This is a genomic window from Chromobacterium amazonense (genome assembly GCF_001855565.1).
Classification (GTDB): Bacteria; Pseudomonadota; Gammaproteobacteria; order Burkholderiales; family Chromobacteriaceae; genus Chromobacterium; species Chromobacterium amazonense.
The window spans coordinates 55,221-111,387 of the sequence record NZ_MKCR01000032.1; the positions used below are offsets into that span (position 1 = coordinate 55,221).

The following is a 56,167-nucleotide window of genomic DNA, read 5'->3' on the forward strand; positions in this document are numbered from 1 at the left end:
CGATGCCGGACAGGCTGGCCGGCACCTGGACATTGGCGGTGTTGGCGTAGGCCTGGCGGCCATTGACGCTGTAACGATGCAACTTGGTTTGGAACGCCTTGTAAACTGTGGCGTGGCTGCCGTCGGCCGTTACCAGCAGATTGTTGGGAGAGACGGTGATATTGCGGAAGCCGTTCTGTTGCAGATGGCTCACCACCTGCTGAACCTGAGCCGAGGTGGGCGCGTATTGGGCCATGAACTGCGCGTCGCTGATCGGCTGGCTTTGTCCGGACTGGATGCTGCTGGTCAGCGCATCCAGTTGAGATTGGTTGCGCAGCGCCAAGCTGATAGCCACATGAACCAGCTCACCGCCAGCGAGTTCGCCATTGTCTACGGCACCGGGTATCAGCTGTTGCACCGGGTGCGCCTGAGTGGTGGTGGCGGTCCAGTTGCCGGCGGCCTGCGCCGGTATGCCGAATGCGCCGCCAATCAGCAGCAGAAGGGTGGAATATCTTGCCCGCATGCCATTTCTCCCTGAAGAAACCGCGTCCCGTCCTTGGATGATAGACGGGGAAGTACGCGTTTTTACTAGATAGCGAGCGCGCTGGCTTTTGTAAAGTAATTGCTCTTAAATTACCCGGTTTATTTGTAATTGTTTACGCAAAATTCAGATTGCATCCGCAAAGTGTGGATGGCTGGATACACCGGCATTGGCGCGTGGATAACAGAAAACCCCGGGCAAGCCCGGGGTTTCCGTCAGCGTAGCCGCTTCGATCAGAAGCCGGAGTGGCTGCCGATGAAGGTGTTCAGCGCGGACACGTTCAGGCTGCCCCAACCGGTGGCGTAATCCCAGCCCTTGGTGGCTTTGTAGCCGCCATTGTTGCCGGTGGTCACGTCGTGGTACAGGCCGGTATTGGTCTTGAAGTACTGGTAGATGGCCGGGTTCGGCGATACCAGGCTATTGCCGTGAGCGGACTGGATGCGGGCCCAGAAGCCGGTGAACAGCGGAGCCGCCAGGCTGGTGCCGCCGATCTGCTGGTTGCTGCCGTTTACCACGACCAGCGCGCCGCTGTTCGGGTCGGCGTCAAACGACACATCCGGCACGCCGCGCTTGGTCTTGGAAGTGGTCAGCACGCCGGCCTTGGTTTGCCAAGCCGGTGCCGCTTCTACAACGCTGGGGCCGCCGCCGCCGCCGTTCCATACCGATTCCGACGAGTACTTGGTGCCGCTGGTGGACAGCGTGGTGCCGCCCACTGCGATCACGTACGGCGAGGTGGCCGGATAGCTCTGGCCTGCGCTGCTGCCGCATTCGGCGGAGCCGGAGTCGCCGGTGGACACCGAGAAAGTCTGGCCCTGAGCGACGGCGGTTTGGAAGATCTGGTCGTCGGAGGCGACGGTGCCGTCGCTCTGCGCGTCGCTTTCGCATTCGCCCAGCGAGACGTTGATCACCTTGGCCGAGCCATCGCTGACTGCCGAGTTGTAGGCTGCGGTGATGTCGGCGTTGGTCATCGAGGTGGCGACGTAGAAATTCATTTGTTGCAGCGCGCCGCCCGCGGCAGCCAGGATGTCTTGGCTATCCAGGTTCCATTCGCCTACGCCGTCGGTGTCGGAAGAGGCGTCGCCGGCGTTGATCACATTGGTCTGCACATAGCTGTAGCCGGCGGAATCTTCGAACTGCTGCAGGTCTTGCAGGGTTTGGGTCAAATCGCCTTCGGAGATGATGCCGACGGTGGTGTTGCTGGCCGGCGGCAGGCTGCTGGCGTTGTAGATCAGCGGGAAGTCGGTCGGATTATGGCCGACCACGCTGTTGGTCTTGGCTTTGGCGAAAGCTTGAACGCCGGCTTTCTGCAGCGTGGTGTGGAAGGTGTGAACGTTTTGCAGGCCGTGGACGGCAAGCACGATATCGCCCAGCGATTGCGGCACTTGGGCGGCGGTCACGTTGGCGAAGGCGGTGCGGCCATTGGCGTTGAAGCGATGCAGCGTCGCGTTGAAGGCGGTCTTGGCGGTGGCGGCGGAGCCGTCAGCGGTGATCAGCATGCGGTTGGCGGCGACTTTGATATTGCGGAAGCCGCTCTTTTGCAGGTGGGCTACAACCTGCTGCACCTGAGCCTGGGTGGGGGCGAACTGGGCCATGAACTCGTTGTGGCTCAGTGTCTTGTGGCTGGTGCCGGCCAGCAGGCTGCTGGTCAGCGCATCCAATTGCGCCTTGTTGCGCAGCTTCAGCGTCACGGCTACATGCACGGATTGGCCGGCGGCAACTTCGCCAGTGCTTTGGGCAGTGGCGGAGCGCGTCAGCGTGGAAACCAGCGGATGGGCCTGGGTGGCGGTATTGACCCAGGCTTCACCGGCTTGAGCGCCAGCGGTGAACAGGCCGGCAACAATCAGTGCGACAGCGTGATGTTTTGCAATCATGCAAATTTCTCCTCTTTGCAGTGTGTAGATCAGGTGGGCGGTATGCCTTTTCCTGATAAGGGTTCGGTTTATATTGCGAAGCTATGTCTTAACCGTTTACCCATGACTGCCCCCTTTTTGAGAAGGCATGCCGCAAATTCATGCGACGCTTAATCAATAGTCCAGATAGTCTGTAAATGCCAAATGCATTTAATACAAATTCATATTTAAGGCTTTAAATTAATGAAAATTAAAGAATTTTAAGGTTTTTGGAAGGCTTGGCGCCTTGAAAAATGACAAAATAGTGCAAATGCTCCATTTGTTGATTTTTTGGTGAAATGCAAATCCGCATGCCTCGTATGTTTTTTTTTAATGTATCGCAGGTGTGTGAATGTTCTGATTTTGTGAAATCGGCAACACTCTCTAGGTTTATGGATGCAAAAAAGCAACAAAAGGCCATGATCAGATAGGTGGGCAGATATGTGTTTAGATGTGTTTTTGTGACGATGTGTGACGTGAATGATTCTTTACACTTGATTTACAAGGAAATTTATAAAACGCCTGTGTGACGGATTGTCGTTATTTCAGAAGTGCGTGATCTCTCTTTTTGTTCGTGATATCGAGAAAGTAAATGGCTGTTGACGGTGATCATTACAAACTTTCACACTCGAATCACATTCGCTCGGCATGACGAATACAAAGATCCGGCCGCCCACGAGGCGAGCGGGCGATATATCTACAAAAGGGATTTGGAGAAATCATGAACTACAAGAGAAAAACACTGGTGGTGGCCCTGTCGCTGATTGGTAGTGTCGGCTACATGCCTTTGGCGCACGCTGACTCGGATGGCTCCGGCACGCTGGATCGCGTTGAAGTAACGGGCTCGAACATCAAGCATTCCATAAAGAAGGAACAAGCTTCTCCTGTGACTATTGTCAGCACCAGCGATCTGGCAAAGCAAGGGATCACGACGGTTGAGCAGGTTGTTAATACCTTGTCTTCTAATCAGTCCAGCCAAGGTAGTTCCCAAGCGGCTGGTAGTGCTACTGGCGGTGCGTCGTTTGCAGATATGCGCGGCTTAGGTCAGCAATATACATTGGTATTGCTAGATGGTCGTCGACTGCCTACCAATCCGTTTGATGGTACCGCAGTTGACCTGAATGCTATTCCGTTGGCTGCTATTGATCGCGTTGAAGTGTTACGTGATGGCGCATCTGCGATCTATGGAACGGATGCAATTGGTGGTGTAATTAACTTTATCACCAAGAAAACCGCCCAAGGGCTATCCTTTGGTGGGGACTTAAGCGTCCCGCAGCACTCGGGTGGAAAGAGTCGTAGCGTCAATGCAAGCTATGGTTATGGCAATCTCGCAAGCGATGGGTTCAATGTGTTTGGTGCTGTATCTTATCAAAAGATAGATCGCATCATGACGATGGACCGGAAGTTTGCTTCCACGGTTAATTCGGATACAAGTACTAGTTCTAATACCTTTCCGAGCAATGTAAGACTGCCTAATGGCACTTGGGCTAACAATACATGCCTGCCGCCATACTCTGTCGCATCGGGTAATCGCTGCATTGAGTATCCTGGTCTCTACATGGGTATCACGCCCGATGTGGAGCAGGTCAGCGGGTTTGGCAAGGGGTCTTTGCGCATTGGCGACAGTCATGAGTTGTCTTTGACCTACAGCATTACTCGAACCAAGAATACGTCTTATATTGCTCCGGATCCTACGGCATATGACTCATCACCTGGCCACCCCATCTTGCCAGGTGGTGGTCAACTTTGGAGCCGTTCTGTGCCGCTTGGTGACCGAGTAGACCAAGCTGTGACCACAACGCAAAATCTCCAGCTGAGCATGGAAGGTTTGATTGCAGGCTGGGATTATAAGGCGGGTCTGGGGCATGGCGAGAACTATGTCACTGATAGCTTGGTTTCCGGATGGATCAGCGGTAGCGCCATCCAGAACGGTATAAACAACAACACCTTCAATCCGTTTGATCAAGGCTATGCCAATTGGGAGCCTCTGTCGAGGTCGGGGCAGATTAGCGAAGCCAAGACGACTCTAGATAGCGCTGACTTCAAGGTCAGTAAAGAGTTGACACAATTGGCAGGCGGCCCGCTAGGTGTTGCATTTGGCACGGAATATCGTCGCGAAAGCATGTACCACAATTACAATTACAGCCTGTCAAAGGATGTGTTGGGAACTGGTCAGAGCTTCGCGACCAATGCAAGCGGTAGTCGCGACATTTATGCGCTTTCCGCGGAAATGAACCTGCCACTCATCAAGAATTTTGAGGCGCAACTCGCCGCACGTTACGACCACTATAGTGATGCCGGTGGTTCGTTGAATCCTAAGGTCGCGCTCCGGTTCCAGCCCGATCCGAAAGTCATGTTCCGTGCTTCCGCTAGTACAGGTTTCAGAGCACCATCGCTGTATCAGTTGTATGAGCCATTCAATGTCAGTCTTACGGGTGGTAAGGGTACCGACCCAATTTACTGCCCGAATGGCGTACAACAACCTGGCGCAGGACCGAATGCCTGTGTGCCGGATCAGTATCGCTTGGGCAATGCAGGCAGCGCGAATCTGAAGCCGGAAAAGGCATCGTCCATGTCTATCGGCATGGTATTGGAACCGGTCAAGAACATGACTACCAGCGTAGATCTCTGGTGGACCATGATTCATGATGCTGTTGGCCAGATACCTTGGTCGACTATCACGGATCCGAATAATGCCGCACGTTTTTCTAATTTGTACGTGCGTGATCCCGCTACCAACGACTACAAGTACATCAATCTGCCTTACCAGAATCTTGGTAGCTTGAGTACGGCAGGTTTGGACTTCAAGTTCAGCTGGCAGCTTCCCGCGACCCATTATGGCATTTTTAGCATAGGTCTCGATGGCACTTATACCAGCAAGTATCTGCAAGACTATGGTGATGGCCTAGGCTACCAGTCTTCCTTGGGGCAATACAATGTGCCGGGTAGCCTGCCTGCCATTTTCCGTTGGCAACATGAGTTGACCTTGGGTTGGAACCATGGCGCGTGGAGTGGTGTCCTGTCGCAAAACTACAAGTCTGGGTACACGGATGCGAATCCGTTGGGTCAGAGCAATATGGTGCGCCCATACTCGACTTGGAACCTTTCTGGAACCTATGTTTGGGATAAGAAGCTGTCCGTTACGCTGGGGGTGAAGAATCTGTTTGACCAAAACCCACCTTACAGTAATCAGCAGGATGTATTCCAGCAAGGTTATGATCCGCGAGTTTCCGATCCGACCGGCCGCGCCTACTTCCTGAAGGCTAATTACAAGATGTAATTCCGCTGATGAAGGTCGCCACCCCAGCCGGGATTTTGCTGGGGTGGCGTTTTGCGCTTGGCAATCCACTAAAGCCGTTAAGGAAGTGAACGTAACAATGTCCTATCCCGCAGTAAGGCAACAGTCAGGTCTGCGCAGCCGCCGCGGCGCCGGTCTGGCCGGGGTGATCATATTCCACGCCGTGCTGATCTACGCGCTGGTGACCGGTCTGGCCCAGGGCGTGGTGAAGGTGATCCAGCAGAAGGTGGAAGTGTCGGTGATCAGCGAACCGCCGCCGCCACCGCCGCCACCGCCGCCGAAGATCGAAAAAGTGGTGCAGCAGCCGACGGCGCCGAAACCGCAGGCCTATGTGCCGCCGGTGGTCAATCCGCCGCCGATGGTGCAATCGCAGAACGCGATCCAGTCGGTGACGGCCGATCCGGCGCCGCAACCGGCCCCGACGCCGGCGCCGGCAGTGGAAGCGCCGAAAGGCCCGGTGTCCGCCAAGGCCAACTGCAGCCATCTGGAATCGCCGGAATACCCGTCCAAGGCCCAGGAAGACGAAATCCAGGGCGTGGTGAACGTGGTGTTCAGCGTCGGCGCCAGCGGCAAATACAGCGGCGACGCCAGCTTCAATTTCAGCGGCGACATTCCGCCGCGTTATCGCAGCGCGTTCAAAGCCGCCATTACTACCGCATTGCAGGGTTACACCTGCCAGGCCAATTCCCAATTGAAACAGGAATTCGGCTTCAAAATGGACTCTGGCTCCTAAGACCAGGGCCTCTCAAGACACAAAGGAGCAAATACCATGACCAAGATCACTCGCGCATTTCTGGGCAAAGTCCTGGGCGCTGCCGCCGCGCTGAGCGCGCTGCCGGCACTGGCGGCCGAAACCGTCAACACCTCCAATCCGTACGGCATCGACGCGCTGTGGTCGCAAGGCGACTTCGTGGCGAAGGGCACGCTGATCATCCTGCTGATCATGTCCGCCTCCACCTGGTACGTCGGCATCGTCAAGCTGCTGGAACAACGCCGCCTGATCAAGCAGGGGCATGAACTGCTGGGCCACCACGGCGTAGACCTGCAAAAAGCGGCCAGCGAACTGGCCGACGAAGGCATGTACAGCGCCGTGGCCGTCGCCGGCATCGAAGCCGCGCGCGAACACAAAGGCGAACTGGCCAACCGCGTCGATCTGAACACCTGGGTGGCGATGGCCATCGAAGACGCGGTGGACTCCGCCAGCCACCACATGCAAAACGGCCTGTCGGTGATCGCTACCGTGGGTTCCACCGCGCCGTTCGTCGGCCTGTTCGGCACCGTCTGGGGCATCTACCACGCGCTGGTGAAGATCGGCACCTCCGGCCAGGCCTCCATCGACAAAGTGGCCGGCCCGGTGGGCGAAGCGCTGATCATGACCGCCATCGGCCTGGCCGTCGCGGTGCCGGCGGTGCTGGGCTACAACTGGCTGGTGCGCCGCAACAAGCTGGTGCTGGACAACGTCCGCGTGGTATCGGGCCGCCTGCACGCCAGCCTGCTGAACAACCCGACCCGGTAAACAGCCATGGCGCGTTACAAACGATTTGGCCACGGCAAGGGCGACGAAGACCAAGTGCTGTCGGCGATCAACACCACGCCGCTGGTGGACGTGATGCTGGTGCTGCTGATCATCTTCCTGATCACGGTGCCGGTGGTGACGCAGACAGTGAAGATGACGCTGCCCAAAGAGCAGAACATTCCGACGCAGACCAAGCCGGAAAACATCGTGCTGGGGGTGGGGCCGGACAGCCGGATCTACTGGAACATGAGTCCGGTGAAGGATCAGCAGGAACTGCTGGCGCGGCTGGTGAAGGAAGCGAAGAAAGATCCGCAGCCGGAAGTGCACATCCGGGGCGATGCGAGCGCGCGCTACGCGCCGATCGGCCGCATCGTGCTGGCGGTGCAGCAGGCGGGGATCGTGAAAATCGCGTTTATCACCGAACCGCCGAGCCCGGCGGGCGCGGACTAGGAGGAAAGAGCATGGCGATGAACGTGGGGTCGTCGGGCGAAGACGACCTGATGATGGAAATCAACACCACGCCGCTGATCGACGTGATGTTGGTGATGCTGATCATGCTGATCATCACGATTCCGATCCAGACGCATGCGGTGAAGCTGGACATGCCGGTGAACACGCCGTCGAAGCAGCAGGTGAAGCCGGTGGTGGTGCAGATCGACATCACGCCGGACAGCGCGGTGATGTGGAACGGCGAGCGTTTGCCGAACCGAGAGGCGCTGGAAGCGAAGCTGACGGCGGCGGGGAAGGCGGATCCGCAACCGGAGCTGCACATCAAGCCGAACAAGGATGCGACGTATGCGCCGGTGGCGATGGTGCTGGCGGAGTCGCAGCGTTTGGGATTGACGAAGCTGGGGATAGTGGGATCGGAACAGTTCCTGCAGTAACGGGATCAAAATGATCTGACACGAAAGGCAGCCATGGGCTGCCTTTCTTTTCGCGCTGAGTGCATGGATAGAGGGATGGATAATGAAAATGAAAGCATTGGCTTTGGCCCTGTTCCTGGCGGGGCAGGCATGGGCGCATGGCGTATCCGGCATTGATACTGCTAACTTCAATGCCCAAGTTCGGCCGCAGGACGACATCTATCTGGCGGTCAATGGCAAGTGGCTGGATACGCATGAGATCCCCGCCAGCGAATCCTGGGACGGCGCTTTCAAAGAATTGCGCGATCTGAGCGAGGCCCGCAGCCGCAGCCTGATTGAAACGGCCTCTGCGAAAAAAGACGCGGCGGGCAATGAGCGGCAGATTGGCGCTTTGTACGCCAGCTTCATGGACGAGGCTGCGGTGGAAAAGCTGGGGCTGCAGCCGATTGAGACGGATCTGCAGGCGGTGACCATGCTGTCCAGCCGTGTAGAACTGGCGCGGCTGCTGGGCGGTTGGCAGTCCGGCAATGTCAAATTGCCGATTGGGCTGTATGTGAACATTGATGCGAAGAATGCCACCGCCTATCTGCCAGAGCTTTACCAGAGCGGCCTGGCCATGCCGGATCGTGATTACTATTTGGGCAAGGATGCGCGTTTCGTCAAAATGCGCGAAGCTTACCAGAGTTATCTGGCGAGGCTGTTTCGTCAGGCCGGCTATGCCCAGCCGGACAAGTGCGCCAAGCGAGCGATGGCGCTGGAAACTAAATTAGCCCAGTTGCAGCGCAGCCGGGTGGAAAATCGCGATCCGCAAAAAACCTACAACAAGATGACGCCGGCGCAATTGGCCAAGCTGGCGCCTAAAGTCGATTGGCGCGGCTTTTTCACCGCGGCGGGCATGGCCGAGGTTGGCGAATTCAATGTTGCGCAGCCGGAATATGTGGCCGGCGTGGCCAAGCTCTTACAGAAAGAGCCTCTGCTGAATTGGCAGGATTATCTGATCGCGCACATTTTGGACGGCTATGCGCCGTATCTGAACAAGGCGATGGTGGATGCGCGCTTCGACTTTTACGGCAAGGCTTTGTCAGGCACGCCGGAGCAACGCCCGCGCTGGAAGCGTGGCGTCCAATTGGTGGAGTCGTCGTTGGGCGAAGCTTTGGGCCAGTTGTATGTGGCCAAGCATTTCCCGCCTGAGAATAAGCTGAAGATGCAGGAGCTGGTAGGCAATCTGATGCAGGCTTATCGGCAAAGCATAGACGGCTTGAGTTGGATGGGGCCGCAGACCAAGCAGGCAGCGCAGCTCAAACTATCCAAGTACATGCTGAAGATCGGCTATCCCGAGCATTGGCGCGACTATGCAGGACTGGAGATCAAAGCCGATGATTTGGTCGGCAACGTCAAGCGCGCCAACCGCTTCGATTACCAATGGCAATTGTCCCACTTGGGCAAGCCGGTGGACAGGACGGAATGGGGCATGACCCCGCAAACGGTCAATGCGTATTACAACCCGTCTCAAAATGAGATTGTGTTTCCCGCAGCCATTTTGCAGCCGCCTTTCTTCAATGCCGAAGCCGATGACGCGGCCAACTATGGCGGGATTGGCGCGGTGATTGGCCATGAGATCAGCCATGGTTTCGACGACCAGGGCAGTCAATATGATGCCGACGGCAATCTACGCGACTGGTGGACGGCTGAAGACAAGGCGCGCTTTCATGAGTTGGCCAGCAAGCTGGTGGCGCAGTATGAGGCGTACGAGCCGCTGCCAGGCAAGCACATCAACGGCAAGCTGACCTTGGGTGAGAATATCGCGGATAACGTGGGCTTGCAGATCGCTTACAAGGCTTACCAGTTGTCGCTGGCGGGCAAGGCTGCGCCGGTGATTGACGGCATGAGCGGCGATCAGCGCTTCTTCTATGGTTTTGCGCAGGTCTGGCGGGGCAAGATGCGCGATGAGGCCTTGCTGCAGCGCCTGGTGAGCGACCCTCATTCGCCGGAGGCGTTCCGCGCCATCGGCGCCACTTCGAACAGCGACGCCTTCCAGCGCGCGTTTGCGGTCAAGCCTGGCGATAAGATGTACAAGCCAGAGGAGGAGCGCATCCGCATCTGGTAAGCGTCTGAAGGAAGCGCATCTGAAGCCCGCGCCATGCGATTGCGCGGGCTTTGGGCGCTGTTGCACAAACCCTCCCCCAGCGCGGCTTGGTAAGATAGTGGCATGACCAAGCCCCCTCCGAAACGCTACCGAACCACCAACTGGAAAGCCTACAACCGAGCCCTGATCCAGCGCGGCTCCCTGTCCGTCTGGCTGGACACAAGCATGTCATGGCGGGCAACTCCTCGGGGCAAGCGCGGACGGACGCAGACCTATAGCGATGCCGCTATTCAATTCTGCCTGACCATTAAGAACCTGTTTGGACTAGCGTTGCGGCAGACCATCGGCTTCATCCAAAGCCTGATCCAGTTGGCGGGTCTGGACTGGAGCGTCCCAGATTACAGCACGCTATCCAGGCGGCAGCAGACGCTGCAGGTCAAAATTCCCTACCAGAAAAGTGCTGGCGCGCTGCATCTGCTGGTCGATAGCACAGGCATCAAAATACTGGGCGAAGGTGAATGGAAAACCAAGAAACATGGCGCGGAATATCGCCGGCAATGGCGTAAGGTGCATCTGGGCATCGATGCGGAAACCCTGCAAATCCGCGCCATCGAGGTAACCGACAACCGCCAGAGCGATGCGCAAATGCTACCTTCGCTATTGACGCAAATCCCGGCTGATGAGCCGATAGGCTGCGTGAGCGGCGATGGGGCTTTTGATACCAAGGCGTGCCATGAGGCGATTGCCGCGCGGGGCGCGATCGGGTGCATTCCGAGCCGCAAGAATGCGAGACCGTGGAAAGGAAGTGTGCTGGGAGTGCTGGCGCGGAATGAGATTCTGCGGACCACCAAGCGACTAGGCCGGGCGATCTGGAAGCGTTGGAGCGGCTACCATCGCCGCAGCTTGGTGGAAACCAAGATGTATTGCTTTAAACGGCTAGGCGAGAGGGTGATGGCCCGGCGTTTCGATGGTCAAGTGGCAGAGCTGCAAGTACGTGCTGCCATCTTGAACCGCTTCAGCATGCTGGGCCGGCCGTGCACGGTGCCGGTGGCGTAAATCCGTTTGGGGAAAGGGGAAACTCGCCCTGTTCAGGATTTGTGCAACAGCGCCCGGGCTTTGTAATAATTGGGCAATTATATTGCCGCTATTGACTTGAGTGCTTACACTTCGGTCAATGCGAACATCGATATTTCTAATTTCAATCAGTTTGTCCCTGGCTGCTTGCGACTCCCATCAGTTGAACCAGGTGGCCAAGTCTGGCGAAGTCAAGCAATTAGCGGCGCTAGGAGAGGCTTTGCTCTCTGGAACCGGGCAAGCGGCACCGGCACAGATAGACAAGGTCAGTCCGCAGCCATTGGTCGGCGGCAGCAAGGAGGTGGGGTACCGGAACTTCACTGCCGCCAAGCGTATTCTGCCGAGGCTGTATTCCGGCATGGAGGTCGATTTTTATTGCGGCTGCCGCTATCAGGGCAAGGACGTGGACTGGGCGTCTTGCGGCTATCAGCCACGAAAATCCGAAAGCCGAGCCAGCCGCATCGAATGGGAGCATGTGGTGCCAGCCTGGGTGCTGGGGCATCAGCGCCAGTGTTGGCAACAAGGAGGCCGCAAGAATTGCGCCGCAAATGATCCCTTGTTCCAGATGGCGGAGGGAGACTTGAATAATCTGGTGCCAGCGGTGGGGGAGGTCAACGGCGATCGCGCCAACTTCTCCTATGGCGCTTGGGAAATCCACCCGCGCCCGGTGTACGGCCAGTGTCAGTCCATTGTGGACTTCAAGCTGAAGCGCTTTCAACCGCGCGAGGAGGTCAGGGGGGCTGCGGCGCGGATTACGCTTTACATGCATCAGCGCTATGGTTTGAGCATGAGCCGCCAGGACAAGCAGCTGATGTGCGCCTGGGCGCGCCAATATCCGGTGGATGAGTGGGAGCGCCAGCGCAACAAGCGCATCATGCAATGGCAGGGAGAAGGCAACTTCCTGGTGTCGCAGCCGGAGGAACTGAGCAGGGTGTGTGGTTGATGTTCTGGTGATTACAAAGAAAAAAACGCCACGACATGCCGTGGCGTTTTGACTTTTAGATCGAATCAGGCTTAGAACGCAACCTTCATGCCGAAGCCGAAGGCTTGCGGGCTGTTGCCGCTCGTCAGCTTGGCGCCGCTGGTGCCCAGACCGGTGTCGTATACCGCGTCATTCGCGAAGTTGGCGCTAGCCTTGGCGTTGTTGGTGATCTTGGTGTAATAGGCGATCAGCTGGGTAGTCTTGGACAGGTCGTAAGTACCGCCCAGAATCCACTGCTTGGCCTTGAAGTCATCGCCACTGATGCCAGTGGCCACATTCTTCAGGGAGCCAAGTTGGCCGTAGCCTAGCTTGATGGAGGCCGCGCCGAAGTCTTGGCCCAAGGCGATCATCCAGTCATCCTGCTTCAGTTGGCCACCGCCGATTTGATCGTAGGTTGCCCACTCATAGTAGCCGCCAATGTAAGTGCCGAAGTCGAACTTATAGCTGCCGGCGATATTGTATAAGCTAACATTTTTGCCGCTGGTGCCATTGGCATCGGGCGGAGTGGCAGTGGAGGTGTAGATCGAGTTTGTATTAGCCTTGACAGCGGTGTCATAGCGACGATCCCAGCCGGTGCTCAAGTTGAGCGCGCCCCAGTTGTAGGCCAAGCCCAGCGACAGGCGCTTGGCATCGGTGGAACTGCCACTGGTGTTGTCTTGCAGGCGAGCTTCATCCACGCCCCAGGATGCGCCCAGCTTGAAGCCGGCCCAGTTCGGGGAGTACCAGTGGATGGAGTTCTTCAGGCGTTCTTCGCCACGACCGTTGACGGAAGACTTGCCAAAGTTTTCCGCCGTGGTGTTAATCAGGATATCCACGCCAAGCGCGCTATTGCCGCTGCCGGATAGGACCTTGTAAGCGGAGTCGTGGTTACCCAGCAGGACGCGGCCAAAGTCTGCATTATCGATGCCGACGAAGGTATTGCGGGTGCCCAGCGTTGCGGAGTTGTTCTTGTCATCGGTGCCGCCCTGCTCGAAGTTGCGCAGGCTGCTTTCCACTTGCCAGATGGCCTTGGTGCCGTTGCCCAGGTCTTCGTTGCCCTTGAAGCCGATGCGGGAGTTGTAGTCGGAAACGCGGGTACGCGAGGTGTAGTCGTTGGCCGAATTGCCGTTGCCGGTGGCCTTGACGGATTCAATGCCAGCGCTCAGGAAACCATAGATGGTGACGTCGGCGTGAGCTGCGACCGGGACGATGAACAGCGATGCAACCAGTGCTGCCAGATTCTTCTTTTGCATGATGGAACTCCAAGTCAAGTCGGACGGTTCTGCGATGAAGCGTGAAGGTTCGGCATGTCTGTTCACAGATTAGACTGCCGCTTCACAACTTGTCTGAGTTTAACCACAGAATATGACAAAACTGTTTCCAAACTGGCAAAAAGAGTGGCGAGAATACGACGCTTGTTGCGTTTATGCCGAAAACTTGTTCGGGTAGATTTCGTCGATGAGTGTCCGACAATCGACTACGCGCAGGTCATTGTCTTTGGCGAAAGCCATCAGGAACTGGAAGATTTGCGGGTAGATTTTTTCCAGTTTCTTGTCCACGGCCACGCAGCGCACCCCTTCCAGCATCATCGGGCGGACGAAGGCGTGGTAGGACAGCTTCTGGTTGGTGTCGAAGGAGGCGAGGATGCCGGCCAGGCGTTCGGCCCAGTCGCTGGGGCGAAAGGTGCGACCCTCGGAGGTGAGGCCTTGGATCACGATTTCGTACGGATTACAGATCATGGCGGTGGGACCAGTATGTTTGCTTTGGGTGTAGCCTGTTTTGTCGTACTTGCTAGGGGATATTGTAGGCTGGCGTTATTTGCTAATGCGAAAGTTCCGTGATCATACCTGAAAATCATATGCGCTTGAATGGGGGCAGCGAGGCCAGAAGCTTCTTGCCATAGCTTTGCCGTGTCAGGCGATTGTCCAGGATGGTCACGCGGCCGTAGTCGCGCTCGGTGCGGATCAGTCGGCCGACGGCCTGCACCAGTTTGATCGACGCTTCCGGCACGGTCAGCTCGATGAACGGGTTGCCGCCGCGCTTTTCTATCCAGCGCGACAGCGTTTTGCCCACCGGATCGTCCGGCATGGCGAACGGCAGCTTGGCGATGATGACGTGCACGCAGCTCTCGCCCGGAAGGTCCAGGCCTTCCGAGAAGGAATCCAAGCCGAAGATCACGCTGGCCTGATGGTCTTGCAGGCGCTGATGGTGGGTGTCCAGAAGCGTGCGCTTGGGAATGTCGCCCTGAACCAGCAGTTGTGCGCGCAATTCGGCCGGCAGGCCGGCGGCCACGTCCTGCATCTGCTTGCGCGAGGAGAACAGCACCAGCGTGCCGACCGCCTGGGAGAGGTCGATCAGCTTGGGTAGCCATTCTATGATCTCGCGGGTGTGGCCGCCCGGGTCTTTGGGGCTGGCCAGCAGCGGCGGCAGATACAGTTCGCCTTGCTCGTCGAAATTGAACGGCGAGTCTAATGCCAGGCAGCTGACTTTGGGCAGCCATTTCAGGCCGGTTTGCGACAGCAAGAGCTCGAAGTCGCCCAGCGAGCGCAGCGTGGCGGAGGTCAGGATGGCGCCGGCGGCGCGGCGCCACAGGGTGGCGGCCAGACTGGCGGCGGCGCTGACGGGCGACGCGGAGAACAGATAGTCGCCCTTGCCTTCAGAGCGGCGGGTAATCCATTTGGCGATAGGCGGCGCGTTTTCCGGCGTTTCGGTATCGAACAAGTCCCACACCGCCATCAGCTGTTCGGCGCGGCCGATCAGGAAACCCAGCTCGGTGGCGGTTTTGTCCAGGTCGGCGTCGCCGCTTTTGTCCTTGCGCGCTTCGGACAGGGCATTGCCCATATCGTCCAGCTGCTTGCTCAGCGCGCGCGCGGAAATCGCCATATTGGCGGCCGGCGTTTTCAGACGCTCCGGCAGGATGCCGTCTTCGATCAGCCAGGATGGCTCCAGATTGTCGCTGCTGGCGGCGAGAGATTCCTCGCTGCCCAGCAGCCATTGCCACTCGGTCAGCGTTTCCACGCAGGCAGCGGCGGAGTCGATGGCGCTGCTCGCCAATTCGGCTTTGCCGGTATGCGCCTCGGCATGGACCACGACGGCAGCCACCTTGTCCAGCCAGCCCAGCGCCTGGCCCAGCGAATGCTCGGCGGCGAACTGATTGATGGCTTTCTTGGCCAGATGGTGCGCCTCGTCTATGCAATAGAAGCTTTCCTCGGGGGCGGGCAGGATGACGCCGCCGCCCATGGAAACGTCCGCCAGCATCAAGTCGTGATTGGCCACCACCACGTCCACGTTTTCCAATGTGTCGCGCGCCAGATAGAACGGGCATTCCACGCGATTGGGGCAGGCGGTTTTCAAACAGCCGTGGCGGTCATTAGTGACGCGCGCCCACAGGCCGTCTTCCACCACGCTATCCCAGCTGTCGCGGTCGCCGTTCCATTTGCGCTGATGGAAGGCGTCAGCCATGGCGGTCAGCGCGTCCAGTTCGGCCTGTTCCGGCTTGTGGTCCCACAGCGCCATCATCGGGTCCGGCTGCAGCAGGCTTTGCTGCGCGTGCTGAGCGGTGAGGCCGTACAGGCGGTACGGGCACAGATAGCGGCCGCGGCCCTTTGCCAGGGCGAAGGTCAGCGGCAGGCCGCTGTTTTCCACCACGAAGGGCAGGTCGCGGTTGACCAGTTGCTCCTGCAGCGCCACGGTGGCGCTGGTGACTACCAGTTTTTTGCCGCGCGCGCGCGCCATCACGCCGCCGGCCAATAGATAAGCCAAGCTCTTGCCGACGCCGGTGGGGCCCTCGATCACGGTAATGCTTTCGCCCTCGCGCTGCGGCCATTCGTCTCCGACTTTCTCTTGCGAGCGCGCCAGCGCATTGGCGATTTCGGCCAGCATGCGGCGTTGCGAGGCGCGCGGGCGAAAGCCCGGCAGTCGGTCGGAAATGGCGCGATAGTGGTCGCGTATGGCGTCTTTTTCGGCATCGGTCAGCATGGCGCAATTGTAACGTATGCGGCCGATGTGCGCCCGCATAATGACGGCGGGCGCGGGATGCGGATAGGATAGGGGAAAACAAAAAACACGCGCATGGCCGGACAGACTCCATACATAACAATGTGCGCGGCAAACACCATCAGGAGAAACCATCATGAAACCCGTTAGCCGCGTGCTCGTGGTCAGCGACGATGTGACTTGGCAAGCCGAAGTGATGGCGGGCCTGGGGGCCGCCGCCGTGCGGTTGGAGAATCCGTTTGGCATGACTTTCGTCGCCGCCAACGCCACGGCGGAAACCATGGAGCTGCTTGCCCGCGACGGCGAAGTGCAGGTGGCGCTGGTGGACCGGCAGTTGAAGGGCGCCGCCAATGGCGAAGCGGCGGCGCAATTGGCTAACCGCATCAGCGATTTTCGTCCGGAAATCTCCCTGTATGTCTTCTTGCGGGACGACGACGAGCGGGCCTTGGTGGAGGAGTTGGCCAGCCATGCGGTGGACGGCTATTTCTACCGCGACGAAGCCGATTTCAACGGCTGGTTCCGCATTTTGTCGGCCGAACTGGCGGAAAAGTCCGCTACCCCTTTTTATGACCGGCTCAAACAGTATGTGCGGATGGCCAAGGATTCCTGGCATACGCCGGGCCATTCGGGCGGCGATTCGCTGAAGGGCAGCCCATGGGTGGGCGACTTCCACGATTTCGTCGGCGAACATCTGCTGCGCGCGGACTTGTCGGTGTCGGTGCCGATGCTGGATTCTCTGCTGCATCCCACCGGCGTCATCGCCGAGGCGCAGATGCTGGCGGCTAAGGCCTTTGGCGCGCGCAAGACCTATTTCGCGACCAACGGCACCTCCACATCCAATAAGGTGATTTTCCAGACGCTGCTGGCGCCGGGCGACAAGCTGCTGCTGGACCGCAACTGTCACAAGTCCGTGCATCACGGCGTGATCCTGTCCGGGGCGCGGCCGGTGTATCTGGACTCCTCGATCAACCGCCAGTACGGCATTTTCGGGCCGGTGCCGAAGACGACCATTTTCCAGGCCATAGACGAGAATCCGGACGCGCGGGTGCTAATCCTCACCTCCTGCACCTACGACGGACTGCGCTACGACCTGAAGCCCATCATCGAAGCCGCGCACGAAAAGGGCATCAAGGTGATCGTGGACGAGGCCTGGTACGGCTTCGCCCGTTTCCACCCCGCGTTCCGGCCGACCGCGCTGGAGTCCGGAGCCGATTATGTGACGCAAAGCACGCACAAGGTGCTGTCGGCGTTCTCGCAGGCCAGCATGATCCACGTCACCGACCCGCGCTTCGACGAGCATTTGTTCCGAGAGAACTTCAACATGCACGCGTCCACCAGCCCACAGTACAACCTGATCGCCAGCCTGGACGTGGCGCGCAAGCAGGCGGTGATGGAAGGCTACCGCCTGCTGGACCGCACCTTGAAGCTGGCGCAGGAGCTGAGGGAGAAGATCAACTCCACCGGCGCCTTCCGTGTGCTGGAGCTGAATGATCTATTGCCGGAAGAGATGCGCGAGGACGGCATTCTGCTGGACCCCACCAAGCTGACGGTCGATTTCAGCCGTTCCGGCTTCACCGCCGACGAGCTGCAGCAGGCGCTGTTCGAGCGCTACAACATCCAGGTGGAGAAGTCGACCTTCAGCACCATCACGCTGCTGCTGACCATAGGCACCACCCGCAGCAAATTGTCCCGGCTGTACGACGCGATGCTGCGGCTGGCTAAGGAAAACCGTCCGCCCCGCGCCTTGGGGCGGATGCCGGAAATTCCGCGCTTCACCCGCCTGGCCTGCCTGCCGCGCGACGCCTTCTACGAGGCGGGAGAGCGTTTGCCGCTGCTGGACGACGACGGACGGCCCAATGCCGCGCTGAGCGGACGGGTGTGCTGCGACCAGATTGTGCCGTATCCGCCCGGCATTCCAGTGCTGGTGCCGGGGCAGGTGATAGACGACACCATATTGGCTTATCTCGCTCGTTTGCAAAAAACGCAAAAAACCATAGAAATGCATGGTTTGGCCGAAGATGGCGGGGAATTCTACGTGCGGGTGCTGCGGCCGGAGGAATGGGCGGAGCTGCCGGGGCGGAGCCTGTTCAACTGAGTGCTTGTCAGACAGGGCGATTTCCGATAAATATAACAAATGTCGCATTTCTGTAAAACATGCCTGTGTGCTTATGGGGGTGCGGCATTTGTAAAGTGACTTGAGACCAGCGTGTAGTAATGTGCCGTTGCGCATGAAATCACCTCTTGGTGTTGCACGCGCAACGGCCTCTTTTTTTGATTGGAGCATCATGACGTCCGTAAGGCATTACCTGCAGTTCAGCGACCTCACTCCCGACGAGTACCACCATCTCTTCGCGCGCAGCCAGGTCCTGAAGCGACGACAAAGCGCCGGCGAGCTGTACCGGCCGCTGGTCGGCAAGGTGATGTCCATGGTGTTCGAAAAGAATTCCACGCGCACCCGCGTCTCGTTCGAGGCCGGCATGGCGCAGCTGGGCGGCCACGCGATGTTTCTGGATACCAAGAGCTCGCAGATCGGCCGCGGCGAGCCTATCGAGGACACCGCGCGCGTGCTGTCCAGGATGAGCGACATCATCATGATCCGCACTTTCGAGCAGGGCGTGGTGGAGCGTTTGGCCGCCCACTCGCGGGTGCCGGTGATCAACGGTCTGACCAATGAGTACCACCCGTGCCAGGTGTTGGCCGATATTTTCACCTATGTCGAGCGGCATGGCTCGATCAAGGGCAAGACCGTGGCCTGGATAGGCGACGGCAACAATGTGTGCCGCACCTGGCTGCAGGCCGCGCGACTGCTCGGCTTCAAGCTGAAGGTGGCCTCGCCGCTGGGTTACGAGCTGGCGGCGCTCGATGGCCATCATTACGGCCCGGATGTGCTGGAGCTGACCCAGGATCCCGTGCGCGCCGTGCAGGGCGCAGACATCGTCACCACCGACGTGTTCACCAGCATGGGTTACGAGGCCGAGCAAACGGCGCGGCGCGAGGCTTTTGCCGGCTATCAGGTGACGGCGGCGCTGATGCAGCACGCCAAGCCCAACGCCTTGTTCATGCACTGCCTGCCGGCCCACCGCGGAGAGGAAGTAGCGGCCGAGGTGATAGATGGCCCGCAGAGCGTGGTGTGGGACGAAGCGGAAAACCGCATGCACGTCCAAAAAGCCTTGATCGAATTCCTGCTGTTGGGACGCAACCAGGACTGAGGTCCTCCCTTCGGCGCATAGGCAAATAATTTAGTGGAAAGAGAAGCAATGTCTGACATCAAAAAAGTGGTTTTGGCGTACTCCGGCGGTCTGGATACCTCAGTGATCCTCAAGTGGCTGCAAGACGAATACCAGTGCGAAGTGGTGACCTTCACCGCCGATATCGGCCAGGGCGAGGAGGTGGAGCCGGCGCGGCAAAAGGCGGTGTCGCTGGGCATCCAGCCGGAGAACATCTTCATTGAGGATCTACGCGAGGAGTTTGTGCGCGACTTCGTGTTCCCGATGTTCCGCGCCAATACCATCTATGAAGGCGAGTACCTGCTAGGCACCTCCATCGCCCGTCCGTTGATCGCCAAGCGCCAGATCGAGATCGCCAACCAGGTCGGCGCCGACGCGGTGTCGCACGGGGCCACCGGCAAGGGCAACGACCAGGTGCGCTTCGAGTTGGGCTATTACGCGCTGAAGCCGGATGTGAAAGTGATCGCGCCGTGGCGCGAGTGGGATTTGCTGTCGCGCGAAAAACTGCTGGCTTATGCCGAAACCCACGGCATCGACATCAGCAAGAAGAAAAACGGCGGCAGCCCGTACTCTATGGACGCCAATCTGCTTCACATTTCCTACGAAGGCACGGTGCTGGAAGATCCGGCGCAGGAGCCGGAAGAAGACATGTGGCTGTGGTCGGTCAGCCCGGAGAACGCGCCGGATCAGGCCGAGTACGTGGAGCTGGAATACCGCAAGGGCGACATCGTCGCTGTCAACGGCCAGGCGCTGAGCCCGGCCGCGGTGCTGACCGAGCTCAATCGCCTGGGCAACCAGCACGGCATCGGCCGGCTGGACATCGTCGAGAACCGCTATGTCGGCATGAAGTCGCGCGGCTGCTATGAAACCCCGGGCGGCACCATCATGCTGAAGGCTCACCGCGCCATCGAGTCCATCACCCTGGACCGCGAAGTGGCCCACCTGAAGGACGAGCTGATGCCGAAATACGCGCAGCTGATCTACACCGGCTACTGGTGGAGCCCGGAGCGCGCGATGCTGCAGCAGATGATAGACGCCTCGCAGGCCACGGTGAACGGCTGGGTGCGGCTGAAGCTGTACAAGGGCAATGTCATCGTCGTCGGCCGCGAATCGAAAACCGACTCGCTGTTCGACCCGACCATCGCCACCTTCGACGAAGACGGCGGCGCTTACAATCATGCCGACGCGGCCGGCTTCATCCGCTTGAACGCCTTGCGGATGCGCATTGCCGCCAATGCGCGCAGCAAGCGCAGCTGATACAATTCATCCATACCGTTGACATGGCGGCCAGGCGGCCGCCATTTTTCATAGTCCGCAGAGCAAACCAGGCTTGTGTTTTGTGAAGCGGATAAGGAATGACAAAGTGTCCGAAGAGCAATTCACCGATATTTCGATGGCGGTTTGTCTGACCGGATTGATTCTGTTCATGGGCTTCATCATCTGGGACCTGGGCAAGAAATCCAAGGCAGGCAAGCTGGGCATTTTCGTGCTGTTTTTGGCGCTCGGCTTCGGCGTGACGGGCTTTATCTTCAAGACCGTGCTGGTGGAATTCTTGTTGAAGAAATAGCCAGGCGGCGCGGCGGTTTTGCCGTCGCGCCGTTTGTCTGCATTGCGCTTATTGTTGAATCTGGCCCAGGTAGTCCATCTTGCCCAGCGGCACGCCGTTATGACGCAGAATGGCGTAGGCCGCCGTGATGTGGAAATAGAAATTGGGCAGCGCAAAGCCGCACAGATAGTCCTGGCCCTGGAAGCGCAATTCGTTGCCGCGCACTTTAAGGGTCACCTCCCGGTTTTCGCTGCCGTCCAGCTGCGTTTGGGAGATGCGCTCAATGAAGGCGCGGGTTTGGGCCAGACGCTGCAGCAGTGCGTCAAAGCTTTTTTCCTCGTCGGCGTAGCTAGGGGCTGTTGACGTTTGGTGAGTGGATCGCGTTTGCGCCGATTTGGGCCGGAAGCAAGACGCACAGTCCGCCGCATAGTCATTCTATGCAAGGACTGGGCAACACGGCTTCCGGACCAAAGCGGCCAAACCCGCAGGGCCGGGCGCCTTTCGCGCCGACTCTTCGTTGTTCCGCGCTGGCAGAGAATGAAATGCGGCGCGCGAAACGCCTCGATTCGTCGCAAAACGCATCCCGGCGCGACCGCTCACCAAACGTCAACAGCCCCTCGGCACCTCAATGCCGGCCAGTCGGGCGGCGCAGCCCTTGGCGGTGTCGCTGACAATCTGCACTTGGCGCAACAGCGGAAACATGTCCGGCGCCAGCCTTGCTTGCAAAAACACTTCAGGCGCGATGTTGCGCGCGGCGGCGTCCTGCTCCGCCTTGCGCAGGATGGCGGATAGATTGTCCAGTCCGCGCAGCAGGACCGGAATGGAAGCCTGGTAAACGTTGAAAGTCATCTCTCGCTCCTTTGCTAACCGGCGCAAAGCCGGCAGTTTGTCAGCGCGCCAGGATCAGGCGCAGGCCCAAGGCGATGAAAATGCTGCCTGCGACGCGGTCCAGCCATTGGCTCGCCTTGCGGCTTCTGGCCAGCCACTGGCCGGCATGGCCGGAAAAGTAGCCCAACGCGCCGAAGATGACGGCGCCCTGCAGCGTGAACACGGTGCCGAGGATGGCGGTCTGCAGGCCGGCCGGACCCTGCGCCGGATTGACGAATTGCGGCAGGAAGGCCAGGAAGAACAACACCACCTTGGGGTTGATGGCGTTGGCGATCAGGCCGCGGCGGAAGGTGGCGGCCAACGAGCTCTGCTGCCCGGCCAGCTGGCCATCGGCGCGGAAGCTGGCGCCGGGGCTGCGGATGGCGCCCCAGCCCAGATAAACCAGATAAGCACCGCCGGCGATTTTCAGCGCGGTGAAAGCCAGCGGCGACGCGGCGATCAGCGCGCTGATGCCCAGCGCCGCCAGCAGCGTGTGATTCAGGCAACCGAGGGCGCAGCCGAGTCCGAAGGCCATGCCTTGGCGGCGTCCGCGCGAAATGCCCTGGCTCAGGACCATCAGGTTGTCCGGGCCGGGCGAGAGAGTGATCAGCATGGCTGCGGCCAGGAAGGCGGCCAGTTGCGGCAGGGTCACGAGCATGTTTTGTCTTGGAGCAAGATGGACTTGAATGCTCCATAACACCACGCGGCGAGGCGGTTTGGCAATGCCTGCGCGGGTGACAAGCCGGCGGCGCGCTACTAGAATTCTGCTGGTTCCATATGAGGATAGTTTTATGCCGTCTTTTGATGTCGTTTCCGAAGTAAACAAGGTGGAAGTGCGCAACGCGCTGGATCAGGCCAATAAGGAGGTCTCCACCCGATACGATTTCAAGGGCAGCGATGCCCGCATCGAATTCAACGACAAGGAAGTGACGCTGTACGCCGACACCGAATTCCAGCTGGACCAGGTCAACGACATCCTGGTCAGCAAGCTGTCCAAGCGCGCCGTCGACGTGCGCAGCCTGGACTACGGCAAGCTGGAAAAGGTATCCGGCAACAAGGTCAAGAAAGTGCTGAAGATCAAAGAAGGCCTGGACAGCGATCTGGCGAAGAAAATCGTCAAGCTGCTGAAGGATTCCAAGATGAAAGTGCAGGCCAGCATCCAAGGCGAGGCGGTGCGGGTGTCCGGCGCCAAGCGCGACGTGCTGCAAGAGGCCATCGCGCTGCTGAAGAAGGATATCGCCAACGATCTGGAAAACGGCGCGCCGCTGCAGTTCAACAACTTCCGCGACTAAGCCCTAGGCGGCACGCGTGCGAAGAAAAAGGAGACCGAATGGTCTCCTTTTTTGCGTAGCGGCCGCCGCTTAACGTGGATTGGCGCGCCAAGCCTGCAGTTCATCCCACACCTGGGCGGCGTGCGCCTCGACGCCGGCTGGCGCGGGCGGCAGCGGCAGCCTGCATTCGCCGACAGCCAGGCCCAGGGCGCGCAGCATCGCCTTCACCGACATCGAGTACACCGAATCGTCGGTGTTGGAATAGGCATAGGACGGCATCAACGCGGCGTTGATGGCGCGGGCGCGGGCCACATCCCCTCGCTCGAAGGCGGCGATCATGGCGGCGAATTCAGGCCCGGTCCAGTGAGTGGATGTGCCGACCACGCCTACGGCGCCGACGGCCAGCAGGGGTAGGGTCAGCGCGTCGTCGCCGGAGTAGAGCTCGAAATGATCGCCGGCTTCGGCCACCAAGCGGGCCGCGGCGGCCGGGTCGCCGGTGGCGTCTTTGAAGGCGACGATATTGTCTACTTCGCGGAATAGCCGGATCAGCACGTCGTGGCCGATGCGGCGGCCGGTGCGGCCGGGGACGTCGTAGATCATCACCGGCAGCCGGGTGGCGGCGGCTAGCGCGCGGAAGTGGGCCTCGATGCCGGCCTGCGGCGGGCGGTTGTAGTACGGAGAGACCAGGAACGCGCCGGCGGCGCCGGCCGCCTCGGCCCGGGCGGTCATCGCCAGCGCGTGGCGGGTGTCGTTGCTGCCGGTGCCTGCCAGCACAGGGATGGTCACTGCGTCGCTGACCGCGCGGATCAGGTCGAAGCGCTCGGCGTCGTCCAGCGTGGGCGCCTCGCCGGTGGTGGCGGCCAGCACCAGCGCGTCGCTGCCGTTATCCGCCAGGTGGCGCGCCAGCGCGCGCGCCGCGTCGAGGTTGAGCCGGCCGTCGTCGTCGAACGGCGTCACCATCGCGGTCAGCACCTTGCCCCAGTGTTTTGCCATGTCAGCCCCTTTTTATTTTTGCGTGAAGACAGGCAGGGATGATACTCCTCGCCCCTGGGCGCGGGAACCCGCGGCGCTTACCAAAGCTTGGGATCCAGCTCCTTGATGCGCTGTTCGGTGCGCTCGATCTTGCAGTCGAGGAAGACGGCGTTGCGGATGCTGCCGTCGATGTAAATCTGGTACTTGGTGTTGCAATCGGCGTCGCGGAAAGCGATCCATTTGCGCTGCGCCTGGATCAGCAGCGCGGACGGTTTGTCCTTGGCGCCGCCCTGGGTTTCGTCGGCGCGCAGTTTCTGCAGCAGCGCGCGGTAGCGTTCGTTGAGCAGCTTGTCGCGGCCGTCGAACTGCTTTTGCTTGCAGTCGTTGATTTCCAGCGTGTTGTTGCCGTTCTGGCAGGGATCGTCTTCGGCCAGGGCGGCATGGCTGGCGAACAGCGCCAGCAGGGCGAGGAGGCAGGGCTTCATCGCGAAACTCCTTGTTGGGGTGAAGGCTTGCGATTATAGCCCGCCGGCACTGTAGTTCAGGCGCGCAGCCAGCCGGGCAGCAGGCGCTCCGCCGGCAAGGTGCCCAGCGCCGCGCCGCCCACGATCATGGCGATCGCGATGGCGGCGCTGCCGTTGAGCGCGGCTTGGCCGGAGGCGACCAGCATCAGCGTGGACAGCAGCGGGGTGGCGTTGCCCAGCGCGCCGGTCTGGCGCGGGTCGCCCAGCTGCATCGCGCGGTTCCAGCACAGGAAGGCGGCGCCCATGGGCAGCAGGCCCAGCACCGCGATGATCAGCCATTGCATGGCGGAGGGATGGGCGGCCGGCTCGGTGGCGAAATGCAGGCCCAGGGCCAGCAGGCCGGAGGCGAAGCAGTAGCCGCCGACCGCGTTGTCGGAGCTGGCCGGCAGGCGGCGGGTGAACAGGCTGTAAGTGGCCCACACCACGGCGGCGCCCAGCGCCATCAAATAACCGGGCAGAGCATCCACAGAAAGTGACAACTTGCCGCCGGTGACGATCAGCGCCGCGCCGGCGAAGCCGATCAGGCTGCCCAGGATGTGATTGGCGCCGAGGCGGGTGCCGGGCAGCAGCAGCGGCGACAGCAGCACCATCAGCAGCGGCCAGACGTAGCTGAGCACGGTGGCTTCCATCACCGGCGCCAGGCGGTAGGCGTTGAACAGGAAAAAGTAGAAACCGAAGATGCCGTACACGCCGTTGGCGAACACTTTAAGCGGCACTTTCCATTCTCCGGCGCGGCGCACGGTCAGCAAGCTGCCGAGGATCAGGCCCACGCCGGCGACGAAGAACGGCGGCAAGCTGTGGGTGAGCGCGCTGAGCGTGGCCACGGAGGCCCACATGGCGATGGCGGCAAACGCGTAAAGCATCGGCTTGTTCATGATTGTCATCCAGCGAAATTATTTTATATGGAGATATTTTACGCGGAACGATGTAATGTAAACCAGTTGTTACATCAAGCCGGCATCATTTCCGTTCCGGGCATAACGGCAAGCATTGACGATGCGTTGCGTCAGGTAGGGAAATGGATTGTGTCGCTCCTGCCAGTCCGGTTTTGGGCTGGGCGGCTGATGGGCATGCAAAGCCATTCGCTCATGTTCGGACGGCGCGCTTGCGCGCTGGGCAAAGCCGCGTCCAGGCAGCCGGATTGATCTGTGTCAGGCACTGGCCATTCGGGCTGGCGGAGCGCTTGCGGCCGGTGAATAGGTCTACTGTATTGAAGCATGGGTTGCGCGCGATCCTGCGTCGCAGCCGCCAATAATGCGGGAGGCAGACCATGAGCAGCATGAAGGCAACGGTATTCGTCGGACCCGGCAGGGTAGAGCTGAGGGAGAAGCCGATTCCAGCGGTCGGTCCCGGCGACGCGCTGGTGAAAATCACCACCACCACCATCTGCGGCACCGACGTGCACATCCTGAAAGGCGAGTATCCGGTGGCGTCCGGCTTGACCATAGGCCATGAGCCGGTGGGCGTGATCGAGAAGCTGGGCGCCAACGTCAAAGGTTATCGAGAAGGGCAGCGGGTGATCGCGGGAGCGATTTGTCCCAGCTTCACTTCTTATGGCTGCCAGGACGGCTATCCATCGCAGGATGGCGGCTGCGAATGCCATGGCTACAAGCCCATGGGCGGCTGGCGCTTCGGCAATACCATAGACGGCACCCAGGCCGAGTACGTGCTGGTGCCGGACGCACAGGCGAACCTGGCGCCGATTCCGGACGGGCTAAGCGACGAGCAGGTGCTGATGTGTCCGGACATCATGTCCACCGGCTTCGCCGGCGCGGAGGCGGCCAATATCAGGATAGGCGACGTGGTGGTGGTGTTCGCGCAGGGACCGATAGGCTTGTGCGCGGTGGCCGGCGCGCGTTTGCGCGGCGCGTCTTGCATCATCGCGGTGGATGGCCTGGACGAGCGGCTGGGCATATCGCGCCAGTTGGGCGCGGATGTGACGCTGAATTTCCGCCAGGTGGATGTGGTATCGGAAATCATGAAGCTGACCGGCGGCCGCGGCGTCGACGCCTCCATCGAGGCATTGGGCACCCAGGGCACGTTCGAGTCGGCGCTGCGCGTGCTGAAGCCGGGCGGGACCTTGTCCAGCCTGGGGGTTTACTCCACCGATCTGAAGATTCCGCTGGACGCGTTCAATGCCGGCCTGGGCGACAAGCGCATCGTGTCCTCGCTATGCCCCGGCGGCAAGGAGAGGATGCGGCGGCTGATGAACGTGCTGGAGAGCCAGCGGCTGGACCTGTCGCCGCTGGTCACGCATCGCTACAAGCTGGACCAGATCGTCGAAGCCTACGACTTGTTCTCGCATCAGCGCGACGGCGTGCTGAAGGTGGCGATCCAGCTTTTTTAGCCCGCTTCTCCTGCCGGATCAGCCAGTCTGGCCCGGCTCCAGCAGCTCCACGCCATCGGTCTCCGACAGGGTCAGATAGACGGTGGCTTGCAGCGCTTCCACTGTGTGCGGGACATGGGCGTCGATGAACAGATGGTCGCCCTTGTTCAGCACATGTTCGCCCACCTTCAGCTTGCCGGCGGTCACGAACACCTGTTCCGTACCTGGGTGTTGGTGCAAGGGCAGCTTGGCCCCTTTGGCCAGCTTCAGCAACGCCGATCCGCCTCCGTCCGGATTTCTGCGCAGCCAGACGAAATCTGCGCCGGGGTAGGGGGTGGGGCTCCAGTGCCAGTCGGATGAAGACGTCAGGATGGGGGCGGTATTGTCCATGGGCTTGGTTTTCCGGGTGATGACAGGGCGGGCATGACGCGTCGGCGGGCCGGATGATGCCGGGATGCGCGCGGCTCGCGTGAATGCCTGACGGCATTATCTCACGGATGGCGCCGGAAATTGTCAGCGGCAGGCCGGGCGGACAGGGGAAAGAGAAAAAGGGATGCCTTGGCATCCCTTTTTCGGTGGCGTGTGTTTTGCGTCGCGAACAAAGCTTCATTAGAGGGGCTGAGCCAGGGCGCGCCGACGCAGACAGCACACGTTGTACGGCAAGAAGTCGCAACACAGGATCAGGGAGCGCGGCTCTTATGCTCTTATAGTGCGTCCGCGGGCACGCGCACCCAGCCCTCCATCAAGACGCGGGCGCTGCGGCTCATGATGGCCTTGGTCACGGTCCATTCGCCATTGACCAATTTGGCTTCCGCCCCCACGCGCAGGGTGCCGGACGGGTGGCCGAAACGAACGGCCTGGCGTTTGCAGCCGCCCGCCGCCAGATTCACCAGGGTGCCGGGCACGGCTGCGGCGGCGCCGATGGCCACGGCCGCGGTGCCCATCATCGCATGGTGCAGCTTGCTCATGGACATGGCGCGCGCCAGCACATCGATGTCCGTGGCTTTGACCCGCTTGCCGCTGGATGCGGTGTAGTCGGAAGGCGGCGCAACGAAAGCGATCTTGGGCGTGTGCTGGCGGCTGGCGATCTGGTCCAGGTTCTGGATCAGCCCCATCTTCAGCGCGCCATAGGCGCGTATGGTTTCCAAGCGCGTCAGCGCGGCGTGATCGGCATTGATGGCATCCTGCAATTCCGTGCCGGTGTAGCCGATGTCGGCGGCGTTGACGAAGATGGTGGGGATGCCGGCATTGATCAGCGTGGCCGGGAAGCTGCCCACGCCGGGCACGTCCAGATGGTCCACCAGCTTGCCGGTGGGGAACATGGCTCCGCCGTCACCTTCCCCCTCGTCGGCGGGGTCGAGAAATTCCAGTTGCACCTCGGCGGCGGGGAAGGTCACGCCATCGAGTTCAAAGTCGCCGGTTTCCTGCACTTGGCCGCCGGAGATAGGCACATGCGCGATGATGGTTTTGCCGATATTGGCCTGCCAGATGCGCACGGTGCAGAAGCCGTCTGCCGGGATGCGCGCCGGGTCGATCAGACCGCTGGCGATCGCAAAAGGCCCGACCGCAGCGGACAGGTTGCCGCAGTTGCCGGTCCAGTCGACGAAGGCCTTGTCGATGCTGACCTGGCCGAACAGATAATCGACATCGTGATCTTGCCGCGCCGACTTGGACACGATGACGGTCTTGCTGGTGCTGGACGTGGCGCCGCCCATGCCGTCTATCTGCTTGCCGTACGGGTCCGGGCTGCCGATGACGCGCAAGAGCAGCCTGTCGCGCGCCGCGCCGGGCTGGCGGGCCGTCTCCGGCAGGTCTTGCAGCCGGAAGAATACGCCCTTGCTGGTGCCGCCGCGCATATAGGAGGCGGGGATGCGGATTTGTTTGGAGTCAGTCATGTATTTATCCTGTGTTACCCGCTGTCAGACGCGCGCCGCTTCCAGGAAATCCTGAGCAAAGCGCTGCAGCACGCCGCCTGCCTCGTAAATCGACACTTCTTCCGCCGTATCCAGCCTACAGGTCACCGGAACCTGCGCGGTCTCGCCGCCGCGGTGGTGGATCACCAGCGTCAGGTCGGCGCGCGGCCGGCGCTGGCCGATCACGTCGTAGGTCTCGGTGCCGTCCAGCTGCAGCGTCTTGCGGTTGACGCCAGGCTTGAACTCCAGCGGCAGCACGCCCATTCCAATCAAGTTGGTCCGGTGGATGCGCTCGAAACCTTCGGCGACGATGGCCTCGACGCCGGCCAGCCGCACGCCCTTGGCCGCCCAGTCGCGCGAGCTGCCCTGGCCGTAGTCGGCGCCGGCGACGATGATCAGCGGCTGCTTGCGGTCCATATAGGTTTCGATGGCTTCCCACATCCGCATCACCTTGCCGTCCGGCTCCACCCGGGCCAGCGAGCCTTTCTTCACCTCGCCGTCTACCACTGCCATCTCGTTCACCAGCTGCGGATTGGCAAAGGTGGCGCGCTGCGCGGTCAGGTGGTCGCCGCGGTGGGTGGCGTAGGAATTGAAGTCTTCCTCCGGCAAACCCATCTTGGCCAAGTATTCTCCGGCGGCGGAGTCCGGCAGGATGGCGTTGGACGGCGACAGGTGGTCGGTGGTGATATTGTCCGGCAGCAGCGCTAGCGGGCGCATGCCCTTGAGCGTGCGCGCGCCGGCTAGCGCGCCTTCCCAGTAAGGCGGGCGGCGGATGTAGGTGCTCTGCGGCCGCCAGGCGTACAAGGGGCTGGCCTTGGCGCTGTTGTCGCGATGGATGGCGAACATCGGCTCGTAGACCTGGCGGAACTGTTCCGGTTTGACGGACTGCTTCAGCACGGCGTCGATTTCTTCGTCGCTGGGCCAAATGTCTTTTAGACGGATTTCCTTGCCGTCTACTACGCCCAATACGTCTTTTTCGATGTCGAAGCGCATGGTGCCGGCGATGGCGTAGGCGATCACCAGCGGCGGGGAGGCGAGGAAGGCTTGCTTGGCGTAGGGGTGGATGCGGCCGTCGAAGTTGCGGTTGCCGGACAGCACCGCGGTCGCGTACAGATCGCGGTCTATGATTTCCTGCTGGATTTTCGGGTCCAGCGCGCCGGACATGCCGTTGCAGGTGGTGCAGGCGAAGGCGACGATGCCGAAGCCCAGCTTCTCCAGTTCGGACAGCAGGCCGGCTTCCTTCAGATACAGCTCCACCGCTTTGGAGCCGGGCGCCAGCGAAGACTTGACCCATGGCTTTCGCACGAGGCCCAGACGGTTGGCATTGCGCGCCAGCAGGCCGGCGGCGATCACGTTGCGCGGGTTGCTGGTGTTGGTGCAGCTGGTGATGGCGGCGATGATGACCGCGCCGTCCGGCAGCAGGCCCTGCGCTTCTTGCGCGCGGGCTTCGGCGAGGTTGCCGGCGATGCCGCGTTCGGCCAGGGCCGACACCGGCAGCCGCTTGTGCGGATTCGATGGGCCGGCCAGGTTGCGGGCGACGGTGGAGAGATCAAACTTCAGCACGCGCTCGTATTCGGCGGTCTTCAGGCTGTCCGCCCACAGGCCGGCGGTCTTGGCGTAGGCTTCCACCAGCTTGACTTGCTGATCGCTGCGGCCGGTCAGTTTCAAATAATCGATGGTTTGCGCATCGATGAAGAACAGCGCGGCGGTCGCGCCGTACTCGGGGGCCATGTTCGAGATGGTGGCGCGGTCGCCCAGGGTCAGCGCCGCCGCGCCTTCGCCGTAAAACTCCAGGTAGGCGCCGACGACCTTCTGCTGGCGCAGGAATTCGGTCAGCGCCAGCACCACGTCGGTGGCGGTGATGCCGGCCGCCGGCCTGCCGGACAGCTCGACGCCGACGATGTCCGGCAGCCGCATCCACGAGGCGCGGCCCAGCATCACGTTTTCCGCCTCCAGACCGCCGACGCCGACGGCGATCACGCCCAGCGCGTCCACGTGCGGCGTGTGGCTGTCGGTGCCGACGCAGGTGTCGGGGTAGGCTACGCCTTGGTCGGCGTGGATCACCGGGCTCATCTTCTCCAGGTTGATCTGGTGCATGATGCCGTTGCCGGCCGGGATCACGTCCACATTGTCGAAGGCGGACTTGGTCCACTCGATGAAGTGGAAGCGGTCCTCGTTGCGGCGGTCTTCGATGGCGCGGTTTTTCTCGAAAGCCTGCGGGGCGAAGCCGCCGCATTCCACCGCCAGCGAGTGGTCGACGATCAATTGCACCGGCACCACCGGATTGACCTGGGACGGGTCGCCGCCTTGGTCGGCGATGGCGTCGCGCAGGCCGGCCAGGTCCACCAGCGCGGTCTGGCCCAGGATGTCGTGGCAGACCACGCGCGCCGGGAACCACGGAAAGTCGCGCTCGCGCTTACGGTAGACGATCTGTTCCAGGCATTCGGCCAGCATGGCCGGATCGCAGCGGCGAACCAGGTTCTCGGCGTGGATGCGGCCGGTATAGGGAAGTTTGTCCCAGGCGCCGGGCTGGATGGCTTCCACGGCGGCGCGGGCGTCGAAATAGTCTAGCCCGGTGCCGGGCAGGGCGGTGCGGTATTGGAGGTTCATGTCTGTCTTTCGCTCAGTCGCGGCCGCTGTCGGGCAGCCGTTGCAGAAAGTCGCTGTAATGCAGGGTGAAGCCTTGCTCGTCGACGAGGATGTCGGCGGCGAAGCCGGGGGATTCGTAGCGGTAGCAGGGCATGCCGTCGTGGTCCGGCAGGCGGGTGTAGCGCTGCGGGCAGATGGCCGGCGTCAATGACGGCAGGCGCACGAACAGCATAGACAGCTCGACGCTGTCGCCGATGCCCAGTTTCAAGCGGCGGATGGGGAAGGCGTTGGTCAGGCCGCAGGACTGCAGGTCCAGCTCCTGGCAGCCATCCCAGGTCGGCTGCGCCTGGCCGTTGATCAGCCAGCGGCCGCTTTCTGTGTGCTGCAGCGTCAGTTGACTGGGTTCGGGCGCGGAAACATCGATGTGGGCATGGCTGAGCCTGCCGTGGTGGTCCAGCTGCATCCGGTAACGCAGGCTGGCGCCGCTGTCGGCATGCAGCAGGCTGCCGCTGGCGGACAATGAGAGGCCGGCGCCGGTTTCGATTTCCGCCTGCTCCAGTCCCGGGCAGTCCAGGCGCTGCCAGAACAACATTTGCTTCATTTACTGCTCCAGTATGGCCGACGCGGCCGGGCGGCCGCGTCGCTTGCTGCTTGCCTCAGCGTTTTTCCAGCGGAATGAAAACCTGATCCTCCGGCCCGATGTAATTGGCTGACGGGCGGATGATCTTGCCGTCCTGGCGCTGCTCAATCACGTGGGCCGCCCAGCCGCTGGTGCGGGAGATCACGAACAGTGGGGTAAACATGGCGGTGGGCACGCCCATCGCGTGGTAGCTGACGGCGGAGAACCAGTCCAGGTTCGGGAACATCTTTTTGATGTCCCACATCACGCTTTCCAGGCGCTCGGCGATATCGAACATTTTCATGTCGCTATTGCTCTTGGACAGCTGGCGCGCCACTTCCTTGATGACCTTGTTGCGCGGATCGGAAATCGTATAAACGGGGTGGCCGAAGCCGATCACCACTTCTTTCTTCTCGACGCGGGCGCGGATGTCGGCTTCCGCTTCGTCCGGATTTTCATAGCGCTGCTGGATTTCAAACGCCACTTCGTTGGCGCCGCCGTGTTTGGGGCCGCGCAGCGCGCCGATGGCGCCGGTGATGGCGCTGTACATGTCGGAGCCGGTGCCGGCGATGACGCGGGCGGTGAAGGTGGAGGCGTTGAATTCGTGTTCGGCGTAGAGGTTCAGCGAGGTGTGCATCGCGCGCACCCACTCGTAGGACGGCTTGACGCCGTGCAGCAGGTGCAGGAAGTGGCCGCCTATGCTGTCGTCGTCGGTTTCCACCTCGATGCGCTTGCCGTTGTGGCTGTAGTGGTACCAGTAGAGCAGAATGGAGCCGAATGAGGCCATCAGGCGGTCGGCGATGTCTCGCGCGCCGGCCAGATTGTGGTCGTCCTTCTCGGGCAGCGCGCAACCCAGCGCCGAGGCGCCGCTGCGCATCACATCCATCGGATGGGCGCTGGCCGGCAGCGCTTCCAGCACGGCCTTGACCGAGGCGGGCAGGCCGCGCAGCGACTTCAGCTTCTTCTTGTAGCCAGCGAGCTCCGCCTTGTTGGGCAGCTTGCCGTGCACCAGCAGGTAGGCCACTTCCTCGAATTCGCAATGGCCGGCGATGTCCAGGATGTCATAGCCGCGATAGTGCAGATCGTTGCCGCTGCGGCCGACGGTGCACAGCGCGGTATTGCCGGCGGCCACGCCGGACAGCGCCACGGATTTCTTCGGTTTGCCGGTTAGTACCACTTCAGTCATGCAATTTCTCCTTTGTCAGACTTGGGGCGATGCCGCTGCCTTGATTGTTATTGCTTGCCGGCGGCGAACAGCTGATCCAGTTTCTTTTCGTATTCGTGGTAGCCCAGGTGGTCGTACAGCTGCATCCGGGTTTGCATCTTGTCCAGCACGGCCTGCTGCGTGCCGTCGCGACGGATCGCGCCGTATACTTCCAGCGCGGCCTGGCTCATCGCGCGGAAGGCCGATAGCGGGTACAGCACCAGGCTGACGCCGTTCTCGGCCAGTTCTTCCGTGGTGTAGAGCGGCGTGGCGCCGAATTCGGTGATATTGGCCAGCACCGGCACCTTTACTACTTCGGCGAAGCGCTTGTACATGGCCAGATCGGTCATCGCCTCCGGGAAGATCATGTCGGCGCCGGCTTCCACGCAGGCCACCGCGCGCTCGATGGCGGCGTCCAAGCCCTCCACCGCCAGGGCGTCGGTGCGGGCCATGATGACGAAGCTGTCGTCGTGGCGGGCGTCGGCGGCGGCTTTGATGCGGTCCACCATTTCATCTTGCGGCACGATGGCCTTATTGGGGCGGTGGCCGCAGCGTTTTTGCAGAACCTGATCTTCAATGTGCACGGCCGCCACGCCGGCCTTCTCCAGGCTGCGCACCGCGCGGGCGATGTTGAAGGCGCCGCCCCAGCCGGTGTCGATGTCCACCAGCAGCGGCAGGTCGGTGATGTCGGTGATGCGGCGCGCGTCGATCAGCACGTCTTCCAGCGTGGTGATGCCAAGGTCCGGAATGCCGCAGGACGCAGCGGCGACGCCCCCGCCGGACAGGTATAAGGCCTTGAAACCTGAGTGTTCGGCCAAAAGTGCGGCATAGGCATTGATCGCGCCTACTACTTGCAACGGTTTTTCAGTGGCCACGGCCTGGCGGAATCGCTGCCCGGGAGTGCTCATTGGATGCTCCTGACGATGGATATGAATTAGCAGCCTGTCATTCAAGCAAGTGCTTGGTTGGAGTGTAAAGGCTCTAGAAAATACTGGCAATAGTTGACATTTGGATGTTCAAGTTTTGGCCCGGGGATGATATGTTTCGCATCGTCCTCGATATTGGGAACTCAAGGCGAAGCCTGTGGTCTAGATCACAGTCCACGTAACGACCACATAAAACAGTGGGCAAACCAGGGAGCATAACAACGACATGAGTGATCGGGATATCGATCAACAGTTGGTGGAACGTGCCCAGCGAGGTGAAAAAAGAGCTTTCGATCTGCTTGTTGCCAAGTATCAGCGACGTCTCGCCAGGCTGTTGTCGCGTTTTATCCGCGACGGTTCGGACATCGAGGATGTGACGCAGGAAGCTTTTATCAAAGCGTATCGTGCTTTGCCGTCTTTCCGAGGTGAGAGCGCGTTTTACACGTGGCTGTACAGGATAGGCATCAATACGGCCAAGAATTTCCTCAGCGCCAACGGGCGACGCCCGGTGGTGAACAGCGAGATCGAGGACGAGGACGGCGAGAGCTTCGACATGGCGTCGCAGATCCCGGACATGAACACGCCCGAAACCGAGCTGATGAACAAGGAAATTCTGGCGACGGTCAATGCCGCCGTGGAAGCCTTGCCGGAGGAGTTGCGTACCGCCATTACCCTCAGGGAAATGGAGGGGTTGTCCTACGACGAGATCGCTACGGTGATGGATTGTCCGATAGGCACTGTGCGTTCGCGGATTTTCCGCGCTCGCGAGGCGATTGCTGCTGAACTGCGGCCTCTGCTGGATACGGCCAAGAACAGAAGGTGGTAAGTATGAAAGAAACGATTTCCGCGCTGATTGACGGCGAACTGGACGAGCCCCTGGTCAATAAGGCCATTGCTTCGATCGCCGACGACAAAGACCTGGATGCGGCCTGGGAACAATATCATCTGATCGGCGATGCGATGCGCGCCAACCGGCTGGCCTCGCTCGACGTGCGCGCCAAGGTGGCCGAGCGTCTGGCGGCTGAGCCCACCGTGCTGGCGCCGCGCCGTTGGATGCGGCCGCAGCGCGCCAAAACCGCGGGCGCCGTGGCGCTGGCCGCCAGCGTCAGCTTCGCCGCAGTGGTGGGCTGGCAGCAGCTCAGCCATCGTCAGGCCGCGCCGTCCGTCATCGCCGATCGCGGCGTGCCGGTGCAGATGGCGCAGCCGGCTCAGTTCGAGCAGGATGACCCGTACGTGCTGGCTCACCAGGAGGTGACCGCGGATCAAGGCGTGATGCGGGTATCTTACGGAAACGGAGTTCGCCACTGATGCGTGTCGTACCCCTGATTGGTGTGTTGATGTTCGGGGCCGCCTGTGCGGCCCACGCCGAGGATGACATGCAGCTGTTGCGCAAGGTTGGCAATGCCAGCCGGCAGCAGGCTTTGGACGGCACCTATCTGCATCAGATGAATGGCATGCTGGAAACCTTCCGCCTGGTGCGCCAGGGACAGGGCGACAATGTCCGCGAGAAGCGCACGTCGCTGGACGGTTCGCCGCGCGAGGTGGTGAGAAGCGGCGGCGAGCTGACTTGCTACGCGCAGGACAAGCGCGCGCTGATGGCCTGCAAGATCAGCGCGATGCGGCTGTTCCCGGCCTTGCTGCCTGACGATGTCGACGATATCGCCCGCTCCTATGTGCTTAAGCGCACCGGCACGGATCGAGTGGCGCAGCGAGACTGCCAGTGGCTGGATCTTCAGCCGCGCGATCCGCAGCGCTACACCATGCGCATGTGCGTCGAGCCGACTACCTATCTGCCCTTGAAGATGATCACCCTGTCGCCGCGCGGCGACTCGGTGGAGCAATTCACCTTCACCGAGATTGAGCTGGCCGGCGTCAAAGACAAGCGGGCCTATCGCGCCAAGCTGCCGCAGAAGTTCCTGCTGCGTTCGGCCAAGGCGCCGACGGGCGCGGATCCGTCGATTTCGCAAAATGAAATCACCGGTTTGCCGCAAGGCTTCCGCCTGTTGCGTTCTGCTGAGCGGGTGTTGCCTGGCACCGGCGCCAAGCCGGTGCGTCATCTGGTGCTGTCCGATGGGTTGGTGATGCTGTCGGTGTTCGTCGAGCCGCCGCCGCCGGAAAACGCGCGGATGGAGCGGGTGGGCAATCTGCATGGCGCGATCAATATGGCCACCAGCTATCAGGGCGATATGCAGCTGACCGCGGTGGGCGATATGCCGCAAACGGCGATGATGGCGCTGCTCAAGGGCATGCATCTCAATGCCAAGAGCGAGTGAACCGGGCGAGACGATTGGGATCGGCCACTTTTTCTCTCTTGGGGGAAGAGTGGCCCGCAGTGACCGACGCGGTTGTTCTTCCGCGTCGATGAGAATAGAGGAGGGGTGATGCCGGCCGCCAGGCTTGTATTTCCTGTCTGTTCGTTTCAATAGCCGGCGCTCGCCGGCGTATTCAATCCACAACACAGCAAAAAGATGGAGCGCACATGTCGATCAAAAAGCTGATCGTTTCCGCCATGCTGGCGGCATCGGTGCTGACTGCCGCGGTTCCCGTCGCCATGGCGGCGGATCTGCCGGATTTCAGCGCTATTGTTGAAACCGAAGGCAAGGCCGTGGTCAATATCAGCACCACGTCCACAGTCAAGGAAGTGTCGTCCGGCTTGCCGGAAGGCATGGAGGGCGACCCGTTCTTCGAATTCTTCCGCCGTTTCGCGCCGCCGCGCATGCAAGAGCGCCAGGAAAGCTCGCTCGGCTCCGGCTTTATCATCTCCGCTGACGGTTATGTGCTGACTAATGCCCATGTGGTGGCCCGCGCCGACAAGATCACCGTCAAATTGACCGACAAGCGCGAATTCCAGGCCAAGGTCATCGGCTCAGATGCCCGTTCCGACGTGGCCTTGCTGAAGATAGAGGCCGCCAACCTGCCGGTGGCCCGCCTGGGGAATGCCAAGGATGTGAAGGTGGGGCAGTGGGTGCTGGCCATCGGCTCGCCTTTCGGCTTTGAAAACACCGCCACATCGGGCATTGTTTCCGGCAAGAATCGCATGTTGCCGGACGAGAGCGCGGTGCAGTTCATCCAGACCGACGCCGCGGTCAATCCCGGCAACTCCGGCGGCCCGCTGTTCAACATGAAGGGCGAGGTGATCGGCGTCAATTCGCAGATCTATAGCCGTTCCGGCGGCTTCATGGGCATCTCTTTCGCCATTCCGATCGATACCGCGATGAATGTGGCGGATCAATTGAAGGCAAAGGGCAAGGTGACCCGCAGCCGCATCGGCGTGGTGATCCAGGAGCTGAGCAAGGAACTGGCGGCCTCGTTTGGCCTGGCCAAGCCCAGCGGTGCGCTGATCAATGCGCTGGATCCGAAAGGCCCGGCGCAGAAGGCGGGGCTGAAGGCTGGCGACATCATCCTTAAGGTCAATGGCCAGGAAGTGAATTCCGGCGGCGATCTGCAACGCCTGATCAGCGACATGCCGCCTGGCAAGCCGCTGGCGCTGGATATCTGGCGCAACCGCGCGCCGGCGAGCGTGCGCGTGGTGCCGGAGGAGTTGAAGGAAGAGGACTCCCGCATCGCCCAGCGCGAATACCGCAAGCCTGGCGCGCAGGGTGAGCAGAGCCTGGCGCAGATCGGCCTGCGTCTGCAGGAATTGACGCCGATGCAGCTGAAGCAGGCCGGCATCGACTATGGCCTGCTGGTGCGCGCGGCCAATGGCGCGGCGATGCGCGCCGGCATTCAGCCCGGCGACGTCATCGTCGGCGTCGGCAGCGAGCCGCTGCAGAGCTTCGCCCAGTTGAAGAAGGCGCTGGAGCAAGTGAAGAAGGGCGGCACCGTGGCATTGCAGGTGATGCGCCAGGGGCAGGTGCAGTTTGTGCCGCTGACTGTGGGCGACGCGCAGTGAAGCTGACGCTTTACTTCCGCGAATACTGCAGCCTGTGCCATCAGATGCTGGCGGAGCTTGCGCCCTGGCGCGAGCGCCACGGCTTTGAGCTGGAAGTGCTGGATGTCGATGCCGATCCGGCGCTGGAGGCCCGCTTCAATGAGCTGGTGCCGGTGCTGATGGATGGCGAGACCGAAATCTGCCACTGGCATCTCGATGCGACGAAGTTGGCTGCACACTTGGGCGAAATCGGCTAAAATCCGCGCCAGTGTGAGTCAAACCGGGGGCGCGCAGGACGCGCCCCCGCTTGCTGATCGGCTTCCGGCAGCCGTCGGACCCGAGCGGGTCCCCCGGAAGGGCCATCCGTCAGCAGCCCCGGGCACGCTTGCGTGCCCTTATCTTTTGCTGGAAACCGATGAAGAACATCCGAAATTTTTCGATCATTGCCCATATCGACCACGGTAAATCCACCCTGGCCGACCGTTTCATTCAATTCTGTGGCGGCCTCGAGCTGCGCGAAATGAGCGCCCAGGTGCTCGACTCGATGGATATCGAGAAGGAACGCGGCATCACCATCAAGGCGCAGACTGCCGCCTTGCAGTACAAGGCCCGCAATGGCGAGGTTTACCATCTGAACCTAATCGACACCCCGGGACACGTGGACTTCAGCTACGAAGTGTCGCGTTCTCTGTCCGCCTGCGAAGGCGCGCTTTTGGTGGTGGATGCGTCGCAGGGCGTGGAAGCCCAGACCGTGGCCAACTGCTACACCGCCATCGAGCTGGGCGTGGAAGTGGTGCCGGTGCTGAACAAGATCGACCTGCCAGCCGCCGACCCCGAACGCATCTCCCAGGAAATCGAGGACATCATCGGCATCGAGGCCGTGGACGCCGTGCGCGCTTCGGCCAAGTCCGGCATCGGCATCGAGGACATCCTGGAAGAGGTGGTCAACAAGATTCCGCCGCCGCAGGGCAATCCGGACGGCCCGCTGAAGGCGCTGATCGTCGATTCCTGGTTCGACAACTATGTCGGCGTGGTGATGCTGGTGCGCGTCATCGACGGCTCGCTGAAGCCCAAGGACAAGATCAAGTTCATGGCCACCGGCGCCGAGCATCTGTGCGAGCAGGTGGGCGTGTTCACGCCGAAGTCGGTGCAGCGCCCGAGCCTGAACGCAGGCGAAGTCGGCTTTGTCATTGCCGGCATCAAGGAGCTGAAATCGGCCAAGGTGGGCGATACCATTACTCTGGTGAGCAATCCGGCCGCTGAAGCCCTGCCGGGCTTCAAGGACGTGCAGTCGCAGGTGTTCGCCGGCCTGTATCCGGTGGAGAGCCACGATTACGAAGCATTGCGCGACGCGCTGGAAAAACTGCAGCTGAACGACGCCTCGCTGAAGTACGAGCCGGAAGTGTCGCAGGCGCTGGGCTTCGGCTTCCGTTGCGGCTTCCTCGGCCTCCTGCATCTGGAGATCGTACAGGAGCGCCTGGAGCGCGAGTTCGACATGGACCTGATCACCACCGCGCCGACGGTGAACTACGAAGTGGTGATGAAGGACGGCACGGTGGAAGTGGTGTCCAACCCGTCGCGCATGCCGGAAGCCGGCAAGTACGACGAATTGCGCGAACCCATCATCACCTCCACCATCCTGGTGCCGCAGGACTATGTCGGCGCGGTGATGACGCTGTGCAACCAGAAGCGCGGCGTGCAGCGCAATATGCAGTACATGGGCCGCCAGGTGATGTTGACTTACGACCTGCCGATGAACGAAGTGGTGATGGACTTCTTCGACAAGCTGAAGTCCACCAGCCGCGGCTACGCCTCGCTGGACTACGAATTCAAGGAATTCCAGAGCGCCGATCTGGTCAAGCTGGACGTGCTGGTCAACGGCGAGAAGGTGGACGCGTTGTCTCTGATCGTGCACCGCGCTTCCAGCGTGTATCGCGGCCGCGAGCTGGTGTCCAAGATGCGCGAGCTGATCCCGCGCCAGATGTTCGACATCGCCGTGCAGGCGGCCATCGGCGGCCACATCATCGCCCGCGAAACCGTCAAGGCGCTGCGCAAGAACGTGCTGGCCAAGTGCTACGGCGGCGACATCACGCGTAAGAAGAAACTGTTGGAAAAGCAAAAAGCCGGCAAGAAACGCATGAAACAGGTCGGCAACGTGGAAATCCCGCAAGAGGCTTTCCTTGCCATTCTTCAAGTAGGGGATAAATAAGTGGGCGGAAACTTGTACTGGGTATTCGTCGCTCTGGCCGCGATCGGCGCCATGCTGATCGTGCTGGGCGGCAAGAAGCAGGAAGGGGCGGCCGATTGGCCGCAGTCCGTGCAGTGGGGCTATCTGGCGCTGGTGATCGGCGGCTTCGGCTTCCTCTCCAACTACATGAGCTTCACCGCCGTGATGCTGGTGTTCGTGCTGATCACTGGCGTGGTGTGGGCGCTGGACAAGTGGCTGCTGGCTAAGAAGCGCGCCGCCAGCGGCGCCGAGGCCGGCCATTTCGTGGATTACTCCCGCGGCTTCTTCCCGGTGATCCTGGTGGTGTTCGTGCTGCGCTCCTTCCTGGTGGAGCCGTTCCAGATTCCGTCCAGCTCGATGCGGCCGGGCCTGGTCGTCGGCGACTTCATCCTGGTCAATAAATTCGCCTATGGCATCCGCGTGCCGGTGCTCAATAATGTATTGATCCCTGTGGGGCAGGTGCAGCACGGCGACGTGGTGGTGTTCAACTACCCGCCGAACCCCAAGATCAATTACATCAAGCGGGTGATCGGCCTGCCGGGCGATACCGTCGAGTACCGCAACAAGCGCCTGACCGTCAACGGCAAGCCGCTGACCGATGTGCAGGACGGCACCTACGATTACCTGGAAAAGGAGCTGGGCCTGCAACAGATCACGGCTGATCAGTTCCGCGAAAGCCAGAACGGCAAGCAGTACAAGGTGCTGAATAATGCGGGCACGCCGGTAGTGGCGCTGAGCCAGGTGCAGGACTTCCCGTACCGCGACAATTGCCGCTACGATGACGATGGCTTTGTCTGCAAAGTGCCGCAGGGCAATTACTTCATGATGGGCGACAACCGCGACAATAGTTCCGACGGCCGCTACTGGGGCTTCGTCAAGGATGATCTGATGGTGGGCAAGGCCTTCATGATCTGGATGAACTTCGGCAACCTGTCGCGCATCGGCAGCAAAATTCAATAAGCTACAGGCCGCGCTGGCCGCAGCGGGAGATTCGCATGAAAAAACAGAGGGGCTTGTCTGGCATCGCCGTGCTGTTGTGTGTCGCCCTGGCCGGCGCCGCCTTGTTGCTGGTGTTCAAGATCGTGCCGGTCTACACCGAATTCGCCAATATCAAGAATACGTTGCAGACCCTGTCCGCCGAAACCAATGCCGGCGAGTACACCCTGCGGCATGAGTTTGACCAGAAGGCGGCCGTTGCCGACATCACCGCGATCAAGGGCGATAACTTGACGGTGGTGGCCGGCAGTAGCGGCAACTTCCTGCGCGCGCAGTATCAGCGCGAGGTGCCGCTGTTCGCCAATGTCAGTCTGCTATTCCATTTCGATACCCAGGCAGGCCAACCGCCTGCTGTTCAATAACCATACCGTGACCCAAACCGATAATCGATTCCGGCGCCTGTCCCAGGCGCTGGATTATTCCTTCAAGACGCCGGAATTGCTGCGCCAGGCCTTGACGCACCGCAGCTACGGCAGCGCCAACAATGAACGCTTCGAGTTCGTCGGCGACAGCATCCTCAATTACACCGTGGCCCGCATGTTGTTCGACCAGTTTCCGCAACTGACCGAGGGCGAGCTGTCCCGGTTGCGCGCCAATCTGGTCAACCAGAACACGCTGGCCGAGATCGCCCATGAATTGAAGCTGGGCGACTACCTGTACCTGGGGGAGGGCGAGCTGAAAAGCGGCGGCTTCAACCGTCCGTCCATCCTGGCCGACGCGCTGGAAGCCACGTTCGCCGCCGTCAGCTTCGACGCGGATTTCGCCGCCGCCGAGCTGGTGGTGCGCAAGCTGTACGCGCAGCGCGTGGCCACCATCGACACCACGCGCCAGGCCAAGGACGCCAAGACCCGCTTGCAGGAAGCGCTGCAGGCGCGCAAGCTGGCGTTGCCTAAGTACCGCATCCTGTCGCAAAGCGGCGAGGCGCATGAACAATGGTTCAAGGTGGAGTGCGATCTGGGCGAAGTGGCCCTGATCGCCACCGGCGAAGGCGGCAGCCGCCGCGCCGCCGAGCAGCAGGCAGCCGAAGCGGCGTTGGTCCTGCTGGAACAGAAACTCGCCGCAGGCAAGAAAAAATCATGAACGATACCCCATTCCACTGCGGCTTTGTCGCCATCGTCGGCCGTCCCAACGTGGGCAAGTCCACGTTGATGAACCACCTGATCGGCCAGAAGATCAGCATCACGTCCAAGAAGTCGCAGACCACGCGCCACCGCGTCACCGGCATCCATACCGAGGACGCGGCGCAGTTCGTGTTCGTCGATACGCCGGGCTTCCAGACCTACCACAAAGGCGCGCTGAACGAGGCGCTGAACAAGAGCGTCAAGGATTCGCTCGGCAGCGTCGATTGCGTGCTGTTCCTGCTGGAAGCGATGCGCTTCACCGCCGCCGACCGCGAAGTGATGGCGCTGCTGCCCAAGAAAACACCGGTCATCCTGGTGGTGAACAAGCTGGACAAGGCCAAGGACAAGCTGGCGCTGCAGGCCTTCATCGACGAAGTGTGCGCCGAATTCGAGTTCGCCGGCGTGGAGGTGGTCAGCGCCAAGCACGGCCAGCGGCTGGCCGAGCTCTTGGACCAGGTCCGTCCGCATCTGCCGGAATCCATGCCGCTGTATCCGGAAGACATGATCACCGACAAGAACGAGCGCTTCCTGGCGGCCGAGATCGTCCGCGAAAAGCTGTTCCGCTACCTGGGCGAAGAGCTGCCGTACGAGATGAACGTGGAAGTAGAAATGTTCGAGCTGGACGGCGCGCTGCGCCGCATCCACATCGCGGTGCTGGTGGACAAGGAGCATCAGAAGCCCATCGTGATCGGCAGGGGCGGCGAGAAGCTGAAGAAGATTTCCACCGAGGCGCGTCTGGACATGGAAAAACTGTTCGACGGCAAGGTATTCCTGCAGGTATGGGTGAAAGTGAAGTCCGGCTGGGCCGACGACGTCCGCTTCCTGCGCGAGTTCGGTCTGGACTGATGAAGCTGTTGGATCAGCCGCCGTTTCAGCCTTGCTGGACGGTGCGGCTTACCGCCGACACGCCGGCGCTGGCCGGGCTGTCTCTGTGCGCGCTGCGCTTGGCCTCGGCGCAGCCCGGCTGCCTGGGCGGCGACGCGGTGGAGCAGCTCACGTATTGGGACAGCGTCGACGCCATCGCCGCCTGGCGCGGCAGGGTGGAGCAATTGGTTCTGCAGCGCTTGGGGCGCGGCGCCGGCGAGTTTGACTTTGCCGTCAGCCGCCGTTTGCCGGAGGATAGCCGCGCATGAGCCAGCCGGGGCGGGTGGACAAGCAGTCGGCCTATATCCTGCATACCCAGCCGTACCGCGAGACCAGCCTGCTGCTGGAAGTGCTGACGCGCGATCATGGCCGTTTCAGCCTGGTGGCGCGCGGCGCGCGGCGCCCGCGCTCCGATTTGCGCGGGGTGCTGCTGCCGTTTCAGCCGCTGACGCTATCTTGGTTCGGCAAGGGCGAGCTGCGCACGCTGCACGGCGCGGACTGGGACGGCGGCGTGCGGCCGTTGACCGGCCTGCCGCTGGTTTGCGGTTTTTACCTGAATGAATTGATGATGAAGCTCACGGCGCGGGACGATCCCGAGCCGCGGGCTTTTTCCGTTTACGACGCGGCGGTGCGCGATCTGGCCGTCCAGCCATCGCTGGCGCCGGTGCTGCGCCGCTATGAGTTGAAACTGGCCCAGGCGCTGGGCTACGCGCCGTCGCTGGCGCGCGACAGCCGCGGCGCGGACGTCGCAGCCGATCGCCATTACCTGTGCCGCGACGCGGCGCTGCCGGAGCCGGACGATCATCCTGAGCTGGCGTTGATAGGGCGCGTGGCGCGGCTTTCCGGCGCGGCGCTGCTGGCGATCGACGCCGACGACTACAGCGATCCGGCGGTGCGCGGCCAGGCGCGCCAGCTCAGCCGGGTGTGGCTGGGGGCGTTGCTGGGCGACGAGCCGCTGGCGTCGCGCGAATTATTGCAGGCCATCCAGTCCCTGTCGGACTAGACGGCGAAAAAGGGAGAAGCAAATGATTCTGTTGGGCGTAAACATCGATCACGTCGCCACGCTGCGCCAGGCGCGCGGCACCCGCTACCCCAGCCCGGTGGAGGCCGCCCTGGTGGCCGAATCCAGCGGCGCCGACCTGATCACCCTGCATCTGCGCGAAGACCGCCGCCATATCCAGGACGCCGACGTCAAGGCCATGCGTCCGGTGCTCAAAACCCGGATGAATCTGGAGATGGCGATGACGCCGGAAATGCTGGCGCACGCGCTGGAAGTGGCGCCGGAAGACGTATGCCTGGTGCCGGAAAAGCGCGAGGAAGTCACCACCGAAGGGGGCTTGGACGTGCGCGGCCACTACGCCGACATCGAGCATTACACCGGCAAGCTGACCGAGGCCGGCATCCGCGTGTCCATCTTCATCGATCCGGACCGCGAGCAAATCCAGAAAGCCTACGACGCCGGCGCGCGCGTGATCGAGCTGCACACCGGCGCCTACGCCGATGCCCCGCATGCGGCCGAGCGCGAGGCAGAGCTGGTCCGCATCCGCGAAGCCGCCGAGTTCGGGGCCAGCTTGGGGCTGGTGGTCAACGCCGGCCACGGCCTGAACTACCACAACGTCAAGCCCATCGCCGCCATCCCGCAGATCGCCGAACTGAACATCGGCCACGCCATCGTCGCCCACGCCTTGTTTGTCGGTTTCCCGCAAGCGGTGCGCGAAATGAAGGCGCTGATGATAGAAGGCCGCCAGGGGCTGTAATGATTTACGGCATCGGCACCGATCTGGTCGAAATCGCCCGCATGGAAGCGCTCTTCCAGCGCTGGGGCGCCAAGGCCGGCCGGCGCATCCTGACGGAAGCCGAGCAAGCGGAATTCGAAGCGCACGCCGAGCCGGCGCGCTTCCTGGCCAAGCGCTTCGCGGTCAAGGAGGCGTTCGCCAAGGCCTTGGGCACCGGCGTGGTGGCGCCGGCCTTGCTGCCGGCGATAGGCGTCGGCCATGATGAGCAGGGCAAGCCCTTGCTGGCGCTGTCCGACGAGCTGGCCGCCTTCGCCGCCGCGCGCGGCGTCGCGCGCATGCATGTGTCGATCAGCGACGAGCGCGGCCACGCGCTGGCTTTTGTCGTGCTGGAATCGTAACGGGAACGGCCGGCGCTCCAGCCTTGTCTTTGCAATACTTGGGTTGGCAATCCATGCCTCCCGCAACGGTCGAGGATAAAACCATGACTCAGACCCCATTGAACCTTCCGCGCGGCCCGGTGATGGTGGACATCGCCGGCTTCGCGCTCACCGAGCAGGAACGCGCCCGGCTCACCCATCCGCTGGTGGGCGGCGTCATCCTGTTCCGCCGCAATTTCCAGAATATCGAGCAACTGCGCGCGCTGACCGCCGAGATCCGCGCCTTGCGCAGCCCGCATCTGCTGATCGCAGTCGACCACGAAGGCGGCCGCGTGCAGCGCTTCCTCGATGGCTTCACCCGCCTGCCGCCGATGAATGTGCTGGGCGAGGCATGGGATGCCGACCGCGATCAGGCGCTCAAGCTGGCGGAAACCGTCGGCTATGTGCTGGCGGCCGAGTTGTCGGCCTGCGGCATCGACCTGTCGTTTACTCCGGTGCTGGACCTGAACTGGGAGCGCTGCGCCGTCATCGGCAATCGTTCCTTCCACCGCGATCCGGAGGCAGTGGCGGCGCTGGCCGAGGCGCTGCAGCAGGGCCTGGGACGCGGCGGCATGATGAGTTGCGGCAAGCATTACCCCGGTCATGGCTATGTGACCGGAGACAGCCACCACCTGATGCCGCAGGACGATCGCAGCCTGGCCGAAATCGAGCGCGACGATCTGATCCCCTTCGCGCGCCTGGCCGACGCCGGCATGGGCGCGGTGATGCCGGCCCATGTGCTGTATCCGGCCGTGGACAGCCAGCCGGCCGGCTTCTCCCGCATCTGGCTGCAGGACATCCTGCGCGGCCAATTGGGCTTCGACGGCGTGATCTTCTCCGACGCGCTGGACATGGCCGGCGCGGCCGGCGCCGGCAGCTATGTGCAACGCGCCGACGCGGCGCTGGATGCCGGTTGCGACATGGTGCTGGTCTGCAATCAGCCGGAAGAGGCGGATGCCATGCTGGCGCAGCTTGCGCCGCCGTCCCAGCCCAAGCTGGCAGAGCGTTTGGAACGCATGGCGGGCAAGAGCCGGGCCGAGGACTGGCAGCGCGTGATCGCCGGCGCCGACTTCGCCGCCGCTCAGACCGTGGTGAGGCAGCTGGCGATGCCGCAGGACGCGCTGGCTGGCCCGCAGGTGGGCGAGGCGCACTGAGATGCTGCCCGCCAGCCTAGCGCAGCTGGATGCCATTCGCGAGGAATGCCGCGCCTTGGTGAGACAACGCGCCGCGCTGTCGGCCGGCGCGTCGGCCTTGCCCGCGCCCGGCGTGGATATCGCCGCCGATGTGGCCATTCTGCTGCAGCTGATTCCGGCCATTAACCAGCGCTTCGGCGTGGCGCCGGAGCAGATCGCCGCTTACGATGCGGCGCGCAAACAGATGTTGTACCAGCTGATCCGCCGCGCCGGCAGCGCGCTTTTGGGGCTGGAGGTGACGCGGACGCTGCTGGCTGCGCTGGTCAAGCGCGCCGCCGGACGCTGGGCCGGCAAGCAAGCGCTGAAGCTGGTGCCGGTGCTCGGTTGGGCCGCCAATGCCGCCATCGGCTTCGCCGCCATGCGCTATGTCGGCAACAGCCATATCGACGATTGCTATGCCGTCTGCCGGCGCATGCTGGAAGAGGTCGGGCGTTAAAAGGAGCAAGACATGCAAGTGGGCGCACTGATCATCGGCGACGAATTGCTGTCCGGCAAGCGCCAGGACAAGCATATGCAGGCGCTGATCCGCATCCTGGCCGCGCGGGGCATGAAGCTGGCGTGGGCCGAGTATCTGGGAGACGATCCGGCCCGCATCGAATCCGCCCTGCGCCGGGCTTTCGCCGGCGGCGACCTGGTGTTCAGCTTCGGCGGCATCGGCGCCACCCCGGACGACCACACACGCGGCTGCGCGGCCCGCGCGCTGGGCGTGCCGCTGGCGCTGCACCCGCAAGCGAAGGCGCTGCTGGAAGCGCGCTTCGGCGACGAAGCCTATCCGCACCGCATCCACATGGGCCACTTCCCGCAGGGCGCGGCCATCATTCCCAATCCCGTCAATCAGATTCCCGGCTTTTCCTGCGGCCACGTCCACTTTGTGCCGGGCTTCCCCAGCATGGCCTGGCCCATGATAGAGTGGGTGCTGGATACCCATTATCGCCAGCTGTTCAACGATCAGCCGGATATCGAAAAGACTTGCATCGCCATCGCTGCGAAAGAGGGCGATTTGATCGGGCTGATGCAGGAATTCACTACGCGCTACCCTTCGCTCAGATTGTCCAGCTTGCCCAATTTCGGCAATGAGACCATTCCGGAAATGCACATCGAGTTTGGTTTCAGCGGCCAGCCGGCTTTGGTGGGGATTGCCATGGCGGAGTGGAGAAAGGCTTTGTCCGAGCGGGGGTATGAATTGAGGCAAAAGGTGTCCGGCGTCGATTGATAAGCTGTTTTCGCCGCCCAGCGCCGCGCGTCGGGCTCAAGCATCACCCACCCGCCAGAACCGGCACGGTTCCGGCGGGTTTCCATTTGGCGGCGAAGCGCAGGGATTTCCGCTGCATGCTGTTAAAGCGCGCTTCTAGACGATGGCCAGGACATCGCTGACCGGCTTTCTTGGTTTCTGCGGCCAATTGCCCGGCGCCTTATATCCGGTTGCAATCAGAATGATGGGGATTTCATCGCGCGCCAACCCGAATTTGGCTGATACGGCGGCTGGATCGAAACCGCTCATCGGCCCGGTGGCCAGCCCCATGCCCTCTGCCGCCAGCATTAAAGTCATGGCGGCGAGCGAGGCGGAGCGAAATGCCTCGTCGCGCTGAAGTCCCGGGTTGTCTGTATGCGATCCTTTGGCCATGCCCACCCAGCTGTCGATCACGGCTTGACTCAATATCCCTTTATCGCGCGCCGGCTGCAGCGTTTCTTCCAACTGGGGATGCGCATCCAATTTGCCGCAGACGATAAAGGTCACCGCGGCGTCCACTACTTTTTGCTGGCCATAAGCCGCATCCTTCAATGCCTCCTTGGCGGCCTGTGAGGTCACGGCGATGAATTTCCAGTTTTGGAAGTTGTAGGCGCTGGGTGCCAGCGTGGCCAGGCGCACGAGCTCATGGATTTGGGCCGGGCTCACCGGACGCGCGCTGTCAAATTGATTGGTTGAGATGCGGCTTTCGATCAACTGCTGAATGGCATGCATGTATCTCTCCTCAAGCCTGGGGATGGAATTTGCTGACAAAATCCGGCGGCGTTTGAGCAGCGCCATGTCAGGGACGCTGCTATTGGACGCTTAATTGCTGACGGCGCATCAGGCGCGAGAGTTCGGAGTCGCGCCGGAGCAGGAAGTCCCGCAGCAAATCGGGGTAATCGCTGCGTACTGCGTCCTGGACAGAGGCGCGGCGCTGCAAGGCGCTGCGCCAGGCTTTGACCCTGGGGGTTTCGTTGAAAATTCCAAAATCCGCGATGGCGTCGAAGGTATCGAAGTAACGGAATACCGGAGCAAATGCGGCGTCAACCATGCGGAAGGTATCGCCGGAAAAATAGGGGCCGGCATGGCTGGCGCTGTCCAGCGCCGCTTCGAGTTGCCTAAATTTTGCCCGCAGCTCGCCTGCCTTGGCATCCAGCGTTTGCGCATCAGGTGCGTTGTACATGGCGCCGATTGCATTGAGGGCGGATGAGGCAAATTCCATCCAGGCCCGGTGTTGCGCCCGGGTGATCGGGGCGGCGGGGTGCATGCGTTCGCCGGTGATTTCATCCAGATATTCGCAAATCACCGAGGATTCAAAAATGGCCTGTTCGTCGGCCAGCAAGGCCGGGGTCTTGCCCAACGGGGAAATGCGTAAGAACCAATCCGGTTTGGCGGATAAGTCGATATCGATGCGCTCATATGGCAATTGTTTTTCTTGCAAGATGATAACGGCGCGTTGCACATAGGGGCATAGCAGGTGGCTGATCAGGGTAAGTTTGGGGGGCATTTCATGCTCCTTTGCGTAGGACCGGTGGTGATTGCACTTGGACTCATGCCAAGGGCGCTTAGGCGCGCTCGGCATTTTTCATTGCAACCGCCATGGCTAGAATTTAGTATTTCATATACGCAATGAAAATGAGCGCCTCTGCAAAAGGTCAATGCAAGCATGCAATACAAACTTTCTTCTTCGGACTTGGAGGTTGTGCTTGCGCTTAGCCGTGCGGGCACCCTGGCGCAGGCTGGCGAGCGGTTGGGGCTGGACGCCTCTACGGTGTTTCGAACCTTGCAGCGCATCGAGAAGGGTTTGGGGCAGCGGCTGTTTGAGCGCTCGCGCCGCGGATATCAGCCTTTGGAGCTGGCCCAGGAGATGGCGAGGCTGGCGGAGCGCATTGAAGCGCAGATGGAGGAGGCCCGATCACTGGCGCAAATGAGGCCGGAGCAGGTGGCCGGCGCGGTGCGGATCACCACGACGGATACCATTTTGCACGGAATGCTGGCGCCCGCGCTTCATCTTTTGCACCAGCGACATCCCTTGCTGGCATTTGAGCTGCACACCGGCAACGAGCTGGCGAGCCTGACCCGGCGTGATGCCGACATCGCGATTCGCGCCACGCGCAAACCGCCGCCGCATCTGGTTGGCAAACAAGTAGGCCCGATTCGGGTCGCTCTGTACGCAGCTCGCAAGTCGCCATGGCAACGGTTTGACGCCAGCGTGGCGGCGGAAGCGACGTGGATAGCGCCTGACGATGCCTTGCCGGACCACCCTTCCGTGCTATGGCGTAAAAAGCACTTTCCCAAGGCCATTCCCGTTTTTCGGGTGAATAGCATTCTTAGCGTCGCGGAGCTGGTTGGGTTGGGCCTGGGCATCGGCTTGCTCCCCTTGTTTTTGGCTGATGGGCGAACCGATTTGCTACAGCTGACGGAAGCGATAGACGAATGCCAGACCGAACTATGGCTGCTTACGCATCCAGAATCACGGCATCTGAGACGGGTGGCGACGGTTTTCAGCCATTTGTCCCAGGCATTGGCGCTGGAATAGGCCTTGCGTGCTGGTTTGATCGCCTGCTGGCCGGTGATGAGCTATCTGCTGGCCGACTGGGTCGAATTGAGACCTTGATTTGTTCTTTGGAAAATGATGAAACCCATTTGTTATCGCCTGGCTCTCCCCTCCGATGTAGCAAGCGGCATCGTCATCCGCGGCCAGACCCGCGCAAACGCCATTTCCGAGGCCACGCTGAATGAACTTGGCATCACGCACCGCGTACCTTGGATATTTTCGGTGTTTTGACACTGAGGCGGAATCCCCGGCTACGTCGGGATTCCGCCACTATAGTGGACAGTTTCGCGTAGGGCGGATGCCCCGCTCACGGGGCGATCCGCCGCTCACGGCATACCCAGCGACAGCCATACCGAAAGCGGCAGCCTGCTCAAATCCGACGGTACGCTGGTGGACCTGGCGCATGGCGCGGGCCAGGGCAGCACCATCACTGGCAAGGGCGCGCAATTCGTCGCGGGCAAAAACCTCACCCTGCAGGCCGAGGGCAACATCTATTTGCAAGCCTGGCCTGTATTGGGACATGCGTTGTGGCAAGATCTTGGCATTGGACATCAGTAGAGTTGTATATGCGTAAATCATGGCTGGCCTTGGCGAGCTTGCTCGCGTTGTTTCACTCCCCCGTAAACGCTTGCACGCTATGGGGCGCGGCCGGGGTGGCCAGCGTGGATGGCACGCTTTTGGCCAAGAACCGCGACTGGAAGCCGGATCATGCGCAGTCCTTGCGCTTGCGTCATCCGCAGCAGGGCTATGCCTATCTGGGCTTGTATGCCGACAACGGCAGCGCGCCGGGCATCAAGGCGGGCGTGAATGAAAAGGGGCTGGCCGTGGTCAGCGCTTCCGCCAGCAGCCTGCCGCGCGCGGTGCGGCTGGCGGACAGCGAGAGGCACGGCATTCTGGCGCAGCTGTTGCGGGATTATGGTTCGCTGGACGAAGTGGCGGCCGCCGCCGACAAGGTGTTTCCGCAGTCTCGCCCGGTGTTTCTGCTGCTGGCTGATGCCCACGGCCTGATGCAGGTGGAAATAGGCCAGCAAGGGCGTTATACGCTGATCCGCCAGCAGAATGGAACCTTGGCGCATACCAATCATTATGCGGACACCGCCTTGCTGGATGCGCCGCAAAAAGTCGGCGCCAGCAGCAGAACCCGGCTGGATCGGGTCCAGTCTTTGCTGGCGCGGCAGCCGCAGCATAGTCTGGCCGAGTTCGAGACGCTGAGCCAGGATCGCCATGATGGCCCTGACAACAGCCTGTGGCGCAACGGCCATGAATACACGCTGGCCGGCTGGCAAATGGCTTTCCCGCCTGCTGCCGCGCCCAAGCTGCATCTGGTGCTGGCCAATCCCGGCGCCGCGCCGCTGACGCGCGATTACACGCTGGATGCGGCATTTTGGGCGCAGCCGGCTCAGACATTGCTGCCTTGATCCCCCCGGCTGAATGCATTTAAGATGCTTTGGGCATAATGTCTTTCGCGTTCAGTCGCAAAGGGGAAGAGCAATGCGCATCCGCAGCGTGTATTTCAAGGTGGCCGAGATGGAGGCGGAGCTGGCGTTTTGGCAGGCTTTTCTGGAAAGTGAGCCGCTGAAGCGGGGTAGCCATTGGTCGGAATTCATGGTGGGCGAAACCCGCTTGGGCATGCTGCTCAATGATTTTGGCGAGGAGCTGCAAGGCTGCGCTGCCGTGCCGGTGTTCGAACTCGCGCCGGAGCAATTGTCGTCTGCCGTGAGCCGCGCCAAAGAGGCTGGCGCGACGGTGGTGCTGGACGGACTGGCCAATCCGCAAATGAACTCCATCGTGCTGGCCTCGCCTGGAGGCAATGAGTTCGAGCTTTGCAATTGCGCGGCCCATGGCTGAGACCGCCAGACTGCGCGAGCAGTTGACCCTGTTTGTGCCGCGCGTCCAGGGCGAGCCGTTGGAGGCGTTGCGCCATGCGCTGGACCCGGTGCAGGCCAGACTCATCGCGGCGCACGTCACGCTGTGCCGCGAGGACGAAATCGCTGATTTGGGCATGGCCCGCCTGTTTGAGCGTTTGCGTGGAGTGGGGTCGTTGCGGCTAGAGTTCGGCCCGGCGGAGTGCTTTCAGGGGCACGGTATTCTGTTGCCCTGCGTCGCCGGCGAGGCGGATTTCCAGGCCATGCGCCGCGAGGTGTTGGGCAGCGCCGCGCGCGGGCATGCTCCGCACCTGACGCTGGCGCACCCGCGCAACCCGCGCGCGGCCGGCAATCTCTATTGTTGGATAGCCCGGGCCTGCCGCGGCACATCGCCATCACATTCCTCGCGGTCAGCATGATCCGCCAGTACGGCGGCCAACCCTGGCAGCAACTGGGACGGACGACGTTGGGTTCGGCCGTGGTAAGCGCTGATTAAAAAATGAGCGCTTGTATTTTCTCTTTTTCGTTCATAGGCTTGGCTGGTTTATCCACAATCTGTCACCAGGCTTGCTCTTGTGGAATGGGGGAAAGTTCCGTCATTGCTCAAATTTTGAGCGCGAGAGGCAAGTATTTCAAGGTAAAGGGATTTTTCGCCTTGTCCCTAACTTGTCCACAGCCTTGTTCAATCTTGATGTGGATTATGTTCAAAAACGAAAACGCCGCCCGGATGAGGCGGCGTTTTGCTCATGGTGCTTGGTTAGCGGAGTGATCAGGATTCCAGCGCTTCCAGCTGTTCCTGCACTTCCATCCATTCCTCTTCCACTACGGCCAGGCGGCTGGCCACCTCGCCCTGACGTTTGACGCTGTCGGCTAGCTTCAACTTATTGGCCTCGTCGTAGGCCTCGCTGGAGGACAGGAAGGTTTCCAGCTGGGCTTTCTCTTGCGACAGCTTGTCCATTTCTTGTTCCAGCTTGTTCAGGCGGTTTTGCAGCGGCTTGCGTTGCTTGGCCAGTTGCTGGCGCGCCTCGGCCTCCTGGCGCTTTTGCTCCTTGCGGTTCACGCCTTGGGCGTCGCCGTCGGATGGTTTGTTGCCTTCGGCCAATTGGGCGATGCGCCATTGCCGGTAGTCTTCCAGGTCGCCATCGAATGGTTGCACCTTGCCACCGCTGACCAGCCAGAACACGTCGGTGGTGGATTCCAGCAGGCTGCGGTCGTGCGATACCACGATCAGCGCGCCGGTAAAGTCCTGCAAGGCCAGCGTCAGCGCGTGGCGCATTTCCAGGTCCAGGTGGTTGGTCGGTTCGTCCAAGAGCAGCAGGTTGGGCTTTTGCCAGACTATCATCGCCAGCGCCAGCCGCGCTTTCTCGCCGCCGGACATCGGGCCGACCGGGTCGGTGGCGGCATCGCCGCGGAAGTTGAAGCCGCCCAGGAAGCTGCGCAATTCCAGCTCGCGCGTGGTCGGCGCCAGGCGCTGCATGTGCAAGAGCGGCGATTCGTCCGGACGCAGCGTTTCCAGCGTGTGCTGGGCGAAATAGCCTATCTTCAGCATCTGCGCGTTGATGCGCTCGCCGGATAGCGGCGAGAGGTCGCCGGACAGCAGCTTGACCAGCGTGGATTTGCCCGCACCGTTGACGCCCAAGAGGCCGATGCGCGCGCCGGCTTCCACCGACAGGCTGATATCGGACAGGATGGTCTTGTCGCCATAGCCGGCATTTGCCTTGTCCAGCTTCAAGAGCGGATTGGGCAGGTGCTCCGGGCTGTCGAAGTGGAAATCGAACGGCGAGGCGGTATGGGCCGGCGCGATGCGCTCGAGCTTCTCCAGCGCCTTGACCCGGCTTTGCGCCTGGCGCGCCTTGCTGGCCTTGGCCTTGAAGCGGGTGATGAACGATTCCAGGTGGGCGATCTGGCGCTGCTGCTTTTCGTATTCGCCTTGCTGGCGCGACAGTTTCTCCGCGCGCATCACTTCGAACTGGCTGTAGTTTCCGGTGTACAGCGTCAGCGTCTGGTTGGCCACTTCGACGATATGGCTGCAGATAGCGTCCAGGAAATCGCGGTCGTGCGAAATCACCAGTAACGTGCCGGGATAGGCCTTCAGCCAATCCTCCAGCCACAGCACTGTTTCCAGGTCCAGGTGGTTGGTGGGTTCGTCCAGCAGCAAGAGGTCGGAACGGCACATCAGCGCCTGGGCCAGGTTAAGCCGCATGCGCCAGCCGCCGGAGAAGCTGGCCACCGGACGTTGTTGGGCCGCTTCATCGAAGCCGAGGCCGGTCAGCAGCTTGCCGGCGCGGGCCGCGGCGGAATAGGCGTCGATATGCGCCAATTCACCGTGCAGATGGCCGATGGCGTTGCCGTCATGCTTGGCTTCCGCCTCGGCCAATTGCGCTTCCAGCGCGCGCAGTTCCTTGTCGCCGTCCAGCACGTAATCGAGCGCGCTGCGCTCCAGCGCCGGCGTTTCCTGCGCCACATGGGCCATGGTCCAGTTGGGCGGTAGCAGCATGTCGCCGCCGTCGGCGTGCAATTCGCCCAGCAGCATGGAAAACAGGCTGGACTTGCCGACGCCGTTGGCGCCAGTCAGGCCGGCCTTGTAGCCTGGGTTGAGCGTCAGATTGGCGCCGATCAGCAATTCTTTCAGGCCGCGGCGCAGGCTTAGGTTTTTGAGTTGGATCATGATGGTATTGGGCCACGAAATCCACAAAACGACACGAAAAATAAAGTTGGCGGAGCAAGCTGCTGACTCAGCGGCGGCCTGTCGGCTTCGGGAGTTGTTCGTGTGCTTTCGTGGTTTTCGTGGCTGATAGAATATTTAGGTTTACACCGCCGGCAGGCTGGACAAATCCCAACGCGGCTTGATGCTGAAGCTGCCCGGCTGTTCCGCATACTTCACGCGCATGGCGCCGGCGAAGGCGATCATCGCGCCGTTGTCGGTGCATAGCGCCAGCGGCGGGTAGAACACCTCGAAACGCTTGCGGGCGGCGGCATCGTCTAGCGCGGCGCGCAGCTGCTTGTTGGCGCCGACGCCGCCGGCCACCACCAGCCGCTTCATGCCGGCTTGCTTCATCGCGGCGAGGGATTTTTTCACCAGCACCTCGACGATCGCCTCCTGGAAGGCGCGGCAGATGTCCATCCGCGTCTGCTCGTCGATTTCGCCATGCTCGGCTTCCACTTGCTTGGTCATAGTCAATACGGCGGTTTTCAGGCCGGAAAAGCTCATGTCCAGATTGCCGGAATGCAGCATGGGCCGCGGCAGGGTGAAGCGGTCCGGATTGCCGGATTCGGCCAGTTTGGACAGCAGGGGGCCGCCTGGGTAGGGCAGGCCCAAGAGTTTGGCGGTTTTGTCGAAGGCCTCGCCGGCGGCGTCGTCCACCGTTTCGCCGAGGATTTCATAATCTCCCACGCCGCGCACCGCCATCAGCTGGGTGTGCCCGCCGGAGACCAGCAGCGCCAGGAAGGGGAATTCCGGCTTGGGGTCGGCCAGCAGCGGCGACAATAAATGGCCTTCCAGGTGGTGCACTGCGATCACCGGGATGTTCAGGCCGAAGGCCAGCGCGTTGGCCATGCTGGCGCCCACCATCAGCGCGCCGCCTAGGCCGGGGCCCTGCGTATACGCGATGGCGTCCAGGTCGGCCAAGGTTTTGCCGGCGTCGGCTAGGCAGGCCTCGGTCAGCGGGATGGCGCGGCGGATGTGGTCGCGGCTGGCGAGTTCCGGCACCACGCCGCCGTACTCGGCGTGCATCGCCATCTGGGTGTGCAGCTGATGGGCCAGCAGGCCGTGCTCGGTGTCGTAAAGCGCGACGCCGGTTTCGTCGCAAGAGGATTCAATACCTAGTACCAGCATGGGTGCAGCTCGGATATAACGGGACAATCTTTCTATTCTACCGGTGAATCTTTGTCTGCCCAAATCGG

At 61.5% G+C, this 56,167-nt stretch carries 55 protein-coding genes and 2 pseudogenes (1 of these 57 running past the window's edge); 36 read left to right on the forward strand and 21 right to left on the reverse strand.

Annotated elements, in window-relative coordinates; genetic code table 11:
* Both BI343_RS15725 and BI343_RS15730 read right to left on the reverse strand, forming a co-directional pair.
* Positions 1–502 carry the 5' portion of a S53 family peptidase gene (locus BI343_RS15725; RefSeq protein WP_083341012.1) on the reverse strand. 1,118 nt of this gene lie to the left of the window's left edge, so only the first 502 of its 1,620 coding nucleotides appear in the window; the start codon lies at positions 500–502; the stop codon falls past the left edge of the window.
* Positions 503–753: 251 nt separating this feature from the next.
* A complete protein-coding gene (locus tag BI343_RS15730) occupies positions 754–2,391 on the reverse strand; it encodes a S53 family peptidase (RefSeq protein WP_139165764.1) in 1,638 nt (545 codons plus the stop codon).
* 739 nt (positions 2,392–3,130) lie between these two features.
* Here BI343_RS15730 and BI343_RS15735 point away from each other — a divergent pair.
* The 8 genes from BI343_RS15735 (at position 3,131) to BI343_RS15770 (ending at position 12,189) form a co-directional block, all read left to right on the forward strand.
* Entirely contained in the window at positions 3,131–5,689 is a 2,559-nt protein-coding gene (locus BI343_RS15735; protein WP_083341014.1) for a TonB-dependent receptor, read from the forward strand.
* A gap of 97 nt (positions 5,690–5,786) precedes the next feature.
* Positions 5,787–6,440 (forward strand): hypothetical protein, encoded by a 654-nt coding sequence (locus tag BI343_RS15740; protein WP_071110408.1) that lies wholly within the window; start codon positions 5,787–5,789, stop codon positions 6,438–6,440.
* A gap of 36 nt (positions 6,441–6,476) precedes the next feature.
* Positions 6,477–7,223, forward strand: coding sequence for a MotA/TolQ/ExbB proton channel family protein (locus BI343_RS15745; RefSeq protein ID WP_071110409.1), 747 nt, complete (start codon positions 6,477–6,479; stop codon positions 7,221–7,223).
* Positions 7,224–7,229: 6 nt separating this feature from the next.
* Positions 7,230–7,673, forward strand: a complete 444-nt coding sequence (locus tag BI343_RS15750; RefSeq protein ID WP_071110410.1) for an ExbD/TolR family protein — start codon at positions 7,230–7,232, stop codon at positions 7,671–7,673.
* Positions 7,674–7,684: 11 nt separating this feature from the next.
* On the forward strand, positions 7,685–8,107 hold the full coding sequence (locus BI343_RS15755; protein WP_071110411.1) for an ExbD/TolR family protein: 423 nt from the start codon (positions 7,685–7,687) through the stop codon (positions 8,105–8,107).
* 88 nt (positions 8,108–8,195) lie between these two features.
* Complete coding sequence (locus BI343_RS15760) at positions 8,196–10,193, forward strand: M13 family metallopeptidase (protein ID WP_244886672.1); 1,998 nt, start codon at positions 8,196–8,198, stop codon at positions 10,191–10,193.
* Positions 10,194–10,295: 102 nt separating this feature from the next.
* Positions 10,296–11,228, forward strand: a complete 933-nt coding sequence (locus BI343_RS15765; RefSeq protein WP_071110413.1) for an IS5 family transposase — start codon at positions 10,296–10,298, stop codon at positions 11,226–11,228.
* Between the two features lie 238 nt (positions 11,229–11,466).
* Positions 11,467–12,189, forward strand: coding sequence for an endonuclease (locus BI343_RS15770; protein WP_244886673.1), 723 nt, complete (start codon positions 11,467–11,469; stop codon positions 12,187–12,189).
* A gap of 71 nt (positions 12,190–12,260) precedes the next feature.
* On the opposite strand, the gene BI343_RS15775 is transcribed toward BI343_RS15770, so the two are convergent.
* The 3 genes and pseudogenes from BI343_RS15775 to dinG form a co-directional block, all read right to left on the reverse strand.
* Positions 12,261–13,460, reverse strand: coding sequence for a porin (locus BI343_RS15775; RefSeq protein WP_071110415.1), 1,200 nt, complete (start codon positions 13,458–13,460; stop codon positions 12,261–12,263).
* 198 nt (positions 13,461–13,658) lie between these two features.
* Positions 13,659–13,946 (reverse strand): annotated as a pseudogene (locus BI343_RS15780) (DUF3579 domain-containing protein); the annotation flags it as partial.
* Between the two features lie 115 nt (positions 13,947–14,061).
* Positions 14,062–16,185: an ATP-dependent DNA helicase DinG gene (gene dinG, locus BI343_RS15785; protein ID WP_071110591.1), complete on the reverse strand. Its 2,124-nt coding sequence runs from the start codon at positions 16,183–16,185 to the stop codon at positions 14,062–14,064.
* A gap of 154 nt (positions 16,186–16,339) precedes the next feature.
* Here dinG and BI343_RS15790 point away from each other — a divergent pair, with 154 nt between their 5' ends.
* The 4 genes from BI343_RS15790 (at position 16,340) to BI343_RS15805 (ending at position 20,997) form a co-directional block, all read left to right on the forward strand.
* Positions 16,340–18,298, forward strand: coding sequence for an aminotransferase class I/II-fold pyridoxal phosphate-dependent enzyme (locus BI343_RS15790; RefSeq protein WP_071110417.1), 1,959 nt, complete (start codon positions 16,340–16,342; stop codon positions 18,296–18,298).
* 190 nt (positions 18,299–18,488) lie between these two features.
* Positions 18,489–19,412, forward strand: a complete 924-nt coding sequence (gene argF, locus BI343_RS15795) for an ornithine carbamoyltransferase (RefSeq protein WP_071110418.1) — start codon at positions 18,489–18,491, stop codon at positions 19,410–19,412.
* Positions 19,413–19,460: 48 nt separating this feature from the next.
* Positions 19,461–20,687 carry an argininosuccinate synthase gene (locus BI343_RS15800; protein ID WP_071110419.1) on the forward strand — a complete coding sequence of 409 codons (1,227 nt, stop codon included), beginning with the start codon at positions 19,461–19,463 and terminating at the stop codon, positions 20,685–20,687.
* 136 nt (positions 20,688–20,823) lie between these two features.
* Positions 20,824–20,997 carry a DUF2788 domain-containing protein gene (locus tag BI343_RS15805; RefSeq protein WP_390861589.1) on the forward strand — a complete coding sequence of 58 codons (174 nt, stop codon included), beginning with the start codon at positions 20,824–20,826 and terminating at the stop codon, positions 20,995–20,997.
* 48 nt (positions 20,998–21,045) lie between these two features.
* Here the strand turns inward: BI343_RS15805 and BI343_RS19430 are convergent.
* The 3 genes and pseudogenes from BI343_RS19430 to BI343_RS15815 all read right to left on the reverse strand — a co-directional run.
* Positions 21,046–21,339 (reverse strand): annotated as a pseudogene (locus BI343_RS19430) (DUF1993 family protein); the annotation flags it as partial.
* Between the two features lie 243 nt (positions 21,340–21,582).
* Positions 21,583–21,825 carry a DUF1993 family protein gene (locus BI343_RS15810; RefSeq protein ID WP_083341016.1) on the reverse strand — a complete coding sequence of 81 codons (243 nt, stop codon included), beginning with the start codon at positions 21,823–21,825 and terminating at the stop codon, positions 21,583–21,585.
* A gap of 40 nt (positions 21,826–21,865) precedes the next feature.
* A complete protein-coding gene (locus BI343_RS15815; protein WP_071110420.1) occupies positions 21,866–22,501 on the reverse strand; it encodes a LysE family translocator in 636 nt (211 codons plus the stop codon).
* 133 nt (positions 22,502–22,634) lie between these two features.
* Between BI343_RS15815 and BI343_RS15820 the strand changes: the two genes are divergently transcribed.
* Positions 22,635–23,135 carry a YajQ family cyclic di-GMP-binding protein gene (locus tag BI343_RS15820; protein WP_043626294.1) on the forward strand — a complete coding sequence of 167 codons (501 nt, stop codon included), beginning with the start codon at positions 22,635–22,637 and terminating at the stop codon, positions 23,133–23,135.
* A 69-nt stretch (positions 23,136–23,204) separates the two neighbouring features.
* Here BI343_RS15820 and dapA read toward each other — a convergent pair whose 3' ends face one another.
* From dapA to BI343_RS15835, 3 genes are all read right to left on the reverse strand, one after another.
* On the reverse strand, positions 23,205–24,107 hold the full coding sequence (dapA, locus tag BI343_RS15825) for a 4-hydroxy-tetrahydrodipicolinate synthase (protein ID WP_071110421.1): 903 nt from the start codon (positions 24,105–24,107) through the stop codon (positions 23,205–23,207).
* Positions 24,108–24,184: 77 nt separating this feature from the next.
* Complete coding sequence (locus BI343_RS15830; RefSeq protein WP_071110422.1) at positions 24,185–24,571, reverse strand: lysozyme inhibitor LprI family protein; 387 nt, start codon at positions 24,569–24,571, stop codon at positions 24,185–24,187.
* A 56-nt stretch (positions 24,572–24,627) separates the two neighbouring features.
* Positions 24,628–25,485: a DMT family transporter gene (locus tag BI343_RS15835; protein WP_071110423.1), complete on the reverse strand. Its 858-nt coding sequence runs from the start codon at positions 25,483–25,485 to the stop codon at positions 24,628–24,630.
* A gap of 395 nt (positions 25,486–25,880) precedes the next feature.
* Between BI343_RS15835 and BI343_RS15845 the strand changes: the two genes are divergently transcribed.
* Positions 25,881–26,957, forward strand: coding sequence for an NAD(P)-dependent alcohol dehydrogenase (locus tag BI343_RS15845; protein ID WP_071110425.1), 1,077 nt, complete (start codon positions 25,881–25,883; stop codon positions 26,955–26,957).
* Between the two features lie 18 nt (positions 26,958–26,975).
* On the opposite strand, the gene BI343_RS15850 is transcribed toward BI343_RS15845, so the two are convergent.
* The 6 genes from BI343_RS15850 to prpB form a co-directional block, all read right to left on the reverse strand.
* The gene (locus tag BI343_RS15850) at positions 26,976–27,326 is read right to left on the reverse strand and encodes a cupin domain-containing protein (protein ID WP_043626283.1); all 351 of its coding nucleotides are present in this window, start codon (positions 27,324–27,326) and stop codon (positions 26,976–26,978) included.
* Positions 27,327–27,640: 314 nt separating this feature from the next.
* The gene (gene prpF / locus BI343_RS15855; RefSeq protein ID WP_071110426.1) at positions 27,641–28,831 is read right to left on the reverse strand and encodes a 2-methylaconitate cis-trans isomerase PrpF; all 1,191 of its coding nucleotides are present in this window, start codon (positions 28,829–28,831) and stop codon (positions 27,641–27,643) included.
* A gap of 24 nt (positions 28,832–28,855) precedes the next feature.
* Entirely contained in the window at positions 28,856–31,459 is a 2,604-nt protein-coding gene (gene acnD, locus BI343_RS15860; protein ID WP_071110427.1) for a Fe/S-dependent 2-methylisocitrate dehydratase AcnD, read from the reverse strand.
* Between the two features lie 13 nt (positions 31,460–31,472).
* Positions 31,473–32,039, reverse strand: a complete 567-nt coding sequence (locus BI343_RS15865; RefSeq protein WP_071110428.1) for a putative glycolipid-binding domain-containing protein — start codon at positions 32,037–32,039, stop codon at positions 31,473–31,475.
* A 55-nt stretch (positions 32,040–32,094) separates the two neighbouring features.
* Positions 32,095–33,243: a bifunctional 2-methylcitrate synthase/citrate synthase gene (gene prpC / locus BI343_RS15870; RefSeq protein ID WP_071110429.1), complete on the reverse strand. Its 1,149-nt coding sequence runs from the start codon at positions 33,241–33,243 to the stop codon at positions 32,095–32,097.
* A 47-nt stretch (positions 33,244–33,290) separates the two neighbouring features.
* Positions 33,291–34,169, reverse strand: coding sequence for a methylisocitrate lyase (gene prpB / locus BI343_RS15875; protein WP_071110430.1), 879 nt, complete (start codon positions 34,167–34,169; stop codon positions 33,291–33,293).
* Positions 34,170–34,413: 244 nt separating this feature from the next.
* Here prpB and rpoE point away from each other — a divergent pair, with 244 nt between their 5' ends.
* From rpoE to BI343_RS15960, 17 genes are all read left to right on the forward strand, one after another.
* Entirely contained in the window at positions 34,414–35,013 is a 600-nt protein-coding gene (gene rpoE / locus BI343_RS15880) for an RNA polymerase sigma factor RpoE (RefSeq protein ID WP_043626269.1), read from the forward strand.
* A gap of 2 nt (positions 35,014–35,015) precedes the next feature.
* Positions 35,016–35,495, forward strand: a complete 480-nt coding sequence (locus BI343_RS15885) for a sigma-E factor negative regulatory protein (protein ID WP_043626267.1) — start codon at positions 35,016–35,018, stop codon at positions 35,493–35,495.
* The gene (locus BI343_RS15890; protein WP_071110431.1) at positions 35,495–36,460 is read left to right on the forward strand and encodes a MucB/RseB C-terminal domain-containing protein; all 966 of its coding nucleotides are present in this window, start codon (positions 35,495–35,497) and stop codon (positions 36,458–36,460) included. Before BI343_RS15885 ends, BI343_RS15890 begins: the two co-directional genes overlap by 1 nt.
* A 206-nt stretch (positions 36,461–36,666) precedes the next feature.
* Positions 36,667–38,079, forward strand: coding sequence for a DegQ family serine endoprotease (locus BI343_RS15895; protein ID WP_071110432.1), 1,413 nt, complete (start codon positions 36,667–36,669; stop codon positions 38,077–38,079).
* Positions 38,076–38,315: a glutaredoxin family protein gene (locus tag BI343_RS15900; RefSeq protein WP_043626260.1), complete on the forward strand. Its 240-nt coding sequence runs from the start codon at positions 38,076–38,078 to the stop codon at positions 38,313–38,315. The genes BI343_RS15895 and BI343_RS15900 overlap by 4 nt, the downstream gene beginning before the upstream one ends.
* Before the next feature lie 158 nt (positions 38,316–38,473).
* Entirely contained in the window at positions 38,474–40,267 is a 1,794-nt protein-coding gene (lepA, locus tag BI343_RS15905; protein ID WP_071110433.1) for a translation elongation factor 4, read from the forward strand.
* Positions 40,268–41,245 (forward strand): signal peptidase I, encoded by a 978-nt coding sequence (gene lepB / locus BI343_RS15910; protein ID WP_043626252.1) that lies wholly within the window; start codon positions 40,268–40,270, stop codon positions 41,243–41,245.
* A 35-nt stretch (positions 41,246–41,280) separates the two neighbouring features.
* Positions 41,281–41,643: a DUF4845 domain-containing protein gene (locus BI343_RS15915; protein WP_071110434.1), complete on the forward strand. Its 363-nt coding sequence runs from the start codon at positions 41,281–41,283 to the stop codon at positions 41,641–41,643.
* Positions 41,644–41,650: 7 nt separating this feature from the next.
* On the forward strand, positions 41,651–42,361 hold the full coding sequence (gene rnc / locus BI343_RS15920; protein WP_071110435.1) for a ribonuclease III: 711 nt from the start codon (positions 41,651–41,653) through the stop codon (positions 42,359–42,361).
* Positions 42,358–43,248, forward strand: a complete 891-nt coding sequence (gene era, locus BI343_RS15925; protein WP_071110436.1) for a GTPase Era — start codon at positions 42,358–42,360, stop codon at positions 43,246–43,248. The genes rnc and era overlap by 4 nt, the downstream gene beginning before the upstream one ends.
* Positions 43,248–43,535, forward strand: a complete 288-nt coding sequence (locus BI343_RS15930) for an antibiotic biosynthesis monooxygenase family protein (RefSeq protein WP_071110437.1) — start codon at positions 43,248–43,250, stop codon at positions 43,533–43,535. The genes era and BI343_RS15930 overlap by 1 nt, the downstream gene beginning before the upstream one ends.
* Positions 43,532–44,269 (forward strand): DNA repair protein RecO, encoded by a 738-nt coding sequence (gene recO, locus BI343_RS15935; RefSeq protein WP_071110438.1) that lies wholly within the window; start codon positions 43,532–43,534, stop codon positions 44,267–44,269. Before BI343_RS15930 ends, recO begins: the two co-directional genes overlap by 4 nt.
* Positions 44,270–44,291: 22 nt before the next feature.
* Complete coding sequence (gene pdxJ, locus BI343_RS15940) at positions 44,292–45,023, forward strand: pyridoxine 5'-phosphate synthase (RefSeq protein WP_071110439.1); 732 nt, start codon at positions 44,292–44,294, stop codon at positions 45,021–45,023.
* Entirely contained in the window at positions 45,023–45,400 is a 378-nt protein-coding gene (gene acpS / locus BI343_RS15945) for a holo-ACP synthase (protein WP_043626233.1), read from the forward strand. Before pdxJ ends, acpS begins: the two co-directional genes overlap by 1 nt.
* Positions 45,401–45,483: 83 nt before the next feature.
* A complete protein-coding gene (nagZ, locus tag BI343_RS15950; RefSeq protein ID WP_071110440.1) occupies positions 45,484–46,572 on the forward strand; it encodes a beta-N-acetylhexosaminidase in 1,089 nt (362 codons plus the stop codon).
* A gap of 1 nt (position 46,573) precedes the next feature.
* Positions 46,574–47,047: a hypothetical protein gene (locus BI343_RS15955; RefSeq protein ID WP_071110441.1), complete on the forward strand. Its 474-nt coding sequence runs from the start codon at positions 46,574–46,576 to the stop codon at positions 47,045–47,047.
* A 12-nt stretch (positions 47,048–47,059) separates the two neighbouring features.
* Complete coding sequence (locus tag BI343_RS15960) at positions 47,060–47,824, forward strand: competence/damage-inducible protein A (protein ID WP_071110442.1); 765 nt, start codon at positions 47,060–47,062, stop codon at positions 47,822–47,824.
* A 135-nt stretch (positions 47,825–47,959) separates the two neighbouring features.
* Here BI343_RS15960 and BI343_RS15965 read toward each other — a convergent pair whose 3' ends face one another.
* The gene (locus BI343_RS15965; protein ID WP_211269448.1) at positions 47,960–48,640 is read right to left on the reverse strand and encodes a nitroreductase family protein; all 681 of its coding nucleotides are present in this window, start codon (positions 48,638–48,640) and stop codon (positions 47,960–47,962) included.
* 13 nt (positions 48,641–48,653) lie between these two features.
* Complete coding sequence (locus tag BI343_RS15970; protein WP_071110444.1) at positions 48,654–49,349, reverse strand: glutathione S-transferase family protein; 696 nt, start codon at positions 49,347–49,349, stop codon at positions 48,654–48,656.
* Between the two features lie 159 nt (positions 49,350–49,508).
* On the opposite strand from BI343_RS15970, the gene BI343_RS15975 reads away from it, so the two are divergent.
* The 5 genes from BI343_RS15975 (at position 49,509) to BI343_RS15990 (ending at position 52,683) form a co-directional block, all read left to right on the forward strand.
* Positions 49,509–50,381, forward strand: coding sequence for a LysR family transcriptional regulator (locus BI343_RS15975; protein WP_071110445.1), 873 nt, complete (start codon positions 49,509–49,511; stop codon positions 50,379–50,381).
* Between the two features lie 351 nt (positions 50,382–50,732).
* On the forward strand, positions 50,733–50,957 hold the full coding sequence (locus BI343_RS20085) for a hemagglutinin repeat-containing protein (protein WP_479686414.1): 225 nt from the start codon (positions 50,733–50,735) through the stop codon (positions 50,955–50,957).
* Between the two features lie 8 nt (positions 50,958–50,965).
* Entirely contained in the window at positions 50,966–51,817 is an 852-nt protein-coding gene (locus BI343_RS15980; protein WP_083341017.1) for a carcinine hydrolase/isopenicillin-N N-acyltransferase family protein, read from the forward strand.
* Positions 51,818–51,890: 73 nt separating this feature from the next.
* Positions 51,891–52,247: a VOC family protein gene (locus BI343_RS15985; RefSeq protein ID WP_071110447.1), complete on the forward strand. Its 357-nt coding sequence runs from the start codon at positions 51,891–51,893 to the stop codon at positions 52,245–52,247.
* The gene (locus BI343_RS15990) at positions 52,240–52,683 is read left to right on the forward strand and encodes a 2'-5' RNA ligase family protein (RefSeq protein ID WP_071110448.1); all 444 of its coding nucleotides are present in this window, start codon (positions 52,240–52,242) and stop codon (positions 52,681–52,683) included. Before BI343_RS15985 ends, BI343_RS15990 begins: the two co-directional genes overlap by 8 nt.
* A 350-nt stretch (positions 52,684–53,033) precedes the next feature.
* Here the strand turns inward: BI343_RS15990 and BI343_RS15995 are convergent, their stop codons facing one another.
* Positions 53,034–54,932: an ATP-binding cassette domain-containing protein gene (locus BI343_RS15995; RefSeq protein WP_071110449.1), complete on the reverse strand. Its 1,899-nt coding sequence runs from the start codon at positions 54,930–54,932 to the stop codon at positions 53,034–53,036.
* 141 nt (positions 54,933–55,073) lie between these two features.
* Complete coding sequence (gene tsaD, locus BI343_RS16000; protein WP_043626207.1) at positions 55,074–56,099, reverse strand: tRNA (adenosine(37)-N6)-threonylcarbamoyltransferase complex transferase subunit TsaD; 1,026 nt, start codon at positions 56,097–56,099, stop codon at positions 55,074–55,076.
* Positions 56,100–56,167 lie beyond the last annotated feature (68 nt).

Coding starts and splice junctions, on each gene's coding strand:
- BI343_RS15730 (WP_139165764.1), bottom strand. CDS start 2,391: ATGATTGCAAAACATCACGCTGTCGCACTGATTGTTGCCGGCCTGTTC.
- BI343_RS15735 (WP_083341014.1), top strand. CDS start 3,131: ATGAACTACAAGAGAAAAACACTGGTGGTGGCCCTGTCGCTGATTGGT.
- BI343_RS15740 (WP_071110408.1), top strand. CDS start 5,787: ATGTCCTATCCCGCAGTAAGGCAACAGTCAGGTCTGCGCAGCCGCCGC.
- BI343_RS15745 (WP_071110409.1), top strand. CDS start 6,477: ATGACCAAGATCACTCGCGCATTTCTGGGCAAAGTCCTGGGCGCTGCC.
- BI343_RS15750 (WP_071110410.1), top strand. CDS start 7,230: ATGGCGCGTTACAAACGATTTGGCCACGGCAAGGGCGACGAAGACCAA.
- BI343_RS15755 (WP_071110411.1), top strand. CDS start 7,685: ATGGCGATGAACGTGGGGTCGTCGGGCGAAGACGACCTGATGATGGAA.
- BI343_RS15760 (WP_244886672.1), top strand. CDS start 8,196: ATGAAAGCATTGGCTTTGGCCCTGTTCCTGGCGGGGCAGGCATGGGCG.
- BI343_RS15765 (WP_071110413.1), top strand. CDS start 10,296: ATGACCAAGCCCCCTCCGAAACGCTACCGAACCACCAACTGGAAAGCC.
- BI343_RS15775 (WP_071110415.1), bottom strand. CDS start 13,460: ATGCAAAAGAAGAATCTGGCAGCACTGGTTGCATCGCTGTTCATCGTC.
- dinG (WP_071110591.1), bottom strand. CDS start 16,185: ATGCTGACCGATGCCGAAAAAGACGCCATACGCGACCACTATCGCGCC.
- BI343_RS15790 (WP_071110417.1), top strand. CDS start 16,340: ATGAAACCCGTTAGCCGCGTGCTCGTGGTCAGCGACGATGTGACTTGG.
- argF (WP_071110418.1), top strand. CDS start 18,489: ATGACGTCCGTAAGGCATTACCTGCAGTTCAGCGACCTCACTCCCGAC.
- BI343_RS15800 (WP_071110419.1), top strand. CDS start 19,461: ATGTCTGACATCAAAAAAGTGGTTTTGGCGTACTCCGGCGGTCTGGAT.
- BI343_RS15805 (WP_390861589.1), top strand. CDS start 20,824: ATGGCGGTTTGTCTGACCGGATTGATTCTGTTCATGGGCTTCATCATC.
- BI343_RS15810 (WP_083341016.1), bottom strand. CDS start 21,825: ATGACTTTCAACGTTTACCAGGCTTCCATTCCGGTCCTGCTGCGCGGA.
- BI343_RS15815 (WP_071110420.1), bottom strand. CDS start 22,501: ATGCTCGTGACCCTGCCGCAACTGGCCGCCTTCCTGGCCGCAGCCATG.
- BI343_RS15820 (WP_043626294.1), top strand. CDS start 22,635: ATGCCGTCTTTTGATGTCGTTTCCGAAGTAAACAAGGTGGAAGTGCGC.
- dapA (WP_071110421.1), bottom strand. CDS start 24,107: ATGGCAAAACACTGGGGCAAGGTGCTGACCGCGATGGTGACGCCGTTC.
- BI343_RS15830 (WP_071110422.1), bottom strand. CDS start 24,571: ATGAAGCCCTGCCTCCTCGCCCTGCTGGCGCTGTTCGCCAGCCATGCC.
- BI343_RS15835 (WP_071110423.1), bottom strand. CDS start 25,485: ATGAACAAGCCGATGCTTTACGCGTTTGCCGCCATCGCCATGTGGGCC.
- BI343_RS15845 (WP_071110425.1), top strand. CDS start 25,881: ATGAGCAGCATGAAGGCAACGGTATTCGTCGGACCCGGCAGGGTAGAG.
- BI343_RS15850 (WP_043626283.1), bottom strand. CDS start 27,326: ATGGACAATACCGCCCCCATCCTGACGTCTTCATCCGACTGGCACTGG.
- prpF (WP_071110426.1), bottom strand. CDS start 28,831: ATGACTGACTCCAAACAAATCCGCATCCCCGCCTCCTATATGCGCGGC.
- acnD (WP_071110427.1), bottom strand. CDS start 31,459: ATGAACCTCCAATACCGCACCGCCCTGCCCGGCACCGGGCTAGACTAT.
- BI343_RS15865 (WP_071110428.1), bottom strand. CDS start 32,039: ATGAAGCAAATGTTGTTCTGGCAGCGCCTGGACTGCCCGGGACTGGAG.
- prpC (WP_071110429.1), bottom strand. CDS start 33,243: ATGACTGAAGTGGTACTAACCGGCAAACCGAAGAAATCCGTGGCGCTG.
- prpB (WP_071110430.1), bottom strand. CDS start 34,169: ATGAGCACTCCCGGGCAGCGATTCCGCCAGGCCGTGGCCACTGAAAAA.
- rpoE (WP_043626269.1), top strand. CDS start 34,414: ATGAGTGATCGGGATATCGATCAACAGTTGGTGGAACGTGCCCAGCGA.
- BI343_RS15885 (WP_043626267.1), top strand. CDS start 35,016: ATGAAAGAAACGATTTCCGCGCTGATTGACGGCGAACTGGACGAGCCC.
- BI343_RS15890 (WP_071110431.1), top strand. CDS start 35,495: ATGCGTGTCGTACCCCTGATTGGTGTGTTGATGTTCGGGGCCGCCTGT.
- BI343_RS15895 (WP_071110432.1), top strand. CDS start 36,667: ATGTCGATCAAAAAGCTGATCGTTTCCGCCATGCTGGCGGCATCGGTG.
- lepA (WP_071110433.1), top strand. CDS start 38,474: ATGAAGAACATCCGAAATTTTTCGATCATTGCCCATATCGACCACGGT.
- BI343_RS15915 (WP_071110434.1), top strand. CDS start 41,281: ATGAAAAAACAGAGGGGCTTGTCTGGCATCGCCGTGCTGTTGTGTGTC.
- era (WP_071110436.1), top strand. CDS start 42,358: ATGAACGATACCCCATTCCACTGCGGCTTTGTCGCCATCGTCGGCCGT.
- BI343_RS15930 (WP_071110437.1), top strand. CDS start 43,248: ATGAAGCTGTTGGATCAGCCGCCGTTTCAGCCTTGCTGGACGGTGCGG.
- recO (WP_071110438.1), top strand. CDS start 43,532: ATGAGCCAGCCGGGGCGGGTGGACAAGCAGTCGGCCTATATCCTGCAT.
- pdxJ (WP_071110439.1), top strand. CDS start 44,292: ATGATTCTGTTGGGCGTAAACATCGATCACGTCGCCACGCTGCGCCAG.
- acpS (WP_043626233.1), top strand. CDS start 45,023: ATGATTTACGGCATCGGCACCGATCTGGTCGAAATCGCCCGCATGGAA.
- nagZ (WP_071110440.1), top strand. CDS start 45,484: ATGACTCAGACCCCATTGAACCTTCCGCGCGGCCCGGTGATGGTGGAC.
- BI343_RS15955 (WP_071110441.1), top strand. CDS start 46,574: ATGCTGCCCGCCAGCCTAGCGCAGCTGGATGCCATTCGCGAGGAATGC.
- BI343_RS15960 (WP_071110442.1), top strand. CDS start 47,060: ATGCAAGTGGGCGCACTGATCATCGGCGACGAATTGCTGTCCGGCAAG.
- BI343_RS15965 (WP_211269448.1), bottom strand. CDS start 48,640: ATGGCGCTGCTCAAACGCCGCCGGATTTTGTCAGCAAATTCCATCCCC.
- BI343_RS15970 (WP_071110444.1), bottom strand. CDS start 49,349: ATGCCCCCCAAACTTACCCTGATCAGCCACCTGCTATGCCCCTATGTG.
- BI343_RS15975 (WP_071110445.1), top strand. CDS start 49,509: ATGCAATACAAACTTTCTTCTTCGGACTTGGAGGTTGTGCTTGCGCTT.
- BI343_RS15980 (WP_083341017.1), top strand. CDS start 50,966: ATGCGTAAATCATGGCTGGCCTTGGCGAGCTTGCTCGCGTTGTTTCAC.
- BI343_RS15985 (WP_071110447.1), top strand. CDS start 51,891: ATGCGCATCCGCAGCGTGTATTTCAAGGTGGCCGAGATGGAGGCGGAG.
- BI343_RS15990 (WP_071110448.1), top strand. CDS start 52,240: ATGGCTGAGACCGCCAGACTGCGCGAGCAGTTGACCCTGTTTGTGCCG.
- BI343_RS15995 (WP_071110449.1), bottom strand. CDS start 54,932: ATGATCCAACTCAAAAACCTAAGCCTGCGCCGCGGCCTGAAAGAATTG.
- tsaD (WP_043626207.1), bottom strand. CDS start 56,099: ATGCTGGTACTAGGTATTGAATCCTCTTGCGACGAAACCGGCGTCGCG.